Source organism: Gracilimonas tropica DSM 19535, assembly GCF_000375425.1.
In the GTDB taxonomy this organism is placed as follows: domain Bacteria; phylum Bacteroidota; class Rhodothermia; order Balneolales; family Balneolaceae; genus Gracilimonas; species Gracilimonas tropica.
In genome coordinates, this window is sequence record NZ_AQXG01000005.1 from 1 (window position 1) to 57,671 (window position 57,671).

General features: G+C 43.3%; 53 protein-coding genes (1 of these 53 running past the window's edge). 20 read left to right on the forward strand and 33 right to left on the reverse strand.

What is annotated here, in order from left to right; genetic code table 11:
* Positions 1-111: 111 nt before the first annotated feature.
* Complete coding sequence (locus B151_RS0109510; RefSeq protein ID WP_020403393.1) at positions 112-831, forward strand: SIMPL domain-containing protein; 720 nt, start codon at positions 112-114, stop codon at positions 829-831.
* Positions 832-1,438: 607 nt separating this feature from the next.
* Positions 1,439-1,783 carry an AtuA-related protein gene (locus B151_RS0109515; RefSeq protein ID WP_020403395.1) on the forward strand — a complete coding sequence of 115 codons (345 nt, stop codon included), beginning with the start codon at positions 1,439-1,441 and terminating at the stop codon, positions 1,781-1,783.
* A 1-nt stretch (position 1,784) separates the two neighbouring features.
* On the opposite strand, the gene B151_RS0109520 is transcribed toward B151_RS0109515, so the two are convergent.
* The 5 genes from B151_RS0109520 to B151_RS19525 all read right to left on the reverse strand — a co-directional run bounded on the left by B151_RS0109520 (position 1,785) and on the right by B151_RS19525 (position 8,743).
* A complete protein-coding gene (locus tag B151_RS0109520; protein WP_071594697.1) occupies positions 1,785-2,330 on the reverse strand; it encodes a DUF2911 domain-containing protein in 546 nt (181 codons plus the stop codon).
* A gap of 29 nt (positions 2,331-2,359) precedes the next feature.
* Entirely contained in the window at positions 2,360-5,302 is a 2,943-nt protein-coding gene (locus B151_RS0109525) for a TolB-like translocation protein (RefSeq protein ID WP_020403397.1), read from the reverse strand.
* On the reverse strand, positions 5,299-5,964 hold the full coding sequence (gene trhA / locus B151_RS0109530) for a PAQR family membrane homeostasis protein TrhA (protein WP_020403398.1): 666 nt from the start codon (positions 5,962-5,964) through the stop codon (positions 5,299-5,301). Before trhA ends, B151_RS0109525 begins: the two co-directional genes overlap by 4 nt.
* Before the next feature lie 291 nt (positions 5,965-6,255).
* Positions 6,256-7,509 carry an Nramp family divalent metal transporter gene (locus B151_RS0109540; protein WP_020403400.1) on the reverse strand — a complete coding sequence of 418 codons (1,254 nt, stop codon included), beginning with the start codon at positions 7,507-7,509 and terminating at the stop codon, positions 6,256-6,258.
* Positions 7,510-7,609: 100 nt separating this feature from the next.
* Positions 7,610-8,743 carry a M57 family metalloprotease gene (locus B151_RS19525; RefSeq protein WP_051069738.1) on the reverse strand — a complete coding sequence of 378 codons (1,134 nt, stop codon included), beginning with the start codon at positions 8,741-8,743 and terminating at the stop codon, positions 7,610-7,612.
* 443 nt (positions 8,744-9,186) lie between these two features.
* Here B151_RS19525 and B151_RS0109550 point away from each other — a divergent pair, with 443 nt between their 5' ends.
* Complete coding sequence (locus tag B151_RS0109550; RefSeq protein ID WP_020403402.1) at positions 9,187-11,778, forward strand: M14 family metallopeptidase; 2,592 nt, start codon at positions 9,187-9,189, stop codon at positions 11,776-11,778.
* Between the two features lie 55 nt (positions 11,779-11,833).
* Here the strand turns inward: B151_RS0109550 and B151_RS0109555 are convergent, their stop codons facing one another.
* The 4 genes from B151_RS0109555 to B151_RS0109570 all read right to left on the reverse strand — a co-directional run bounded on the left by B151_RS0109555 (position 11,834) and on the right by B151_RS0109570 (position 15,479).
* Positions 11,834-12,340 (reverse strand): YdeI/OmpD-associated family protein, encoded by a 507-nt coding sequence (locus B151_RS0109555; protein ID WP_040516880.1) that lies wholly within the window; start codon positions 12,338-12,340, stop codon positions 11,834-11,836.
* A gap of 92 nt (positions 12,341-12,432) precedes the next feature.
* Positions 12,433-13,062 carry a transposase gene (locus B151_RS0109560; RefSeq protein WP_020403404.1) on the reverse strand — a complete coding sequence of 210 codons (630 nt, stop codon included), beginning with the start codon at positions 13,060-13,062 and terminating at the stop codon, positions 12,433-12,435.
* 166 nt (positions 13,063-13,228) lie between these two features.
* A complete protein-coding gene (locus tag B151_RS0109565; RefSeq protein ID WP_020403405.1) occupies positions 13,229-13,693 on the reverse strand; it encodes a YybH family protein in 465 nt (154 codons plus the stop codon).
* 85 nt (positions 13,694-13,778) lie between these two features.
* Positions 13,779-15,479, reverse strand: coding sequence for a sodium:solute symporter family protein (locus tag B151_RS0109570; protein WP_020403406.1), 1,701 nt, complete (start codon positions 15,477-15,479; stop codon positions 13,779-13,781).
* Between the two features lie 152 nt (positions 15,480-15,631).
* Here B151_RS0109570 and B151_RS18390 point away from each other — a divergent pair, with 152 nt between their 5' ends.
* Positions 15,632-16,477, forward strand: coding sequence for a DUF72 domain-containing protein (locus tag B151_RS18390; protein ID WP_020403407.1), 846 nt, complete (start codon positions 15,632-15,634; stop codon positions 16,475-16,477).
* On the opposite strand, the gene B151_RS0109580 is transcribed toward B151_RS18390, so the two are convergent.
* The 3 genes from B151_RS0109580 to B151_RS18395 all read right to left on the reverse strand — a co-directional run bounded on the left by B151_RS0109580 (position 16,474) and on the right by B151_RS18395 (position 18,747).
* Entirely contained in the window at positions 16,474-16,878 is a 405-nt protein-coding gene (locus tag B151_RS0109580; protein WP_020403408.1) for a TraR/DksA family transcriptional regulator, read from the reverse strand. The two genes, B151_RS18390 and B151_RS0109580, sit on opposite strands and share 4 nt — an antisense overlap.
* 79 nt (positions 16,879-16,957) lie before the next feature.
* On the reverse strand, positions 16,958-17,581 hold the full coding sequence (locus tag B151_RS0109585; RefSeq protein WP_020403409.1) for a hypothetical protein: 624 nt from the start codon (positions 17,579-17,581) through the stop codon (positions 16,958-16,960).
* A 29-nt stretch (positions 17,582-17,610) separates the two neighbouring features.
* On the reverse strand, positions 17,611-18,747 hold the full coding sequence (locus B151_RS18395; RefSeq protein ID WP_169332205.1) for an MFS transporter: 1,137 nt from the start codon (positions 18,745-18,747) through the stop codon (positions 17,611-17,613).
* A 131-nt stretch (positions 18,748-18,878) separates the two neighbouring features.
* Here B151_RS18395 and B151_RS0109595 point away from each other — a divergent pair, with 131 nt between their 5' ends.
* Complete coding sequence (locus tag B151_RS0109595; RefSeq protein WP_020403411.1) at positions 18,879-19,778, forward strand: ATP-grasp domain-containing protein; 900 nt, start codon at positions 18,879-18,881, stop codon at positions 19,776-19,778.
* A 3-nt stretch (positions 19,779-19,781) separates the two neighbouring features.
* Here B151_RS0109595 and B151_RS0109600 read toward each other — a convergent pair whose 3' ends face one another.
* The 7 genes from B151_RS0109600 to ffh form a co-directional block, all read right to left on the reverse strand.
* Positions 19,782-20,516, reverse strand: coding sequence for a DUF1499 domain-containing protein (locus tag B151_RS0109600; protein WP_020403412.1), 735 nt, complete (start codon positions 20,514-20,516; stop codon positions 19,782-19,784).
* 122 nt (positions 20,517-20,638) lie between these two features.
* Complete coding sequence (locus tag B151_RS0109605; protein WP_020403413.1) at positions 20,639-21,193, reverse strand: adenylate kinase; 555 nt, start codon at positions 21,191-21,193, stop codon at positions 20,639-20,641.
* 103 nt (positions 21,194-21,296) lie between these two features.
* Entirely contained in the window at positions 21,297-21,647 is a 351-nt protein-coding gene (gene rplS / locus B151_RS0109610; protein WP_020403414.1) for a 50S ribosomal protein L19, read from the reverse strand.
* A gap of 39 nt (positions 21,648-21,686) precedes the next feature.
* Positions 21,687-22,379, reverse strand: coding sequence for a tRNA (guanosine(37)-N1)-methyltransferase TrmD (trmD, locus tag B151_RS0109615; RefSeq protein WP_026166599.1), 693 nt, complete (start codon positions 22,377-22,379; stop codon positions 21,687-21,689).
* 3 nt (positions 22,380-22,382) lie between these two features.
* Positions 22,383-22,922, reverse strand: coding sequence for a ribosome maturation factor RimM (gene rimM, locus B151_RS0109620; protein ID WP_020403416.1), 540 nt, complete (start codon positions 22,920-22,922; stop codon positions 22,383-22,385).
* Between the two features lie 15 nt (positions 22,923-22,937).
* Complete coding sequence (rpsP, locus tag B151_RS0109625) at positions 22,938-23,846, reverse strand: 30S ribosomal protein S16 (RefSeq protein ID WP_020403417.1); 909 nt, start codon at positions 23,844-23,846, stop codon at positions 22,938-22,940.
* A 35-nt stretch (positions 23,847-23,881) separates the two neighbouring features.
* Complete coding sequence (ffh, locus tag B151_RS0109630; RefSeq protein WP_020403418.1) at positions 23,882-25,222, reverse strand: signal recognition particle protein; 1,341 nt, start codon at positions 25,220-25,222, stop codon at positions 23,882-23,884.
* A 401-nt stretch (positions 25,223-25,623) separates the two neighbouring features.
* Here ffh and B151_RS19530 point away from each other — a divergent pair, with 401 nt between their 5' ends.
* On the forward strand, positions 25,624-26,181 hold the full coding sequence (locus B151_RS19530) for a DUF4398 domain-containing protein (RefSeq protein WP_051069739.1): 558 nt from the start codon (positions 25,624-25,626) through the stop codon (positions 26,179-26,181).
* On the forward strand, positions 26,178-27,059 hold the full coding sequence (locus B151_RS0109645) for an OmpA family protein (protein WP_020403421.1): 882 nt from the start codon (positions 26,178-26,180) through the stop codon (positions 27,057-27,059). Before B151_RS19530 ends, B151_RS0109645 begins: the two co-directional genes overlap by 4 nt.
* 132 nt (positions 27,060-27,191) lie before the next feature.
* Here the strand turns inward: B151_RS0109645 and B151_RS0109650 are convergent, their stop codons facing one another.
* On the reverse strand, positions 27,192-28,310 hold the full coding sequence (locus B151_RS0109650) for a BF3164 family lipoprotein (protein ID WP_020403422.1): 1,119 nt from the start codon (positions 28,308-28,310) through the stop codon (positions 27,192-27,194).
* An 824-nt stretch (positions 28,311-29,134) separates the two neighbouring features.
* Here B151_RS0109650 and B151_RS18410 point away from each other — a divergent pair.
* The 4 genes from B151_RS18410 (at position 29,135) to B151_RS0109680 (ending at position 32,813) form a co-directional block, all read left to right on the forward strand.
* Positions 29,135-29,749, forward strand: coding sequence for an ATP-binding cassette domain-containing protein (locus B151_RS18410; protein ID WP_020403424.1), 615 nt, complete (start codon positions 29,135-29,137; stop codon positions 29,747-29,749).
* 585 nt (positions 29,750-30,334) lie between these two features.
* On the forward strand, positions 30,335-30,904 hold the full coding sequence (locus B151_RS0109670) for an RNA polymerase sigma factor (RefSeq protein WP_026166601.1): 570 nt from the start codon (positions 30,335-30,337) through the stop codon (positions 30,902-30,904).
* Complete coding sequence (locus B151_RS0109675; protein ID WP_020403427.1) at positions 30,897-31,574, forward strand: anti-sigma factor family protein; 678 nt, start codon at positions 30,897-30,899, stop codon at positions 31,572-31,574. The genes B151_RS0109670 and B151_RS0109675 overlap by 8 nt, the downstream gene beginning before the upstream one ends.
* 15 nt (positions 31,575-31,589) lie before the next feature.
* Positions 31,590-32,813 (forward strand): hypothetical protein, encoded by a 1,224-nt coding sequence (locus B151_RS0109680; RefSeq protein WP_020403428.1) that lies wholly within the window; start codon positions 31,590-31,592, stop codon positions 32,811-32,813.
* 169 nt (positions 32,814-32,982) lie between these two features.
* On the opposite strand, the gene aat is transcribed toward B151_RS0109680, so the two are convergent.
* From aat to B151_RS0109705, 5 genes are all read right to left on the reverse strand, one after another.
* Positions 32,983-33,567: a leucyl/phenylalanyl-tRNA--protein transferase gene (gene aat / locus B151_RS0109685; RefSeq protein WP_020403429.1), complete on the reverse strand. Its 585-nt coding sequence runs from the start codon at positions 33,565-33,567 to the stop codon at positions 32,983-32,985.
* Positions 33,568-33,663: 96 nt separating this feature from the next.
* Positions 33,664-36,075 carry a zinc-dependent metalloprotease gene (locus B151_RS0109690; RefSeq protein ID WP_026166602.1) on the reverse strand — a complete coding sequence of 804 codons (2,412 nt, stop codon included), beginning with the start codon at positions 36,073-36,075 and terminating at the stop codon, positions 33,664-33,666.
* A 171-nt stretch (positions 36,076-36,246) separates the two neighbouring features.
* Entirely contained in the window at positions 36,247-37,593 is a 1,347-nt protein-coding gene (locus B151_RS0109695) for an alanine/glycine:cation symporter family protein (RefSeq protein ID WP_020403431.1), read from the reverse strand.
* Positions 37,594-37,684: 91 nt separating this feature from the next.
* Positions 37,685-38,131 carry a DinB family protein gene (locus B151_RS0109700; protein ID WP_020403432.1) on the reverse strand — a complete coding sequence of 149 codons (447 nt, stop codon included), beginning with the start codon at positions 38,129-38,131 and terminating at the stop codon, positions 37,685-37,687.
* Entirely contained in the window at positions 38,131-38,805 is a 675-nt protein-coding gene (locus B151_RS0109705) for a MarC family NAAT transporter (RefSeq protein ID WP_020403433.1), read from the reverse strand. Before B151_RS0109705 ends, B151_RS0109700 begins: the two co-directional genes overlap by 1 nt.
* Before the next feature lie 114 nt (positions 38,806-38,919).
* On the opposite strand from B151_RS0109705, the gene B151_RS0109710 reads away from it, so the two are divergent.
* Positions 38,920-39,390 (forward strand): GAF domain-containing protein, encoded by a 471-nt coding sequence (locus tag B151_RS0109710; RefSeq protein ID WP_020403434.1) that lies wholly within the window; start codon positions 38,920-38,922, stop codon positions 39,388-39,390.
* A gap of 20 nt (positions 39,391-39,410) precedes the next feature.
* Here B151_RS0109710 and B151_RS0109715 read toward each other — a convergent pair whose 3' ends face one another.
* The 3 genes from B151_RS0109715 to B151_RS0109725 all read right to left on the reverse strand — a co-directional run bounded on the left by B151_RS0109715 (position 39,411) and on the right by B151_RS0109725 (position 41,696).
* The gene (locus B151_RS0109715) at positions 39,411-39,851 is read right to left on the reverse strand and encodes a hypothetical protein (RefSeq protein WP_020403435.1); all 441 of its coding nucleotides are present in this window, start codon (positions 39,849-39,851) and stop codon (positions 39,411-39,413) included.
* A 125-nt stretch (positions 39,852-39,976) separates the two neighbouring features.
* Entirely contained in the window at positions 39,977-40,972 is a 996-nt protein-coding gene (locus tag B151_RS0109720) for a hypothetical protein (protein ID WP_020403436.1), read from the reverse strand.
* Between the two features lie 28 nt (positions 40,973-41,000).
* Entirely contained in the window at positions 41,001-41,696 is a 696-nt protein-coding gene (locus tag B151_RS0109725) for a hypothetical protein (RefSeq protein WP_157470873.1), read from the reverse strand.
* A 227-nt stretch (positions 41,697-41,923) separates the two neighbouring features.
* Here B151_RS0109725 and B151_RS0109730 point away from each other — a divergent pair, with 227 nt between their 5' ends.
* On the forward strand, positions 41,924-42,988 hold the full coding sequence (locus tag B151_RS0109730) for a DNA methyltransferase (protein WP_020403438.1): 1,065 nt from the start codon (positions 41,924-41,926) through the stop codon (positions 42,986-42,988).
* Here B151_RS0109730 and B151_RS0109735 read toward each other — a convergent pair.
* The 5 genes from B151_RS0109735 to B151_RS0109760 all read right to left on the reverse strand — a co-directional run bounded on the left by B151_RS0109735 (position 42,977) and on the right by B151_RS0109760 (position 50,698).
* Complete coding sequence (locus B151_RS0109735; protein ID WP_020403439.1) at positions 42,977-43,870, reverse strand: hypothetical protein; 894 nt, start codon at positions 43,868-43,870, stop codon at positions 42,977-42,979. The genes B151_RS0109730 and B151_RS0109735 overlap by 12 nt on opposite strands.
* Before the next feature lie 64 nt (positions 43,871-43,934).
* A complete protein-coding gene (locus B151_RS0109740) occupies positions 43,935-44,693 on the reverse strand; it encodes an ABC transporter ATP-binding protein (protein WP_020403440.1) in 759 nt (252 codons plus the stop codon).
* A complete protein-coding gene (locus B151_RS0109745; RefSeq protein WP_245550390.1) occupies positions 44,678-46,207 on the reverse strand; it encodes a hypothetical protein in 1,530 nt (509 codons plus the stop codon). Before B151_RS0109745 ends, B151_RS0109740 begins: the two co-directional genes overlap by 16 nt.
* Before the next feature lie 324 nt (positions 46,208-46,531).
* Positions 46,532-49,345, reverse strand: coding sequence for an excinuclease ABC subunit UvrA (uvrA, locus tag B151_RS0109750; RefSeq protein WP_020403442.1), 2,814 nt, complete (start codon positions 49,343-49,345; stop codon positions 46,532-46,534).
* Between the two features lie 417 nt (positions 49,346-49,762).
* On the reverse strand, positions 49,763-50,698 hold the full coding sequence (locus B151_RS0109760; protein WP_020403444.1) for a DUF4097 family beta strand repeat-containing protein: 936 nt from the start codon (positions 50,696-50,698) through the stop codon (positions 49,763-49,765).
* Between the two features lie 121 nt (positions 50,699-50,819).
* Between B151_RS0109760 and B151_RS0109765 the strand changes: the two genes are divergently transcribed.
* From B151_RS0109765 to B151_RS0109795, 7 genes are all read left to right on the forward strand, one after another.
* Positions 50,820-51,671, forward strand: coding sequence for a proline dehydrogenase family protein (locus tag B151_RS0109765; RefSeq protein WP_020403445.1), 852 nt, complete (start codon positions 50,820-50,822; stop codon positions 51,669-51,671).
* 89 nt (positions 51,672-51,760) lie between these two features.
* Positions 51,761-52,123: a DoxX family protein gene (locus B151_RS0109770; protein ID WP_020403446.1), complete on the forward strand. Its 363-nt coding sequence runs from the start codon at positions 51,761-51,763 to the stop codon at positions 52,121-52,123.
* 69 nt (positions 52,124-52,192) lie between these two features.
* On the forward strand, positions 52,193-53,419 hold the full coding sequence (locus B151_RS0109775; protein ID WP_020403447.1) for a 6-bladed beta-propeller: 1,227 nt from the start codon (positions 52,193-52,195) through the stop codon (positions 53,417-53,419).
* 120 nt (positions 53,420-53,539) lie between these two features.
* Positions 53,540-55,669 carry a hypothetical protein gene (locus B151_RS0109780; RefSeq protein ID WP_040516852.1) on the forward strand — a complete coding sequence of 710 codons (2,130 nt, stop codon included), beginning with the start codon at positions 53,540-53,542 and terminating at the stop codon, positions 55,667-55,669.
* 60 nt (positions 55,670-55,729) lie between these two features.
* Positions 55,730-56,815 carry a M23 family metallopeptidase gene (locus tag B151_RS19535; RefSeq protein ID WP_020403449.1) on the forward strand — a complete coding sequence of 362 codons (1,086 nt, stop codon included), beginning with the start codon at positions 55,730-55,732 and terminating at the stop codon, positions 56,813-56,815.
* A 45-nt stretch (positions 56,816-56,860) separates the two neighbouring features.
* A complete protein-coding gene (locus B151_RS0109790) occupies positions 56,861-57,283 on the forward strand; it encodes a YciI family protein (protein WP_020403450.1) in 423 nt (140 codons plus the stop codon).
* A 266-nt stretch (positions 57,284-57,549) separates the two neighbouring features.
* Positions 57,550-57,671, forward strand: the start of a protein-coding gene (locus B151_RS0109795; RefSeq protein ID WP_020403451.1) for a nitroreductase family protein. It continues 547 nt past the right edge of the window; 122 of the gene's 669 nt are visible here — the first part of the coding sequence; it begins with the start codon at positions 57,550-57,552; the stop codon falls past the right edge of the window.

Below are 57,671 nucleotides of genomic sequence, written 5' to 3' on the forward strand. Positions count from 1 at the left end.
CTGCTGACTGCTGACTGCTGACTGCTGACTGCTGAAACATATTTTCCAAAAGGCACTAATTCCTAATACAACTTCGTATCTTATTCACAACAATTCATTTCAAAAACCATCATGGACATTCAAAGCAATCGGGGACTCACTATCATTGGTGCTGCCATTTTTCTTGGGCTGGTCGCCTTTGGATTTATCATTGGCAATTCAGCCATCACTTTTAAAGAATATGAACGGACAGTTACAGTGAAAGGTCTGGCTGAAGAAGAGCACATGGCCGACATTGTAATATGGCCGATACAGTACACCGAGGCAAGCAATCAGCTGGCGGAGATCTACGAAAACCTGGAAAACAGCGGGGACAAAGTCCGAACCTTTTTAACCGAACGAGGCATCAGCGTGGACGAAATTTCCATTTCCACTCCTTTGGTGACGGATAAATCAGCCCAGCGCTGGGGCGGACAGAATGATGCTCAATTCCGTTACGTAGCCGATCAAACGGTGACCGTATATTCTGAAAACGTGGAGCTGGTGCGAGAAGTGATGAGTCAGCTTGCAGATCTCGGGAAACAAGGCATCACCCTTTCAGGTGATGAATATCAGGTTCGGCCCGAATACATTTTTGACAGCCTGAACGACATCAAGCCAAGAATGATCGAGGCCGCCACCAAAGAAGCACGTGCCGTAGCTGAAAAGTTTGCAGAAGACTCTAACAGTGAACTCGGCAAGATCAAAACGGCGAATCAGGGATTATTTAGCATTTCTCCGCGGGATAATAATAATCCACATATCAAAAAAGTGCGGGTGGTTTCTACGATCGTGTATTATTTGTCGGATTGATTTGGGAAGCTGGCTATCAGCTTGCAGGCAAGAACTCGTCTGACGAATGAACTCACCCGAACACCTATTCTGATTAAATAACCTTCCAGGCACGGTTTGTCCTATAACATCAAAATTCGTCCGACGATTGAATGCATTGCCTTTTACCATTCGTCGACCACTTCTTCGTTTTTCAGATAGCCTATAGATAAAGAGGCTCCAGTTTGAGTTCACTGTTTAGCCCCTTCAGTGGTCGGACGATTTCTTGTGCTTTGTCTGCATCGATCAGCATCACCCTGAGATATTTTAAGTTTTTAGCGAGGCGGAATCTCTGACTCAAAGCTATTGGCCTTTCGAGCGGTGACTTAAAATGCGTGCCACCCCATTCTTCGGACCACTTCTAAATGCTTTATGCATCTTTTCTTTTGAGGTTTTAGCGCTTGATTTGATAACATTACCCTTTCAGTGGCGGACGACTTCTTGTTTTTTGCTGCATCGAATAGCCTATCTCTATCTGTGATCATCCGCAAAATCGGTGTTATCCGTGTTCCATTCACGCTGTTTTCTATTGTGATGTAAATCCAAATCCCGTTATCTTTGACGAAAATTCAGCCTAAAAAAATTCATCATGCCAACCGTAAAATTGTTGAAAATTGCCCATGGCCGCAGCGGCGATAAAGGAAATGGAAGTAACGTGGGAATCATAGCCCGCCATCCGGACATCTACCCATTCCTTAAGAAAGAACTGACGGCTGACCGCGTAAAAGAGCACATGAAATATGTATGCAAAGGAGCAGTTGAACGATATGAATTGCCAAATATCGGCGCCTTGAATTTTATCCTGAATGAAAGCCTGGGTGGTGGCGGAACGGTTTCTCTAAAACTGGATGCCCAGGGAAAAACGCATGCATCTCAGGTGTTAAGAATGGATATTGATGTTCCTGATGAGTTGCTTAAACTTGTTGAGAACTAAACTACTCTCCAAAAAACCGAATAGGCACATCTACTTTTACTACCCCCCATTTTAGGCGCATATTGGTTGTTCCCTGATTGGGTTCCGTAAATTCAATCGTAAAGGCTTCTGCAGGGACGTCCAGTTTTTCTACCGGGAATGTAATGCGTTTGTAGTCACGTTGCGGATTATAGTCTTCCGCTCCCCACAAACCCAGTTCATGATTCAGGATAATGGTCATGGAATCCGGCTGAGGAATAGTAAACAAAGAATAGGTCCCGGAGGGTATGGCCTCGGTGCCCATCAAAACCGACTTTGTAATCGTTATTTCTGTGGCCTCATTCGCACCGGTTCTCCAAACTTCACCCCAGGGCAGCAAATCTCCAAATATGGTTCTTCCCTTTCTGTAAGGCTGACCATAAACGACCTTAATATAAGTGCCATTGGTTTTGACAGAGGAAACGGCGATAGGGCTTTTTCTATTTCCGATCTCATCAGAGTGATCAGAGTCGGATGGATCTTGGTTATTACACCCAATAAATGCTAATGTACCTGTTATAGCTATCAAAAAAGCAGTAAACCGAAAATACCTGAGTATCAAAATTCTCCAAATATAAATTGTGTGTTATTCCTTGTGGGCTCGTAGGCAAAGCCGATCCCTAAATCGAACAATAAGTTAGACACTTTGAACTGAACATGGAAACCGGCTCCGAAAATACTTCGGCTTGATTGCAACAAGTCACTTGCATCCATGTTTGTGAGGGTATGGGAAAAAGCGGTCAAATAGACACTGCTGAGATAGGCCGGAACCGTCAAAAACCCGGTATCAGGGTAGAGTATAGGGATCGTATATCGCGTACTGAACCGCGCTAAGTTTTGAAATCCGGTGCCACCGCTGGCGTTATAATTTGGAAAATCTGCGCGGTCAAAGCCCATAGGAATGATCGTACTATTCGAGTAAATGGCCGACTCACTTTGCTGCAGGAACCTCACTCCCAACCTAAGCGACTGATTCCACCGGCGCAATGGCGACACAAAACCAAAAATCCCATAATAGGCCGTCCATTGGTTATTCAGGTTTTGTTGGAAATCACCAAGCGGGGTAGGCACAGTTAGTTGCAGGTCATTAAGCGTTTGCTCATACAATCCAAAGACGGAGATTCCTGCCGATGGCTGAACATCGCGTGGTAAGTTCAAAACACCAATATTCAATTGTGAAAAAAGTCCTGCTCGGTATCTCGTATTAAAATCCGTAAGTGCATTGGGAGAAAGATCATAATATTTGATCTGTTCTGCTTTAAGCTCCGGCGAAATGGAAATTGAACTCAGCCGTGTATCTCCACGAAATGTATAATTAAATGGAATGGAAAGCCCAAAACCACGGTCTTGTCTCATCATCGAAAACCGGTCATTGGCACTGTTAGAGATGACCAAGAATTGAGGCTCACTGTAGGTACTAAGCTCAAAACCGGGATAGAACATTTTATTGGTATACGTAAAATCATACCACAAGCGGTTTTGAATGCCGGTCAGCTCAAATGAATACGCCTGACTTGAAAGCGCATCAATGCTTGAAAGTCCCAGCCCGTATTGATAGCTGCCGGATACCTCTTCAAACACCGGGTATACTACTCTTGGTTTTAGCCAGCTTACATCTCCACGATAAGAGGATACCGGCAAGGTTTGTAAATCCTCCAGGTTCTCTTCTCCTACATATGGCCGGTTCAAAGCTTTGGATAGCGATTCCTCGGTAAGCAGCCTTTCACGTTCAACAATCTCTTTCGCAAAATCTTCTCTTTCCAGTATGGCTATTTTTCGCTCATTTTTTAACTGAAGCACATACGCAATTTTGTCGCCATCAGGACTATAGGATGCTTCCATTGCATTATAAGCGGCATTGGTGACCCTTCTGATTTCACCACTTTCAAGTTCATATTCATAGATGTTCATCGCCGGATAAGCATCCATAGTAAAAAGCAAGCGGTTGCCATCGGGATGCCATTCAGGATCAAAAATTGAACCTCTTTCAAAAGCCACATCCGGCGGGCCGTCCAGATCTTTTTTCAAGCTGTCGAGAGAAGTGATCCAAAGACCTTGAACTCCCCTTTTTCGCATCACAATGGCCAAACGCCCGGGCTCTTGAGGGTTGAACCGCAATGCTTTTGGCGTAGCCTCCCCGAATGTTGCCAGTGTCGTTGTATGACCGGTTTGCTCGTCAACCTCCACAATGGAAGAAACCCCGGATACCGTACGGATGCCAATCAGTTTCTCTCCATTAAAAGTGGGCGCATATACCCGCGCCTTATGGGTAACCCGATGGCTTTTCCCTCTTTGAAGATCATATCTGAAAACATCCGATTTATATACCGAAGTATACAAAGGGTCCTGTTTGTAGCTGCTGAAATAGAGTGCATCTCCCTCAATCTCGTAGTTATTATCTCCTACTGAATAGGTCTCGGTTATTAACCTCGGTTTGCTCTCGTTAAGCCGATAGGTGTAGAACCCCAGCCGTCCATTGTAAAAAGAAGCGTAAAACAGCAGCTCATCATTATTCAACCATTTCGGTGCCCGGGTTTGTTCTCCCTTGAAATAAAAATCCAGAACCTTTGAGCTTGCGGTCGTTTCATTATAAATGCCGGCCAGGCGCTTTTCCTCCTTTTTCCGAATCGCTTTTTCGTATTCATCATAAAGCTGTCCGGGCCATTTTCCTGTTTTTTGCCGAAGTGCAAAACCATACCCAAGAAAAAAGTTATGATAATGGTAACGAATGACCTTTTTTGAAATATCATCACCATATTCATCGTGCAGCCAATCCATAAACTGATACCCGGAAATATAGTGCCGGTTCAAAGGCTGATTGTAGTCTGAGGTAATAAGGCTCTGCCCCATATTCCAGCGATCGGAGCTCCTGAAATTGTCGTTAAAACGATTATTGAAGTAAGTATAATTACCTCGCCCTCCAAGTGGTGCAATGGCTTCGGTTTCGTGATAAACGGCAAGACCTTCATGCATGCCTACCGGTGGAAAGCCATGAATGGATCGCGCCATATCCGGAGAAAACAAACTGATGAAATTAGAAATACTGACCTTTTTATCCTCCCAGGGCTGCTGAATATTAAAGTGTGTTGCATGAACCAATTCATGGGATAAAACCGTCTCCAGCCAATCTCCGGTCTTAGGGTTCATGCTTTTCCCCTTTAAAGTAGACAGATCCACTTCAGACCGGAAGTTATACGAATTCACAAACCCGTTGGAAACATCATTGTAATCTCTCAATATCACCGGAAAATTTGTGAGAGTTCCACCGGTCAGCTTCGATACCTTACCATATTGGTCCTCCAGGATAGCTGCAGACCTGAACGCCAGCGAGTCGGCTCCTCTTGGAAAGATAACCCGAAAGTGTTCGGTATTTATTTCCTGCCAGCCGATACCCATAGGACGAACCGTGGTCAGGCTATTATAAGACAAAGACTGCCCTATACTTAAAACCGGTATCAAAGAAAAAATAAAGACCGCACAAGCTTTTTTGAATCTCATCATACAGGGAAACTGAAATTTGGCAGATATTTATAGATCGCCCAATAATGAGAAAAAGCTCCGCCCATTACAAACAGGTGCCAGATCTCATGAAAACCAAACGCCCCGGGTATGGGATTTGGTTTTCGTATGGCGTAAATAACGGCACCTGCCGTATAGAAAAGTCCTCCAATTGCGATCCAATACACAAATCCATGTGGCAATACCCGCCATACAATTGGTAATATGATCACAGATACCCATCCCATTAACAAATAAATAACGGTTGAAAACCAGCGAGGCGCACTCATCCAAAATGTTTTCTTGAGAATACCTGCTAAGGCAAAAAGCCAAATACCCAATAACATCCCCCACTGCCAGGCTCCTTCCAAAACGATCATACATATCGGAGTATAGGTTCCGGCTATCACCACATAGATCAGAAAGTGATCAAACATGCGGAACAGTTCTTCGGTTTTGGTTTGTACGTTCAGAGTATGATATACAGCACTGGATAGAAACATCAGGATAACCGAAATCCCATAGACCAAAAAGGCAATCTTATAAGAAAGTGGATCACCTGAAGTGCGGCTCATCAAAAAGAACAGCCAAACCAAAGCTATTAAAGCTCCCAGGTAATGGGACCAGGCATTAAAGGGCTCCCTTGGAGGAAATAGCGTTTGCAAAGTATTCAGTGGATTAGTTAAAGCTTAAATATAGCGCTAATTGAGAAATAATGAATGAGGAAGTCAATCTTGAAGAAACCACTTTACCCAATCCAATCATCGGACCACTTCTTTCCGAATTCAAGTTTTCCTTTCCTTATTATTTCTTAGCTTACTCAACACGGTATCCATTTCAGTGGTCGGACGAGTTCTTGCGGCATTAAGCCTCCTCATAAAACATCCTAAGCATAAAAATTCTAACCACCCTCAAAATTCATTATTCAAAGTTGAATGTTCGACAGTTCGATGTTCCTACCCTAAAAACCGCCAGTAGAAAAACAGCAGGGCAAAAGCCGTTAAGAAGATCATCCCAAGCCAGCTTAATACTTTTAACCAGGTTTTGGGTTGATGGTCTTCCGGTGTGAACCTCGACATGATCAACCGGTAGTTGATAAAAGCCAGCGCCGGTGCAGTCAGAAATGAAAGCGAAGTAGCCAGGTCGATGATATAGGTAAACCGGCTGCCGGTAAGCCACAGAACCAACATGGAAAGGGTTGAAATAAGGAACAGTAATCCTTTGTAAGAAAAGAGCTTTGATTCATTAGCACTGCTCTTCATTACCCGGATAATTTCGCGGGTTACCCGGGGATAAGAATCTGTAACCGTCAATGTAGTACTGAACATGGTCGAAAAAGCGCAGATGATAATAATCCAGTGCGCCCATCCTCCCAGTGTTTGCGTGTAGAGATCAATTAGCTGTTGGGCGAAGGCTGCTCCTGAAGAAGAGAAACTTACACCCGAGCCAAACATGACCAACGCCCCCAGCGACAGAAATATCAATGCCAGAATAGAGGCTCCAATATATCCGATATTGAAATCAAGTAGGCTGTCCTTCAAGCTGGATTTGTGTTGCGTTTGTTTATCCCGCTCCAGGCTCCAGAGCGAATGCCAGGCGGCTGCATCAATGGGAATCGGCATCCAGCCCATCAGCGCAATCAGGAAGGTAACGCCGGCTACATCCCAAACCGAAGGTGCTTCGGGCAAGCTGGCCGGAGAAGTATCAAACCAGGCCACTAAAAATGCTGCGATGGTTGAAACTGTCAGAACCACCATTACTACTTTAATCAGGGAATCGAGTGCGGAATACTGTCCGCGATAGAGCACGCCAATGCAAATCAGTAAAATGATGATACTCCAAACCAACAGCGGAAGCTCAATGCTTGTAAGCTCCACGGCCAGGCTTGCCGTCACAATCGTCACTGCCGCCTGAATGGCGAACATCGTCCCGACGGTAAAAATGATATAAATCCATAGCGCCCAGCTGCCCAGTTTTTTGTAGCCGGCGATCAGGCTTTCTCCGGTTGCCGTGGCGTAGCGAGGGCCGTATTCCAGAAAGGGATACTTCATCAAACTGGCAATAATGACCGCCCAAACCAATGTAAATCCATAATCGGCACCGGCCCGGGTAGATTGCACCAAATGCGAAACCCCGATGGCGGCAGCAGCCAGAATCAGCCCCGGCCCGAATGCATACTTAAAGGTAGATTTAATCTTTTTCGACTTCATTTCCCGATTCTTTAAATAATTATTCGGGTAGATTATAATGAATTTCGATAGAAAGATGAGATAAAAAGAAAGCCCTCAAACAAAGGGCTTTTATAACTGACTAGTTTAGGCATGGAAATCCGGGCACGCAGCCTCCGCTTCCTCCATCTCCTTCAATTTCAAAATCCATTTTGTAACTATAGGATGAAGCCAGGCCGTTCTGAAATCCTCTTGCTCTGATCCTTATGCTAATTTTATCACCCGGAACATGACCAAAAGGAATAGGCGCATTCACTACTTTGGACGTTGTTGGGTAATTGATGTAATCAATTTGAGACCAGTTCGTCTCATGTTCACCTTTAGAATACACTTCTATATATGGAGCATATACATAATAGGGTTCCACATCTATAGCCATAGAATTGCTTGTTTCCCCATTGTGTAGAGCATGAAAACCTGGAGCAGTTAAACTATTTGGATAAAGTACACGTGCTGCAACTCCGTCATTAGATGAAAACCCATTCCAAGACCTTAGACCTCCGTTGCCGCTGTTCATTACTGATTGAGAATCGAAGCTTGGGGTAAAGGGAATATTATTGGCTGAGCTTTCACCGACACTTTGCCAGTCTGTATGCCGAAAACCAATTGTATGTCCCATCTCATGAGTTATGATTTCTTCTCTTTCGAGAGAACTCAAGCCTCCGGCCTCCAAAGAGTTTATATAGATAAACCTGCCGGGATCATTACCGTAAGCCGGATCTGCTGCTGCATAGAAACCACCGCTGTACGCATTATAGTAAACCGTTATATCCGGATTAGATGGGGAACTTTGATAGGTAAAAGTAATCCTGCTATTGGAAAGGTTGTTCCAGTTTGATACCGCGCTTTGGATTGCACTCTTCCAGGCCGATGGAACATTGCTTGCTGCAGCAATAGTGATATCATCCACGGAATTTATATGGACAAGCCCCCAACCGGAACCCCCATATGCCTGCTTCGATTTTGGCTGATCGTTGCTTACCCCCCTCATCTCATTAACTTGATCTTTGGAAATCATTATATCTCCATCAACCAAATAGTAATCTTCATTACTCTCAATCAGGTCTTCAGGGAAACCGTTTTCTGCCAGTATTTCAATATCTGTTAATGATTGGTCACTGGGCTCTTTTATTTGAGAAGCATCATTCACCGATGATTGACATCCCGTAAGTATCGCTATTAATAATACCGGTATTAACTTGGTATATTTATTCATAGTATTTTCCTCTTAAATAATTAATATTAATCCCCTTTTGCGGGGCACTTAAAAGAGTCCCTCTCTTTCTATTTGTTACAAAAAAATCTGTTTTTGTTGAGTTTACAACATCTATATTTCTTCTAAGGTCTTATCGCCTAATGAATTATAATTCACAAATCGGTCATTCGGCCCATCGGTTAATCGCTATTCTTTTAATAACAATTTGCCCCAATCAAATCGTCGGACCACTTCTTTGTGAATTCATTTTTTGAGGCTTACTTCAGTGGTCAGACGATTCCGGGACTGTACAAAACTTTCGTGCTTTAGAGCTTTTGTGGCAAAATCCTATCGGCTCAGCGAGCCGGTGTACGGCAAGAAACTTTTAAAAACATTTTTCATTTTGAACTGGTACCATTCTATCCGATTTTATATCCGCAATTTCACAAACCAATTGATACGTTATGAAAGCATTCTTTACGGCTCTCTTTTCTTTGTTTTTCGGGGTGATGTTACAAGCCCAGGTTCTAAACCCCGAACCGGTTACTCTTGATTATTTCCTCCCCGATGGAGTGACCTATAATTCCGAAATTCCTACCCCTAAAGAAATTCTGGGTGCGGAACTGGGTGAATGGCATGTGCGTCATGATCAATTAGTGAATTATATGTATGCCGTGGCGGAAGCTTCTGACAGGGTGACTATCACCGAATATGCACGAACCTACGAAAACCGCCCGCTCTTGATGCTCACCATCACTTCACCCCAAAATCAGCGGAATATAAAGCAAATTAAAGAAGAGCATTTGAAGCTGACTGACGCTTCACAATCCGAAAGCCTTAACCTCGCTGAGATGCCGGCTGTGGTTACCATGAGCTATAGCGTACACGGAAATGAGCCAAGTGGTTCCAATGCCTCACTGGCGGTTGTGTATCACCTTGCCGCAGCTCAGGGACCCGAGATTAATGAAATGCTCAATAACACCATTATTTTGATTGACCCCAGCATCAACCCTGATGGACTGAACCGATTTGCACACTGGGCAAATATCCACAAAAGTAAAAACGTCCTGGTTACCGATCCGCAAAGCCGCGAGTTTGATGAGAACTGGCCGGGCGGACGAACCAATCACTATTGGTTTGATCTGAACCGCGACTGGATGCTGATGCAACATCCTGAAAGCAAAGGCCGGGTAGCCAAATTCCACGAATGGGTTCCACAAGTTTTAACGGATCATCACGAGATGGGCACCAACTCCACCTTCTTCTTCCAGCCGGGCATTCCGTCTCGAACGCATCCACTCACCCCGCAGCGTAATCAGGATTTAACCGGAGCAATTGCCGAATACCACGCCGATGCCTTAGATCAGATCCAATCACTTTACTACTCCGAAGAAAGCTTTGATGACTTTTATTATGGAAAAGGTTCTACCTACCCGGATGTAAATGGCTCCCTTGGAATTCTGTTCGAGCAAGCCAGTTCCCGTGGACATGCACAGGAAAGCATTCACGGAATCCTGGAATTTCCGTTCACCATTCGTAATCAATTTGTGACGTCTCTTTCCACGCTTGAAGCGGTTCAGGGCCTTCGTGAGGAGTTATTAGGAAATACCCGCGCCTTTTATCAGGAAGCGGCTAAAGAGGCGGACAATGCTTCAATCAAAGCGTATGTATTTGGGGAAGAAGCCGACCAGGCCCGAACCAAGCATCTGGCTGAGATGCTGGATCGCAATCAGATAGATGTGTACGAGCTCGCCCGGGATCATAATAATTTCAAAGCCGGAAAAGCTTATGTTGTACCAACCAATCAGCGGCAGTACAAGCTGATCACTGCGTTATTTGAACGCCGGACGGAATTCACGGATAGCTTGTTTTATGATGTCTCTGCTTGGACGATGCCGTATGCTTTCAATCTTCCTTTCGAGGAGTTGAATGGCCGTGCTTTTAACAATAATCTTTTGGGCGACGAATTTAATTTTGACGCCATGAACCTGGAAGGCTCTCTGATCGGTGATCAGGCTCAGTATGCCTATGCTTTTGAATGGGACGAATACTACACACCCCGGGCACTCTATCGTTTATTGGCTGCCGACGTTCGTGCCAAAGTTGCTTCCCGCCCTTTTAAATCTGTGATCACGGATGGGGCCAAAGATTTTGACTATGGCACCATTGTAGTTCCTATGGGAATTCAAGATCACCCCGAAAAAGTGCACGAATTGATACAAACCATTACCGAAGAAGACGGCATCACCGTTTATGAGTTACCGACCGGGCTCACACCTTCCGGCATGGATCTCGGTAGTAATAATTTCGAGAACCTGGAAGCACCTAAAGTAGCCATTATTGGAGGCTCAGGAACCAGCTCTTATGAAGTTGGCGAAACCTGGCACCTGATGGATCAGCGCTACCATATGCCGCTCACCATTTTGGAATATGATGACCTGGCAAGAGCAGATCTTGATCGTTACAACGTCATCGTTTCAAGTGGCTACAGCATGTCGGATGCTGCCGCAGAAAACCTCAAGAACTGGGTAAGCGAAGGCGGAACCCTTATCGTTTACAGAAACGCATTACGCTGGGCAAAGTCTCACGGATTTGCCAATATTGAGTATGTTGATTCTGACGAGGAAGAAGGTGAAGAGCAAGAAACACAAGTTCGTCCGTATGTAAAACAAGGCCCCGATTCCGGAGCGGAGTATATTGGCGGCACGATCTTCAACGCCAAGTTAGACCTTACTCACCCGCTTGGTTACGGGTTCAATGACGATGACATTACTGTTTTCAGAAATGGAAACCTGTTCATCAAAAAAGGAGAAAACCCTTATTCTACGCCGCTCTATTATTCTGAAGAAAACCCGCTTGCCAGTGGTTACATTTCCGAAGATAACCTGGATGTGATCGGCGGAACGGCCGCTATTGTGGTAAGCCGAATGGGAGGCGGAAAAGTGATCGCCATGACAGATAATCCCAATTTCCGCGCCTTCTGGTACGGCACCAACAAGCTTTTTGCCAATGCCGTATTCTTTGGGCATACTATAAGCGGAAGCACGGCAAATTAACTCCGAGCATGCATATTACTCGTGTCAATGCTCTGCGTCGACACGATTTTTTTTGCTATGATTCGCGAGGAGGCTTGCCCAACAACTTCCTGAAATTAAACTCTCCTTCGGGCAGATCTTTTAAGTTGTTAATAAGCATAATAGCACGATCAATTTTCTTTTGGCTGCTTTTCACCTGACTTACATAATGTATGATATACCGTTGCTGCCCGGGTGTTATATTTTCAAATCTTCTAGCACCTTCCGCATCCTGTTCAAGTAAAGCTTCCAGCTCTTCCGGCATTTCCATTCCGTATTTACTGTTATCTTCAGTGAGGGTCACTTGAACCTCATCTCCCTTTTCTACTCCGAATTTCTTCATGCGTTTTTTGTTAAGCGTGATATATGCAGCCCCTTCTCCCAAAGCTACCATCCCCGCGTGAAATGCTTTTTCCCCATTTACGGAGCACATTACCCGCGTCCCAATCCCTCCTACCTGGTCTACAATATCAGAAGGTACCGTAACGTAGTGTAATTTTAGTTTGGAGAGATAGTCGATGTAGGATTTAAAGGTAATATTCATAGGATCACATTTATTTGCATCATACAACAGCTCAGCGAGCCGTGCTACGTACATCGGCTCGCTGAGCCGATCTGTTGCTAAGGATTTATCCGTTAAAACAAATCACGGAATTCTTTTCTGCAAAAACTATGAGGCCAATCTCGCCATTTATCAATTAAGTTTGCCTTAACCGGGTTTTCTAAAGTATAGTAAATTACCCTTATTAGTTCGTCCGAATCTCTTATTACATGATCATAACTCTCCGCTTGCCAAAAAGGAGATCCTGTGCGATTTAATTTCTTATTGCACAATCTACCCGTGTATTTCTTGAAAGATGCCAAAATATTAGTGACCAAATAATCATCTTTTCTTTGAATAATTCTATCTGATATATGTTGAAATACAATATGCACATGATTTGACATGATGCTGTAAGCGTACAGCTTGTAACCTCTTCCGTCTCGAAAATGCAGTGATTCTTTAACTATTCTGTTAATCTGAGGTTTTATAAGCCAGGTTAGACCGCTTTCGGCTTTATCTAAAATAGCTTCATATTTTTTAAAAATCTGACGATTAATTTTTAGTCTTACCTTTTCATTATTTTCTGAGGAAAGCAGTTTTTCTTTCTCCTTATTTAACTTTTGAACTACTTTTTTAGGAATAGATCCTGCAAGCCGTAAAGTTATAAAGTAATCAGCCCCTGCTGGCTGCCAGTGTGGAAGATTTCGTCTATAAAAAGTCATTGTATCACCCCATTCATATCATATTATAACTTTCCTCCCTTTTCATACAACACGGCTCAGCGAGCCGTGCTACGTACATCGGCTCGCTGAGCCGATTTGTGCTTTATAGCTATAAGCTTAGAATAATTTCCCAATTAATTTTATGCAAAAATGATAACCGTACTGTTCACTTTCGATAGTTTTCAGGCTTCAAATTTCCTTTCTCATCAATGATGTTTGTTTCTGCACCCGGTATAATGTCCGTGTTATGGGCCGACACACATTTCCATTCCTCCCCGAATTTTTGCACCACAAATGAAAATATATTTTGGCGGATGGAGGGTACTTCTACGTTCCCTTTTTTAGTTTGACCTTTGAGCCTCATTCGGGCATGAACCACCGCAATATCATCAGAAAGCTCCTTCACTTTGATCTCTCTAATGGCCAGGTCTGAATCTCCAAAGATCTTTTCAAATCCATACGCATGCGCCTGGCGGATATCTTCCCGGTTGTGCCACCAAAGTCCTACTACATTCACGAATTCTGCACCCTCTGTAAATAGTGAAGCCAGCATGTCGGCATCGCGCTTCATCCATGCTTCTTTGAAAAGGTTGGGGATGTCTTCGGGTTGAGCCGCTTTCTTCTCATTCATACATCATACTCAATTTTTTGCCACCGAATCACAAGGACACAAAGGTTCACTAAGTTTTCAAGGAGGCTTTTCTTTGTGATAGTTCCTAAATCCTTCGAACCACGGCCCACACAAAAATACAACCTCCGATCAGGAAGGCGATGCCGGTTCCTACATTAAAAAAGAAGATCTGTCCCAGTCCGTAGAGGAAAAAGAAAATGGCCGACAACGACATCGCAATATTGATGAGTGAAGGAATGAGTCCATCCGGTGAAGGAATGCCGTCCGAAAATCGTTTCCAGTTACCCATAGGATGAACCTTCGCGTAGAATTTCTTCAGCGTTTCATCCGATTCCGGTTTAGTGATGAAAGTCGCAATTAACCACGCAATTGTAGAGAAGGCCGTTGTATAGATCATGCTCCAGGCAAATTCGTAGCCCATTTGGTTCGAAAATATCGCCCCGATCATGGCTGCGATCATCGCCACAATTTCACTCCACGCATTGATGCGCCACCAGAACCAGCGAAGCATCAGTACACCGCCAATTCCTGCACTCAACGAAAGAATAAATTCCCATCCGCCGGAAACGGTATCAAAGAAATAGGACACGCCCACGCCCAAAGCGGCCATCATTAGTGTGGCAATCCGGGAAACCAACACATAATGTTTTTGGGCTTTTTCCTTGTTTTCAAAATCCTCCGGGGTTTTTATGAACCGTTTATAGAAATCGTTCACTACATAGGAAGTCCCCCAATTCAACTGCGTGGATATGGTGGATACAAAGGCCGAGAGAAAAGCCACCATCAACAAACCCATCCAGCCCACAGGGAGCACTTCCAGCATCATCAGTGGATAACCGGTTTCGGGATCCGCCAGATTAGGGAACACCACCAGCGCCACCAATCCCACTAAGATCCAGGGCCAGGGACGAACGGCGTACATCAAAATATTGAATAACAAGGTACCACTTACGGCATTTCTCTCATCTTTGGCAGAAAACATCCGTTGCGCTATATAGCCTCCTCCGCCCGGTTCCGCCCCGGGATACCAAGCCGCCCACCAGTTCATCCCCACCCAAATAAGTGCGGTGGATATGGCGATCTCAGGATTGGTAAAGGGATTGAAGCTGAATACATCAAAATTCATGGAATTGGTCAGTTGTGCCTTTAGTTCCGCCAGCCCCCCAACATGATCTACGGCAAACCAAGCCAATGCTATGGTTCCGATCATCGCCAGAATAAATTGTACAAAGTCGGTAACGATAACTCCCCACAGTCCGGAGATGGCTATATATAAGGCGATCAATGCATACAAGATCAGGATCACAAGCCATTGGTCGGCCCCGGTTACGACCGTCAGAATTTTGGCCATCCCGACGGTTACCCAGCCCATGATGATACAGTTGAACGGAAAGGCAAAATAGAGTGCCCGGAATCCTCGCAGAAAGCTCGCGGGTTTTCCCCCATATCGAAGTTCAATAAATTCTACATCCGTGAGTACATCAGCACGTTTCCAAAGTTTGGCGTAGATGAAAACCGTCACAATTCCGGAGATCATCCAGTTCCACCAAAACCAGTTTCCGGCAATTCCCTGCTTGGCAACCAAGCCCGTGATGGCCAGGGGGGTGTCTGCGGCAAAAGTGGTTGCCACCATGGAAACCCCAACTAACCACCAGGGAAGGTTTTTTCCGCCGGCAAAAAAATCATCGAGAGTTTCTTGTCCGCGACGTTTGGCTATCCAGGCTACGGCTATCATCAAAACAACGTATCCGGCAACAACGAGGTAATCGAGCGTTTCAAAGGGCATAAGTGAAATAAATTCCAAGGTTCAAAAATCAATTTCCAAAACAATTGAAACTGAACGTTCGGGTTTGGAATTTGATTGGGGGATTTAGTTAATTGCCGAAGTTAATTGATACTAAACGGATTAAAAAGATAAAAACCACATTACCATATCATTTGGGTTGTACCGTATGGAGCCTTCCGGAGTGGAAAGGTTCTTTTTTTAGAGATGATGCCAAGCCGGCTCAGTTCTTAAGTCAGTACGCTTCTGTTTTTAATTCTGTTGAAGGAAACACCACTTTCTATAATATTCCATCTTCGGAAACCGTCAGGAAATGGGGAGAGCAAACACCGAAGGGATTCAAGTTTTGCTTCAAATTTCCGAGGCATATTACTCATGAAAAAAGAATGCACAATGCAAAGGGAGAAGCCTTGGATTTTGTACGTCTTTTTGAGCCCATCAGGGAGAAGGTCGGGCCATTTATGATTCAATTTCCGGATTCTTTTTCCCCAAACGAGTTGTACCGCCTGGAGGAGGTTTTTTCGATTCTGCCTAAAACATTTAATTATGCGGTGGAAGTTCGCCATCGCGATTTTTTTGATCACGGTAAGCACGAACGTAATCTTGTATCTCTGCTAAAAAGCTACGATGTAAACCGTGTGATTTTTGATACCCGAAAACTGCACTCCATGAAAGCAGTTGAAGCTTCCGTTGCGGAGGCTCAAAAGAAAAAACCGAAAGTTCCTGTTCGGTTCGATACAACGTCTGCCCGGCCCGTTCTCCGCTATGTTGGAGCCAACGATATTCTGAACAACGAACCATATCTAAAAGAGTGGGCGATTATTGTAGCAGAATGGATCGCTGACGGACTGCATCCCTATGTGTTCATTCACGCTCCCGACAAGGCTCAACAACCTAAGCTATGCCGTCATTTTCATACCCTTTTATCAGATTTAATTGAACTTCCTGCTTTGGCGGATAACCCTTTTGATCTACAAAACCAACAACTCGGTTTATTTTAGGTGGTATTTGCGGCACGCACCGCTTCTATGGAATACTTGGCGTGAGGCTTAACTTTAAGCCGCTCTTTTTTAATAGGTTTTCCGGTTGATGTGCAAATTCCATAATCCCCGTTTTCCATACGAAGCAACGCTTCTTCTATCTCTTCCAGCTTTTCTTCTTCTTTACTGATCAACGAGTAATATTTTTCACGCTCCTCTTCTGACGATCCAATATTTCCCTGATGATGAGCGGCCGATGAATTAGTGTTATCGAGTTTATCCTCGAGTTCTTTCAGCCTTTCTTTAAACTCATTGATTTTATGTTTGCTCTCTTTTCGTTCTTCTTTCAGTAGTTCTTCAAAATGATTGATCTCTTCACTTGAAAAAGGAGAATTGTTCATTGGTACTTCTTGCGTACTCATAATACTTTAATCGCTCTTTTTTCATGTTCAATTCCTTTAACAAGTTGAAAACCGTGAGCATTTCGTTTTTTATGAGCCTTTATTCCAAAGAGCCGATCATGGCTGTATTTTTCACATAATCTAACTCATTGAGCAGATCCATTACATCCAATTCCCTATTTTCTTCAGTTTCTACCACCGCTGATTTCTCACTTTGTTGAAGGATCTCTGCATTCATTCCCGGATATTGCTCCAATAACTTTTCAAATGATTCCTTCATCGCCTCAGAAGTCATTACGACCAATGTAATTTCGTAAAAGCCTTCCCGTTTTATTTGCTCATATAAGCTTATCACCTCTTTTAATCTTGAGGAATACTTTTCTTTGATCTCTTCCTGTGCGGTTTCATCCATATTTGCGGAAGTGTGAAATACGAGTTCTACCCATTCATTTTCCTCTAATTCTTCCAGTGAAAGATTCTCCGGCATCTCATAAACTTGCAGTATGATGGGTTTGAAATCAGTAGTCAATATCTTCAGTCCCAGTTTCCCGAATTCCTCTTTAACATATCCAAGGCTGACCGTATCCACGAATGAAACCTGAACTTTGCCTTTTTCGAGTTTATACTTGCCCTGTTCCAGTTTATTGATATCGCTTTCGTCCATTACCTGACCCATCAACAGTCCCGGAAAGAGCAGCATTAATATTCTGATCAAATTTTTCATTCCCTTGCCATTTCAGTTATTGTGTTTTATTAGTCATTCAGCAATTTAGATTTCCGGCTTGTAAATCCAACCGCTAACATACATGCCAGTATAAAAGTGAATCCCCCCGTCAATTCAAAATGTTCAACCAAAACTCCCATTACGGGCTGAGAGATCAATCCTCCAATCGAGCCCATGGTCATAACGGAGGCCAGTGCTACTGCTCCTTGTTTACCGGCCACACTCAGGATCATAGGAAAGACCAGCGCCACGCCTGCCCCTGCTGTAATAAATCCAAGTATACCCACCACCACATTCGGGGCAAAAATAGCACTTATGATACCCAGGGATGAAACCACCGAACCCGAAACCAATAAGTTTTTAGCTCCAAATCTTGGCTTCAAGCGATCACCAACCAATCTCATTGCCAACAGAGAACCCGCATATACCGTATAACCGACAGGCACTAAACGTTCCGGTGCTCCTAAATGATCGCTGAAGAAAAGTCCTACCCAATTGCTTATTGAGTCTTCGATGGAAGCCGCTAAAAAGCAGATCACTCCTAACCATAACACGGCCCCATGTGGCAATTTAAATCCCGTTCGAACCGGGGGTTTCTCTGTCTCATCAGGTAAGAAACGGCTGACCAAGAGTAATACTACGGTCAGTACGGCAGCAATTCCCCAAAAATGCCCGGCAAGGGAAGATACAAAGCCAGCCATACCGGTACCGATTAATGCACCGGCAAAATTTCCTACGCCAAAAAATGCATGCACTAACGACATGTGAGATCTTCCCGTACTCACTTCAAGTTGTGAGGCCAATGCATTAATGCTCACATTGAAACCACCGATTCCGGCTCCACAGATAAATAGAACCGCCGTCAAAAATATCCAGTCGGGAGCCATGGTCATAGGGATCAGCGTAGAAATGAGGATAAAGCCAAATAAGATTGTTGAGTTTTTGGCTCCCCATTTTCCCAACGTAATTGCTACAACCGGCATAATAGAAAGTGACCCTATTCCCTTTCCTAAAAGCACGTATCCCAACGTAACGGCGGTGAGGTTGGAAAGGTCCCAGATGGCCGGAATCCGTGAAGCCCAGGTGGCAACAACCGCACCAAGAATAAAAAATACCGTAGCCGTTGCTGCTAATTGTTTTCTTACTGTCGATCTTGGTTCACGCAAAGACATATTCCATTTAATTCCGCCCGAAAATACCTGCTTTAGACCTCACTTCATAAGCCGGTTTTCTAAATTGCTGTTGGAATTTGGAGTGAAAATATTTTCTTTCTGTAATTGTTTTAAAAATTCTCCCTATGAGCCTATATGATATCGTCATACTTACCGATTCGAGGTATGTGAGTCCGTCCTCACCCGGTCAATACGTTCAGAATATCCTTACTGAAGATCAGATGGTTTTTGATGCTTTGGAACGTAAAGGACTTTCTGTTTCGCGCAAGGATTGGGCAGATCCTGAAATGGATTGGTCTGGAACCTCTTCGGTCCTTTTCAGAACGACCTGGGATTATTTTGACCGCTTTGGTGAATTTAAGAACTGGCTTCTGGACACTTCGTCTAAAACAAAACTCATTAACAGCGCCTCTCTTATTCAATGGAATATGGATAAGCACTATTTAAACGAACTTACCAAAGCCGGGGTAAGAGTTGTTCCCACCCGGTATATTGAAGTAGGTTCTAAGCTTTCATTACAACGCCTTCATGAAATAACCGGCTGGACAGATACGGTGATTAAGCCTACCGTTGGTGGGGCCGGCCGACATACCCATCGAATTAGTGAAGATAATCTGCATATCATAGAAAGGAAATTGCACCCGATTTTGGAATTGGAAAGTTTTATGCTTCAGCCATTTCAATATTCTGTTCCTGTTGAAGGAGAAAAGTCTCTGGTTTTCTTTGGAACGGAATTCAGCCATGCCGTTCTCAAAAAAGCCCGTCCGGGAGATTTCAGGGTTCAGGATGATTTTGGGGGGACGGTTCATAAGTACGAAGCCACGGAGGAAGAGATCGACTTTGGGCTTCAGGCGATTTATGCCTGCCCGGAACTACCTGCATATGCCCGGGTCGATTTTATTACCGACAATAGCGGCTCGCTGGCGATCTCGGAACTGGAGCTGATCGAACCTGAGCTTTGGTTCAGGCTTAATCCCTCCGCTGCTGAAATACTGGCTGAAGAAATTTTAACAAGACTTGGTTAACTCTTAGTTCTCAAATTCTTGTTTATACGCCTTGATCCTTTTGGCATTCACACCAAGATCTCCCCTTCCAATTCTCGATTTTGAACGAATATCGATTTGACTGCCTGTTTCTGTGGTGTCAACGCGAATGACCACATCATCTATAAAACCATACCAGGCTAATTTCTCATACGCTTCGATCCGCCCTTCTTCCTTGTTTTCGGCTACCAGGCTCCATCCCATATTCCGAGCTGTTTTCAACGCACGGTCATAGGCTTCATCATAATCGTAAGCAGTTATGATTGGCTGAAGGTCGCCATAATAATTCTTTTGGGCCTCTGCGGTTTCAGCGCCGGCGTATTCAACCGGATTTGGAGCCTCGGCTCTTAGAGGAGCTATTGCTACAAACTCGGGCGGATTTTCGGTATCAGTGGTGATATCGTGAATTGGCGGATATCCTTTTTGAACCTCCATATACCAATAGCTGATATTTCCTAAAGCTGCGACAACGATAATTATGGATGTGATTCCGGCTGTTTTCATCTTCCCGGTTCGGTCTTTCAGTTTCAAAAAGCCAATAAGAGCCAGGATTCCACCGACAACTGCTCCCGCTGTCCCATATGGGATCATGCTAAAACCAAAACTGAAATGCCACCATCCCCATTGATAACCATAACCTGAAAGGATGACTGCAAGAGCGCCAATAACTGCAATTGTTGTTCCCCAGGATGTTAAATTCTGCGCCGTCTTAATTTTCATGATCTTCCGGATTTGATGCTGTAATTCTCACCCATAATACATCAAATACATGATTTTTCGTTCCTCAAAAAAAAAGCCCTGACATGCAGTGCATATCAGGGCTTAAACAAAGTATCGGACTTTTAGTTTAAAGCCGATTTAATTCTTTCCAGGATTTCATCAATAGAGCCCAGACCGTCAATTTCCTGAACTTTATCCTGTTTCTTATAATAGTCCATTACCGGCTTGGTTTCTTTGCGATATACTTCCAGCCGGGTTTTTATTTTCTCTTCGGTATCGTCGCTGCGCCCTTCACCCCGGGATAGAATTCTTTTGATGAGTTCTTCTTCCGGTACCGAAAGTGAGATAAATGCATCCAGCGAATCGTCGTTCTCATCGAGAAATTTATCAAAAGCTTCGGCTTGAGCAACCGTTCTTGGGAAACCGTCCAGAATATACCCATCCTGGTATTTTTCCCTGGAAAGTTCAGCGGCCACTAAATCCACCACGGTCTCGTCGGGCACCAGTTCACCCGCATCCAGGATAGATTTCACTTTCACGCCCAATGGCGTTTTATTTTTGATGGCAGAACGAAAGATATCCCCCGTTGAGAGGTGTGGAATATTGTATTCATTCTGAAGCAACTTAGCCTGTGTACCTTTACCCGCGCCCGGAGGGCCAAACAAAATAATATTCATTTATACCACAGTTTGGTTGATTAATAAGAAATGCTGAATTACAGCCTCGTTTACAAGAACGAGGCTGTTCTCTTCAACTTTATCTTTATAAAAGAACCGAAATTTAGTTCTTGTTCTCTTTTTCTTTAATACGAGCGGCTTTACCCTGTAATTCGCGCAGATAAAAGAGTTTAGAACGTCGAACTTTACCTTTTTTCTGAACCTCAATTTTTGCGATAAAAGGAGAGTTCAGAGGAAATACACGCTCAATTCCAACCCCACCTGAGATTTTTCGCACGGTAAATGTTTTGTTCGGTCCGCTTCCTCGCTCTGAGATCACAACGCCTTCATACTGCTGAATACGTTCTTTCTCTCCTTCACGCACACGATAGTGCACATTCACCGTATCTCCGGCAGTAAAGTGAGGAACTTCCTCATTGATCAGGCTTTGTTCTACAAGTTTTAGCTTATCCATGATTTCTGATTTTAACCCCTAACAAATCGGGGACTGTTATTAATGTTCTTTCTTAAATTTTTTGTACAAATCTTGTCGTCGTTCTTTGGTTCTTTTTTCGGATTGCGCTTGCTTCCACTCGGCCACTTTTTTGTGATCGCCGGAAAGCAATACATCGGGCACTTTCAACCCTTTGAACTCGGAAGGCCTCGTATAAACAGGAGCCTCCAGCAGTCCATCCTGAAATGAATCATTCAGTGCGCTTCCGGCATCTCCCAGTACTCCCGGGATGAGCCGAACTACCGCATCCGTTATGGCCAGCGCCGGAATTTCTCCTCCGGATAGCACATAATCACCAATGGAATATTCTTTGGTGATGAGTTCATCTCGTACTCGCTGATCGACTCCTTTATAATGGCCACACAAAATGATGATGTTTTTTTTGAGGGATAATGCATTAGCATCGGCCTGCTGGAAAACATCGCCATCGGGAGCGGTGAAAATGAGTTCGTCATAATCACGTTCGGACTGAAGTTGCTCGATACAGCTAAATATGGGCTGTGGAGTCAACACCATTCCGGGCTCACCGCCATATGGATAATCATCTATTTTATTGTGCTTGTCTTTGGTGTAATCCCGAAGATCGTGCACATGAATTTCTACCAATTCCTTGTCAATGGCCCGTTTCACAATACTGTGGTTCAGCGGACTTTCGAGAAGAGCGGGAACAGCGGATATGATGTCAATACGCATCATTTAAACGCCCTCCAGTTCATCAAGGTTTTGGCAGTAGATGTTACCATCGCGGGTGTCACGTACAAAATGTTCGATATAAGGAATGAGCCGGCTTCCCGAGGTAGTTGCAACCACCAATATGGGGTGCGCCGGATTGTCCATCACATCGATCACCAAACCGATCGATTCATCCCGATCATCAAAAACTTCATGATCGATTAACGTGTCGTCGGTTTCAGCTTCGGCTTCTATAAAAGACTCTGCATCATCTGCTTCCAGAAAAATGCCTTTGCCTCGTAAAGCTTCGGCCGCTGTGCGATCAGCGATATGGTCAAATTGTACAAAGAACGAAAATTGATTTCTCTTTTCCTCAACCCGAAGATCCATAATACGGGTTGGAACAAAGTCGCCTCTTTCGTTACGCAAATACACAAGCTTCAAGTCATCAACCTTAGCCGGATCGTCCACATCAAAGAACACTTTGAGGAATCCATCAAGGCCATGGGCTTCTTCAACATAGCCCACTTGTGCAAAGCCGGGTGTAATGGCGTCCCGATTCATAGGCGCCGGATTAAATTATCCTTCTTCTTGTTTGCTTTCCCAGGCACGCTGAACCGTCACGCGGTCCTCGTCTTCGGGAACAAATCCTTTGAGGTCGTCCAGATCGGTATCATTGATATGATCGATCGCCTCTTTAGCGGTCATGTCGGTTGAAACCTGACCGGAAGTCGCTTCTTTCTTCTCTTCCTTCTCCTCTTTTTCTTCAGCAGGAGCTTCGTCTTTAGTTTCTTCCTCGGCAGCTTCTTCAGCTTTTTCTTCCTCAGGCTCTTCTTCTTTGGCTTCTTCTTCCTGAGTTTCTTCAGCCGTTTCGGCTTCATCAGAAGTTTCCTCTTCAGCTTCCGCTTCCGTTGTTTCTTCCGTCTCAGCAGCAGCTTCTTCTGTTGATTCTTCTTCAGAAGATTCTGCTTTTTCTAAGGCCTCTTCAATTTTGTCTGCATCTGATTTCGGAGCTTCTTCTTCCTCAGCTTCAGCCAGTGCTTTTTCAGCTTCTACTTCAGCAGCAGCCTGTTTGGCTTTTTTCTGAAGCTGCTCTTTGTATTCTCTTTCTTCGGCAGCAAGAACGTCTTTGTAGTCTTCTTTGCGGCTCTTGGCGTCTTCTTTTTTAGAGTCGCGGTATTCTTTCCACTCTGCCAAAGCGGCTTCAATTTCTTCTTCGCTCTTGCCCCAGTTCATGAGGTGGCGCTTGTACAGCAATCCTTCGCGACGAAGGATCTTGCGTACGGTATCGGTAGGTTGTGCCCCGGTATCTAACCAGTAAAGAATGCGGTCTTCGTTGAGTTCTACCACTTTCTTTTCGGTTACGTTGTCGTAATATCCCACGCGCTCTACGATTCTTCCATCACGAGCTTCGTGTTTTTCGGCCACTACGATATGCCAGATAGGGCGTTTCTTACGTCCTTTTCGTTGTAATCTGATTCTTAACAATGCTGTTCTCCAATATTGGTTTTAGTTATAAGTTCTTATCTGCCGATCGGTAGATTTTTCAGACCTTGCATAGCGCGTCCCATTTTTCCCATTTTGGACATGGTCTTCATCATCTTTTTCATTTGATCGAACTGTGTCATGAGCTGGTTGATCTCACGAACGGTTGTGCCAGAACCTTTTGCTATCCGCCTTCTTCGGCTTCCATTTAATAGCTCGGGATTCTGACGCTCCTCCGGCGTCATTGATAAGATTATAGCTTCAATCGGTTTGAACGCATCGTCGTCGATTTCTGCATCATCCAATGCTTTGCTGGCGCCGGGAATCATATTAACAAGATCACCGAAGTCTCCCATCTTCTTGATCTTCTGAATTTGCTCGAGAAAGTCGTTCAGGTCGAATTTATCCGACTTAATTTTCTTTTGAAGTTTTTCAGCTTCTTTCTCGTCAAATTCTTTTTGAGCTTTTTCAACAAACGATACCACATCTCCCATGCCCAAAATACGCTGGGCCATTCGGTCGGGATAAAACGGAGAGAGAGCTTCCAGCTTTTCGCCGGTACTTACAAATTTGATGGGTTTGTTTACAACGGTTTTGATAGAAAGTGCAGCACCACCGCGGGTATCACCATCCAGTTTGGTTAAAACCACACCGTCGTAATCAATACGATCGTTGAATTCTTTGGCTGTGTTGACAGCATCCTGCCCGGTCATAGAATCGACCACAAACAGGATCTCATGAGGGTTTACGGCTTCCTTAATTTCCGCAACCTCATTCATCATATCCTCATCTACATGTAAACGACCCGCGGTATCAATGATCACCGTATCAAGTGCGAGGCTTTTAGCCATGGAAACGGCTTCTTTAGCTACGCGAACGGCATCTTTCTGCTCGATGGAATACACCGGAACATCAATTGAAGAGGCGAGTGTCTTAAGCTGGTCAACAGCGGCAGGGCGATAAACATCGGCGGCAGCAAGAAGAGGATTCCTTTTATGCTCCTGCTTTAAGTGTCGGGCTAACTTACCGGTGAAGGTAGTTTTACCCGAACCCTGAAGTCCGGCTATAAGAATTACTGTAGGAGGAGTGTCAGCTTTGGCGATATCGGCTTTTTCGCCACCAAAAGTTTCAACCAGCTTATCGTACACAATTTTAGTGAACTGTTGGCCGGGATTCACCGAGGTGAGCACATCAGAACCGAGTACCTCATCCTTGACATCTGCTGTAAATTGGCGGGCGACCTCATAATTAACGTCAGCATCCAGCAAGGCACGGCGAATTTCACGGACAGTCTCCGCGATATTCACTTCCGTGATCCGTGCTTCTCCCTTCAGGGATTGAAACGCTTTATCTAATTTTGAGGATAGATCTTCAAACATTTTTGTTCAATCAGTTTTTCTCCGCCAATTACAGAGCCTGTAAAAATACGGGTTCTTTTTCGTGTTATCAACATCAATGTGGATAAATGTTTTTGAGTGAAATTAAGAGCCGGTCCAGACATGCGAATTGAACGCTATGACGCTGATTTTGCGGATAGACTCGGAAGGTTTGACGGAATAACCAAGAATCGTCCGACCACTGAAGGAATAAAACAGTCTGCATCAATTAAATCTCACCACCGGAAAGATAGCAGAAACCACAAAGAAGTGGTTCGACGAACGGGAAGGCCTCCCACATTTAATAAGAAGCCTACGAACACATTTTCGCCCTCAATCAATCGTCGGACGACAAATGCGCTCTTTTTGGTCATTTCGCGGCGTTTGGGCCAAAGTTTATTGAGGTGAAATTCGGGCCAACAGCAACAAATCCATCTTTCCGTTTCCCAAAGTATGAGCTTGATGCCGTATCGATGAGAAACGGGGTGATGGATGGAGATGAATTCGACCTTGGTGTCCTTACAGGGAACAATATGTTGGCTTTTGAATTTAAGACTACACTGAAATCATCCACAAAGTATCCGATTATGAGAAATCTGTTACTATTTACATTAGCACTATTTATTACCGCTGGTTGCGCAAGCACCAAACCTCCTAATGACAAACTAACCCAGGTAGAAGCCTCCATTCAGCAAGCTGAACAAGTTGGAGCTGAAGACTATGCTCCCCTGGAGATCAGAGAGGCTCGCAAAAAACTCGCAGAAGCTCGGGAGCAAGTTCAAAAAGAAGAGTATGAAAAAGCTAAACGCACGGCTGATCGCGCGATGGTGGATGCGGAGCTTGCCCAAATGAAATCATTGTCCAGTAAAGCACAAAAAGCCGTTAAAGAATTACGGGAAAGTATTCGGGTGCTGCAGGAAGAAATTCAGAATAATTTAGATAAGTCGGAGATCTCGTCATGAATATTTTTACGAAGAATAGCCTTCTGATTGGAATTATCACGAGCATTCTTGTTGTAGGGTGTGGAGGCCCTCCTCAAAACAATCCTTTATTGACCAATGCCGAACAAGCTTATCAAAAAGCGGAAAAAGACTCGATGGTAGTACTGAAAGCGCCTGTGGCCCTTAAGGAAGCCGAAGAAGCGCTGGAGCAAAGTCAGCAGATCTGGAAAGAAAAAGGAGATGAAGATTTGGTTGAACATTATGCATATATCGCCCAGCAAAAAACAAAGATCGCGCAAGAAACTGCAAAATTGAATGCAGCACAGGATGCGGTTGAACGTGCTGAAGCTGAACGAAAACAAGTATTACTTGAAGCTCGAAGAGCCGATGCCATTGCAGCTGAACGTCGGGCAGAGAACGCTATGAGTCAACTTGAGCAAGAGCGCAAAGAAGCTGAACGCGCTCGAAAAGAAGCCTCCGAGTTGGCTGATCGCCTTTCTGAAATGGAAGCCCGGCAAAGTGAACGGGGCATGGTATTAACTCTCAGTGATGTACTGTTTGATTTTGACAGCTCGAACTTAAAATCCGGAGCTAATCGCGTGGTTAGTGAATTGGCAAACTTCCTGCGGGAGTACCCCGATCGTACCGTTCAGATTGAAGGCTTTACAGATAGCGTAGGCTCGGCCGAATACAATAAAGATCTTTCTCAGCGCCGGGCAGATGCTTTGCAGCAAGCATTGATTCAGGCCGGAATTGCAGGCAACAGAATCAAAACCATTGGGTATGGAGAAGAATACCCTGTAGCTACCAATATGAATGAAGCCGGCAGACAGCAGAATCGCCGGGTAGAAATCATTATTTCAGACAAAAATGGAGTTGTTTCGCAGCGTACGGAATAGCTCTTGCACGCGAAGATAGAGAAGGCGGAAGATTGATCACTTCCGCCTTTTTTTGTTTTGGATATTTTTGACTCTTGCTGATTTTTGAAGTTTTTTAGCTTTTATAGATTATTTTAACAGATTACGCCAAAGTCAGTTACAATTTAGATCATATTTGTTCAACTTGAGTGCAACTGGGTCGTGTGAATAAGATCTAGTACCTATCATTATACTATCATTTAACATTTCGTATAAAATAGGTAGCCCTTTTACCTCTTCCGAAAAGGGTTTGTAATTCAATAAATAATGTAATTTACCGGAATTATCCATAGCGTAATTGGTGATTCCTTGATCTCTTCCTCCCCAATATAGCGTTGTTCCAAAACAGGAATCATTTATCATATAGAAATCTGTGAAGACTTTATATATGGGCCTAGAATTCGTGCTCTTATTTTCTCTACTCTTATCTTTGGATACTATTGCATTCAGTCTATTACTTATGTTGGAGCTAGCAAGAATCTTGTCGATCATAATATTTCCCGCAAAGTCGTATTTTTGAAACCTTGGAGTATTTAAATACAATACATTAATTGAATTATTATGAAACAATACTTTTGTTTGGTTCATTATTTTCGTGTTCATAAAGTCAGTCTCATTTCTACCTGAAAAAAGAGGGTTCGGATAATTTGTAACTTTACCTATATCTTTTAGATGCTCCCCATAAATGTTGTAGATTTTAAATAAAGGAGATTTGGGTGAAGGGTTGTTTAGAGCTATAAAATTTCTGTCATAAGCAAATATCCTTGCAAAATTGAGGTTTCCTTCTTGAATTATAAATTCATTTATCAGAAAACCATTTTTTCTAAAAATGCTTACTTTAGACAAGGATTTATCAAGTATGACTATATTATTGTCTTTATCAATGCTAAAACTACTTGGTGAAATAAATTCACCAGGACCTTGTCCAGCTCGACCAATTGACTTTAAATATGTTCCAGAGTCGTCAAATATTTGTAAAGACCTGCTCCCTTGGTTTAATATGTAAAAATTATTGTCAGAATCGGATTCGGTTTCCGAACCTCTAAATATTGCTGGGCTGTTGGGCATCAAATCATATACATGATGATATTTTATTTCTTTAATTTTTAAACTGTCATTAGACCTTATTGCGCCATTTGATCTAGTAAAATAATAGGAATCGAATTCTTTTTTACAGCCAAAGAATAAAACAAAAGCAATAATAAAAAGAATCCAATTCCTGTGATAATTCATGATATTACGCAGGGTTACAGTCTAATACTTGAGAGTCTTCTAACATTTCGGCATCGTCATGACATGAACATACAGCCCACAGCCCTCCAACTTCTCCATCTGAACAATTACAGTGACCTCCTGCCATTTCACATGTCACCCCTTCTCCATCTGGACAATATCCAGTGCACTCAGCAAAGGCATATGCATTATTAATATTTACAGATAAGGCTATAACTACTGATAAAGCCATTATACCAGTAAAATAGAATATTATATCAAATAAACTGATATAGTAAAAACAAAGATGAATAATATAAGTTTGCTATATTTCAATAGTCTGCTTTTTAGTTTTTATAACAAAAGATACTTGAAGTAAAAATGTTACATTTTTTTTCTCGTTCCCAACTATCAGGTCCCAATACCAAAAAAACATGGGGTAAATAACCGCCAAATAACACGGAGTGAAACGCAGATGATACTGATTAAGTGGATGATCGCGGAGAAGAAGTATTAATCAATCTGCCACGATTTCTGGAATATTTTCCTATAATACCGCATGAAAATTGTAGCTTATAAGATCTTATTAAAAAAATACCTTTTTGTGGATTTTGGAGTTCTACTATTATTGATCACAATTCCTTTTTTTTCAAACCCGGATTCGAATTCCTCAAACATACAGCGAGCAATTTTTTATAGCGGGTTCATTACCCCGGTGATTACCTATCTCGAAATTAAGAAAAGTCACCAGCTCCCCTTTTTTAATAATTTGAATGTTTCACTGTTCCCCACTTACTCAGTATTACTCTTGCTAAAAATCTTGATTTCTTTAAGTCTTGCAATCTATGTCTGAATTGATCTTAGATAGCATATTCTTTCATTACCCTGAACTCGAGGTACTTCGAGGAGTGTATCTTGAAGTAAAGAAAGCTGAAGTTACTTGTCTGGTGGGAAGGAATGGGACCGGAAAGAGCACATTGTTTAAAATTGCTGCCGGGCAACTTCAGGCCAACAGCGGACTTACTATTATTAATGAGAAAAGACTTTACAAAACATCAAAAAAAGAGCGGTTTGAATATCTTGCTTACCTTCCCCAGAAACCACTCTTACCTCGTTCTCTGCCAATAAAAGACCTCATTGAAAACAAGGCTATACAAGAAGATGATTTTTTGCAGCAGGTATCCAGAAACAAGATCAGAAATCTATCGACTGGCGAGTGTCGGTATGTTGAATTTAAATTTGTGCTTGGCTTAAATAGGGATTTTTTAATGCTCGACGAACCCTTCACAGGATTAGCTCCGGTAATGATAGAAAAGATGATCCATGATCTTCAAAAAGCAAAGAAAAGTGGTAAAGGCATTCTAATCTCCGACCATTATATGAGATACATCGTAGAAGTTGGAGACTCTTTTCATCTGCTGGAGAATGGGCAGATCAAGCCAATACCATCAAAGTCATAATACAGAACCTACTTTCTCAATCTTTTTTCTTAGATCGATTTTTTCTCTTTTGATCTGAGCCTGGCTTATTGATAAATATTGGTTCCCGCCAGTCATTGACTTTGTGTTTTAACATCATATAGTATACCACCAAGAATAGAAGTGGGATAAACAAAAGGATATTAGCTAAATAAAACACTGGCTTTATCAGATAAATGATCACGATTGGTACTACAAATATCACACAAAAACCCATTAGCCAACCATAACGCTTTAGCTTAAATAGTGACCACAAAATAATTGGGGTAGCAAATATAGCCAGAATAATACCTCCCCTCGCCAAGGAATCCGGGAATAGGTACGCTGGCGTTGGAGCTACATCCCCCATTTTAAAGTTGAGATATTTTTCCAACCTATCTAAGTGCCGATTGTATTTAAACTTAAGCGCCATACCACAAACTACTAATAGCACTGACCTTAACAAAATGAAACAAAAGTTATCGCTTTCAGCCACTTCTAAATTGTTATTCCAGTCAAAAAAATTTAAAACTATATCCTATTCTCCCTCGTCTTACCTTCAGAATGAACACGGGACAGAACGACGACATGGAAGACGCACAACTGGTACAGGATTTTCGTGGTGGAAATCACCAGGCTTTTAATACGCTGGTTTCACGATGGCAAGATCGCATCCATCATTTTGCGTACCGATTTTTTGCGAGTTCCGATGACGCCGCCGAGATCACCCAAAAGACCTTCATCAAAGCCTACCATAAACTGGATACGCTGGATGATGTGGAAAAATTTGGCTCGTGGCTGTACACCATCGCCAATAACCTTTGTCTCGATGAATTGAAACGCGTGGGCCGAAAAAGAGCTACTTCCTACGAAGCGCTCAAAACAGCCCCGCAAACTGAAACCGCCACTTCCGCTGATGGACAAATCCTGCGCAACGAAGGACTCGTGCTTTTGCATAAAGCGCTCCTTCAGTTGCCGGTTGACCAACGCGTGGTGGTGATCATGAAAGAATATGAAGGACTGAAATTTCGGGAAATCGCCGAGATTTTAGACGAATCTGAAAACACAATAAAGTCAAGATTGTATTACGGGTTGAGCTCCCTCAAAAAGACGTTCGACTCCTGGAATATCAACAAAGAGGTGTTTGATTATGAATAAAGAAACCGCCCGATCGCTCTTCATGGATTACCTGTATGATGAACTGGAGCCCGGTCAACGAAAAGAATTAGAACAATTTTTAGCCAACCATCCTGATCTGCAAAAAGAACTGGAAGAGCTTGGAGATGTACGAAGCATGCTGCAGCATCTTCCGGTACAAGATCCCGCCGAACAATTGGTAATAGTGGAACCCGATAAATCCGGATTTCAGGATTGGTGGAATGAATTTATTAATAGCTGGATTCCGCAAAGCAAGATCGTCCGCGCCGGTTTTACGATGGCATCGCTGCTCATTTTATTTGTGATGCTGGGCGCATTCACCCAACTGAATATTTCCATCAATGACAATGGCTTTCAGTTAGCTTTTGGTGAACCAAAGGAACCGGTTCAACAAGGATATACCACCGAGCAAGTAGAATATTTGCTAGAGCAAGTCCGGCAGGAAAATGCAGCAATGGTGGCCGAAGCGGTTCAAGCCGTACAAGAAAACCAGGATCAGAAACTGGAGCAAACGCTCGTGAATTTCGCGGATTACATAGAGCAGCAAAGACGAAACGACCTGCAAATGATCAGCTCCGGGCTCAACGACATGGAAGAAACATACTACACCCGATTCAGGCAGACCGATCAGGTTTTAGGCGACCTCATACAAACCGTAAGCCGAAATTAATTTTAGGAACCTATTATGAAAACACTGAAGAACACCTTATTAATTGGGTTGGTTATGCTTTTGCTATCTCCCCTTTCCCAAGCCCAGGATTTTGATACGGACCGCATGAACCGAGATATCAAGATCATGGAACGGGTTTTAGATGATATCTTTAAGACAAATGCACCCTCCAAGATCCGGGAACGATCTTTTCAGGTATTTGCACCAGGTACCTCATCCTCCAGAACAACAGGCACGTACATTCCCGGGTATGGCGTGATCTTTAAGATTCCCGCTATCACAAGTTCAGCCTTCACTACTATCCGGATAAATAATATTGAGGATGATACTGAACTCACCTTTTACTACGATGATGAAGAAGGCGAGGCCAAAGAAGTCACGGAAGAAACGATCACAAACCGCATAATTGAGTTTTTGCAGGACTATGCTGTTAATATTGGTCAGCTTAAACCAAGTGAAAATATTAAGGTTGTCTATGGCATGAAAGGTAACTCCAACCAGGCGCAAGCTTTTATTATCTCCCAGCTAAGAGATGATGAGAAAGAACGCGTTGAAAAGAAGCCAATCCCAAGAGTATCTGTAATTACCAAAAAGAAAGACCTGGATGATTATCGACTTCAAAAAATTTCTTCCGGGCAGTTCAGTAACCGTCTTACTATCCAAGAACCGGAATCACCGGAAATTTTAGACTTGAAAGTGATGTCTAACATCTTTCAAACGGCATTTGAAAGTGAACATAAACTTGCACTCATAAACAAAGATCCTTCAGAAGCGTTTCGGTTGATGGGCGATGTTGCTTACGAAAAACTGGAAGGTTTTGGCGTCATATTCTCCTTTAATGCCCGCTACGCTGATAATTCAAGAGCCACCTATTTTGAACTGCGAGAAATAGGATTTCCAGAACCTGGTGATTCCGTTCAAGAGCTGCGTGTAATGAGTGATTCTGCCAGAAAACAAGCCATCATTGATAGAACCAAAAAGGTTGAAGATCGAGCTACAGGTGCTTACAACGAATTTAAAGACCAACTTCGTCAATACCTGGTTGACTATGGTCGTACACTGAGATCTGTTGAATCCGATAAAGCCATTCTGGTTTCTGTGGATATTACATCTTTAAGTGTACAGTCTTTGCCTGATCGTTTAGACCTGAAAATTAGTAAGTCTACCCTTGAAGATTTTGATGCCGGAAAAATTTCACGGGAGGAAGCCATAAATGCTGTAACCCTCACCGAATACTAAAGTGTAACTAATATCCTATCCAATTAGCCGCTTCGGACATGGGTTGAAACTTCATCGATCCAACCTCCGGGGCGGCTTTTTTTGTTTTGGGGTGATGGTTTTTGGGTGTTACGATGTTATGAGATGCTCAGGCAAAACCATAACACCGTAACACCATCGCACTGTAACACTATAGAATAAACTCACAGTCCTTCTTTAAAGCCTCATCCAGTATTTGGTCGTATTCTTCAGCTTCAATTTCAATGCAACCAAACTGAGCCAGGTGTTCGGTGTAGAATTGGGTATCCCAGAGCAGAAAGCTATTCTTTTGCAGGATCTCGTGGCAATAATACAGCGCTACTTTATCCGCCCACTTTTCTTTTTTAAACATGCTTTCTCCGAAAAAGGCGGCTTTTAATTTCACCCCGTACAAACCACCAACCAGTTTTCCTTCCCTATAGCATTCCACACTGCACGCATTTCCATGCTGATGGAGAACATCGTAAGAGTTGATGATAAGATCATTGATCCAGGTCGAATCCCGGTTCGCACATTGCTTGACGACTTCCCGAAAGTTGGAGTTCACTTTTACCTCAAACCGCTTTTGACGAATAATTCTAGCCAGATTTTCCGACGTATGAAATTTTCCGATGGGAATGATGCCTCGTTTCCGGGCGGTGTACCAGTTTACATCCTCAGCATTTTTGTGCTCGGCCATCGGAAAAATTCCCTGGGCGTAAGCTTCGAGTAAATTTTCTGGCGGAAGAATACGCATAGCTAAAGTTAGTGCGATGGTGCTTTAGTGTTGCGGTGTTATGGTATGCTTTGGCAACAACCATAACACCGTAACACATTCGCTCTGTAACACTTTTTAAAATTCACAATAAAACATCCCGCCGCTTCCAATTGGAGATCCCGGAGGGGGCGCCGGAGCGTCTTCAGTTTCAAAATCTTCAGGATCAGTCAAAAACTTCCCGATCGTGTAAACTGCATAGCGACTATCCGCATCATCTTTACCAGATAGTTTCGATTGCAGGTCCGTCAGTTTTTTATGGGTGATGGCTTTGGTCAACGGGTTTGCATCTCGGTCAGCGGCCAGCTCGATCATGTTTTTCAGAACTACATGATTGACCACACGCTGAACCGATCCTAAATAACCATTCGGTACTTTCTTATCCCAACTGGCTTTGATGAGTTCATTCAACACATTTTCCAAACTCAGGTTATTATCACGAGCGCCATATTCTACCAGACGATTGGCGCGTTCTGCATTAAGAATTAAACTTACGGGAATATCGGCCGCCGTTTCTGCGATACCTAATGCATCCAAAGCCGGACCGGTATTCCCATTAAACAACTCTCGCGAATAGCCTAATGCTGAGGGGCGCGGCGGAATCAAGTCCAACAGGTTTTCTGGAACTGCAAGTACTTCCGGATCGATCGCCTTCAACATTTCACTCAACGCTTTCTGTTGGGTTGATTTCGCTACGACCTTCGGCGCAGGTAAGTTATCGCCCTTCAAATTATAACTGTAATCCAGTCCACCAATGAGCTTCACAGTTCCTTCTAATTGATAGCGGTGGAAAAAATACATGGGCACCAGCACATCTTCCAACTCCGCCATAGCTTTACCGGATTTGAGATTCGCTTTTCCAAAATTCTCCAACGCTTTTTTTCTGATGTCCAAAATCGTCGATAATTGAGAGGCGGGGTCTGCTCCAAAATCCCAAAGGTGAGCATCAGGGTGGGCGCCGCTCTGGGGTCGAGCATCTGCATCGGAAATGTATTTTAGTCCGGATGCATATGCAGATTCTAAAATTTCATCGAGTGCTTCTTCTTCATTCGTTTCTTCAGGAAAGTCCTGATACCCATATGTCACGGCCACTTTATCCCATTCTCCAATGCCTACATCGTATGGATTTGAAAGATCGATCTCGCCATCCACCAACTTTGGTTGCGGGTGTGGGTAATCCATTACCGAAGCATCACCAATCGTACTTGCCGCAAAGTTGTGGGCAATTCCTAACGTGTGCCCTACTTCGTGTGCCGAAAGCTGACGAATACGAGCCAGGGCCATCTCCTGCATAGTTATATTTTCTGCAGATTCATCTCCGTAAGGAGCCAACAATCCAACTGCGATCAGATAATCTTGTCGAACGCGGAGTGAACCGAGAGACACATGTCCTTTAATAATCTCCCCGGTGCGTGGATCAGTAACCGAAGAACCATACGACCATCCCCGTGTTGAGCGATGCACCCATTGAATCACATTATATCTGACATCCAGCGGATGCGCATTTTCGGGGAGTACCTTCACGATAAACGCATTTTTAAAGCCGGCTGCTTCAAACGCTTGATTCCACCAGCGAGCGCCATCCAGCAAGGCACTTCTCACCGGCTCCGGGGTTCCATTATCCAAGTAATACACGATCGGTTCTACCGGCTCGCTCATTTCCGCTTCGGGATTCTTCTTTTCCAGACGATGACGTGCAATAAACCGCTTGGTCAGGTCTTCACTAATCGGCGTTCCATAATCCTGATATGAGATACCAAAATACCCGGCTCTTGGATCCATTTTTCGGGGCTCGAAGTTATCATCGGGAAGCTCAACAAACGAATGGTGCTGCCGAACGGTAAGTGCCTCGGGAGTCGGGACTACGGAACGCACATATCCGCCCGGATTGCTTCCTGCAAAGGTTAATGTGGCTTCAAATTCTGTGTTTTTGGGGAAGTTGATCGTTCCCTCTTTATACAAAGCAGAGCGACTTTTATCTAAACTATAGGAGCCCTGATTAGATCGCTGTAAGGTATTAGAAACACCATGTGCGTCCCGAAGCAGAAAGTCTGTTAGGTCGATCAATACTTTACCATCTTCTTCGGCGGCCACTTCAAAACCGGCAATCACGGAAGAAGCAAAAGCTTCCCGGACTGATTTCTTTTCCAATTCATTATCGGTTTCTGCGCGATAGCTGTAATTGGGTTGAACCATTAGAATTTTAGGTCCGCGCCGTTCAAAATACACCACACGGGTGTCGCCCAATTGACCTCGATCCAGCCCGATATCATTGGAACCCACCCCGGCCGTCAGTGAATTCACATACAAAAATTCGGTATCAAGCTTGTCGACTTCCAGCCATAGCTGATCTTTGGAGGCATCATAGTAATAATCGAAATAACCTTCGGTTTTGGTGAGCCCGTCTGTTTTTTCGGAGATGGATGGGAGTTGGGCTGCGGCTTGCATCGAAACAAAAGCCATCAGCAGAAATAGTATCGCTCTTTTCATAATGTAGAAGTTGCCCCGAATACTCGGGATGAATGTTGGATTAAGAATGCGGTTCCTAATATGCGAAAGTAGAAGCGATAAGAAAAGCAAGAACCACAGAGAACACGGAGATTGGAAAGCGTAGTTTGTAAAAATTATTATCTCTCCGCGCCACTCTGAGAGCCCGGTATTTTAATGCTTGTATTCTTTGAATTCTCCGGCTTTTAATCTCTTGAAGTAATCCTTGGAGGCAGCCCGCACTTTTGGTGAAAGCAAGAGTGCTGAAATCATGGTTGGTACGGCCATTAGTGCAAACATGCCATCAATGAGGTTGATCACAGCATCCAGTGAAGCTACGGCTCCAAATATAATGGAGAATACATAAAAGTAATTGTAGAGGTGTTGCTTATCTGCTCCGATTAAAAAACCCAGACACTTTGATCCATAATAAGAATAGGAAAGCATGGAGCTTACACTAAAAGTAAATACTGAGATCATCAACAAATAGGTTCCGAAAGTAGGCAGAGCTTCATTGAAGGCATTCAAGGTGAGCGTAACTCCGTTGGCTTCAGTGGTTTGCCATACGCCGGTTACCAAAATTGCGAGGGCGGTCATCGTACATACAATGAGTGTATCAATGGCAGGTTCCATCATAGCCACCAATCCTTCTCGTACGGGTTCTTTGGTTTTAGAGGCTCCGTGCGCCAGCGACTCGGTTCCAATACCTGCCTCATTCGAAAAGGCTGCACGTTGCACCCCTATAATGATCAGCTGTCCAACAGCCCCACCCATTACGGCTTTTCCTGTAAAGGCGTCACTAACGATCAATCCTAAATAATACGGCACATCAGTGATATGCACAGCCAAAATAAATAGCACTGAGACGAAATAGATCACAACCATGGCGGGCACCAGCTTCGAGGCTACTTTCCCGATCTTAGTGATACCTCCAAAGATTACCAGCGATACCAATCCTACCAACACAATTCCGGTGATCAGGTTTCCGGTAAAAGCAGCATCCGCCTCCACCCATCCGTTTGGGATGTATATAAAATCTCTTAAAATCTGAACGAGCTGATTGGTTTGAAATATGGGTAACGGTCCAAATAAACCGGCCATAGCAAACAAATAGGCCAAAGGTATCCATTTGCTGCTGAGTCCTTCGCGAATCACATACATCGGTCCGCCCTGAATCTTGCCTTCGGTGTCTTCACCGCGATACATAATAGACAAGGTACAGGTAAAGAATTTGGTTGCCATTCCTACAATGGCACTCATCCACATCCAGAACAAAGCGCCGGGACCTCCCATAAAAATTGCCACAGCAACCCCACTGATATTTCCCATTCCTACCGTTGAAGCGAGCGCAGTAGAAAGTGCCTCAAAGTGATTGATGTCGCCGGGGTCATCCGGATTGTCATACTTTCCCCGTACCAGGTCAATGGCGTGAAAGAAAAATTTAAAAGGAGTGAAACCGGAGTAGATCAGAAACCAAAGTCCGCCCCCCACCAACAAAATGACGAGTGGGTATCCCCACATAAATGAGGAAAAAGCTGCAAGAAATTCTTCGAGTAGTGCCAGGGTATTGTCCGTTAATTGCGATTAAGCGTTGAAACTAACCAACGGAAGCCTAATTTTCTAATGTGCGAAGAAAAAAGATGAAATCAGTTACCGGAGGGGTTACACCAGATTGCCTTAACAAACTGGCAATCTGAGCCCGGTGATGCTGCCCGTGAATGACCACATGCATCAAAATTTCCTGCACAGAATTTTGGAATGAATCCCCTTTTGAGTTTTGATATTGAATGACTTCATCCTTTTTGGAGATTAACTGCCAGAGCAATTCCAGATTTTCATTCAGCAGCTTTTCCATTTCTTTTACGGAAAGATCCGGCCAAATTTCGGGCGGGGTTGGTTGTTCCTGGATTCGGTTCACCCAAACACGCTGAGCTGTCAACAAATGGCTGAATAATCGCTCTGTTTCTTTTTGTTCTTCTGAAGAAGGCAGCTTTTTCAGCGCTTCAAAAATTCGGTCATTTGCCCACTTATCGTATTCAAAAAGCTGTTTAAAATCCATTATCCAATGCCGTAAAACTTAGAAATGCCATTGATCACAAACTGTACTCCAATAGCCAACACAATAAATCCCATCATTCGGGTGATCACAGACATCCCGGAACTCCCAATATATTTCACCAACTTGGGAGATACACGTAAAATCAGGTAAGCTAAAAATGCGGTGGCAAGAACTGCTGCGCCATTAACTATATAATCTGTAACGCCTTGCGCCTCAGATCCAAAACCAATCACCACCGCAATACTTCCCGGTCCTGAAAGCAGGGGCATGGCTAACGGACTGAAGGATACATCCTCTTTTTCTTTTGCGGCTTCCTGATCTTTTTTGGTAAGCTTTTTTCCACCGTTTTGGGGACTTAACATAGAGAAACCCGAGCGCACGATCACCAATCCCCCTGCAATTTGTATTCCCGGAAGGCTGATTCCAAAAAAGCTGAGGATGTACGTTCCAATGAGCAAAAAGATGATCAACACAAAGAACATGTAGGTACTCGCCTTTCTGGCCGTGCGAATTTTCTCGCTGTCAGTGTGATCTTCCATCAACGAAAGATAGATCGGCATGGCTGCAAATGGATTCACCACCGAAAACAAAGATGAAAAGCTGGCGGCGAAAAGCCCAAGAGCACTCATAAATAAAGTTGAAAAGGGAATGATGTCGTTAAAAAATTCTTCCATAGCGCTTCAAAGATACACAGCTTTAGGGGAATTTTAATAAGATGTTTTTACTTAAAACAAAGCGTAACTTTAAGACACATTATTTTCAGATTACACGCACTAAATTCTATTGATATGAGCTCTGTTGGAACAATTGCAGATCAAATTATTTCAGAAACCAAAACCATTCTTAAAAAGGATATTACCCGCGATGAAAAACTGTTTTCTATCTGCGAGCTTTTGGCTGATGAAGTGGATACGTTCGATTGGGTAGGATTTTATTTCACAGATCCTGATGGAAAAAAGGAACTTGTACTCGGACCTTTTGTGGGTGAACCGACAGATCATACACGTATTCCGTTTGGGCGGGGCATTTGCGGACAAGTTGCCGTGAGCCACAAAACTTTCGTTTCGCAGAATGTGCATGAAGAGGATAATTACATCGCTTGCAGCATGGATGTGCAATCTGAGATCGTGGTTCCTATCATGAAAAATGGCGAGTTTGTGGCCCAGATCGATATCGACTCCAACACCAGGGATTCTATCACAGGGGAGCAGCGAAAACTACTTGAAGAAATCGCCCTATTGCTTGAGTCAGAGTTCTAAGATTTTGCCTGTTGCTGTTATTAGCTTGGCAGTAGAGCAAAAGGTTCCTGACGCTCGCCAGGAATCTCATCTAAGGTAAAGATCGCAATACCTTTCATTCTAAATTTTTGAACCGATCCTTCTTTCAGTCCGGAGTCTTCCATCACTAAAATTCCATTTCCGCCCAAGACCAGCGCTTCAGCCTTGAGTTTTGAAATTAAAGCTTCTTTATCAGCTTGATCTCCCGTTGCTTCAACTTCAACAGATACGGTTGCAAGTTCAAGATACTCTCCTTTAATATCATCGGTTTTATCATACACCGAGATATTTGATCCATTTTCCGGCAATACGGTAAACACATCCGATTGAGCCAGGTCACGAACATAGGTAGTTGAGGAATGGTTTACGGTTTTCACACATGCCGATAATAACATTCCGGTTCCAATAACAGTACTTATAAAAAGGGTTTTAAAGTGTTTCATCTCTCTGCTCCCATTGGTTAATTAATTTGAGAACAGCTCTACGCTAAATTATCAGATCAGTTGCGAGTAAAGACTCTTTTTTATGAAGCCGGTTCGTAAAATTTTGTTTACGATCACGAACTTTCTCATTTCTCCGAAAGCACATCCGGGCATTTAAAATCCTTCACCGTCCGGATATCATACATTTCATTGGCATACAAATTTCTGTCATAGTCGAGCTTTACCCATTCATGATACCAGTTTTGTCTCACCCATCCTTTTAACATTAAATAGTACAGATTTGATGCTCCCTCAACATCAACAAATGCTTGTAACCCGGATGATGTCAGCAGCTCCGCAAGTTTGTTCTGAAGCTGCCAGGTTTCTAAACTATCGCAGCGCACAAACTTCACGCCATTAGTAACGCCTTGAAAAGTACTTGTTGGCCTTGGTTCCTTAAACCATTCACTTATTCTTTCAGCCTCTCTCGAAAGCTGAAGTATTCTATTTGACAGCGTATCGTTTGCGTACGTATGCGGATTCTTGTGATCATATTCCCGGTAGTAATTTCCTAATCGCATTTGGGTAAATACTTGCCAGTTTTTCGACTTCTCATTTTCCTCCATAGAATTCCCTGGCTCATTTTTTGATCCCGGTATTTGCCAGAAATCCACACTCTCAAAGCGTTGATATACGTTTTCCCAGTCCAGCTTCTCTTTAAATTCCGGAATACAATATCCGTATCCCCCCGTCTCATGAAAAGAAGTACAAACCCCCTCCAAAATTTGCATCATCCTGGGTTGAAGATATACGGTTTCGTGATCTGTCCGCACCGTATCGCGCGGCCAATACAGAATGGCGGCCCCCTCAACATTTTTTCGATTTTTTGTGATCTTGAAGATATGACTGGGGTAAAGATCCGAGATCAGCCAAAGCCTGAGCTCCTCGTATTTATCCTTTTGTTTAAGATCTGACCTAGTATCATCCCAGCCGGCATCTCTCACAATTTCTTCCGGAAACTCATCAGATTCTGCCGGTGCTGATTCTATTTCCAGATCCACATAATCCGTTCCTGTTAGCTTGTGCGTTGTATTACACCCAACCAGCAGCAACCCCAAAACTATAATTATACCCCTTACCATTATTCCGTGAAAACGAATATTTGTTTAGTTACTTAGAAAGTATCGCTAAATCTGAAATATGTAGATTGATACTATGATTTACCCTCAATCCAAAAATACCATCATTTTGCATTCCTTCTGCTGAAATGGAAGAAACTTCTTCCCCATTGATCCTAAATGAGACTCGGCCTTCTTGCACCGAAACTTCAAGAGCATTCATAACAGAAGAAGTTTCCGGATCATCATAAACCACGACGGCTTCAGAAGGAGTCCATTCTTTTATCATTTCCGTGGTATCTCCCACTCTCTTTTTGATCAAAAAGTCACCGGTATTTCGAATCAAAAAGTAGTAGTAGAATTGGTCTGCAGAGTCCAGGTCTCTGCCTCCCCAAAATAAACCAAAGGCTTCCCGGTTTCTCTCGCCGGGATCGAATAGATGAAGGTCTGCCTTGATAGTAAAATCCCCTGCTGCGGTGTTAGCAGGATGATAAAAGATCCCGGCCGGACCAGTGGTTATGTGCCAGCCCGGCGTCATATTCACAAAATAGATATCCGCAGAATCAGGGTCCGAGCCAATTACTACCTCATCAGAAGGCCGGTCCAGGCGAACGTTCCAGCCTTCAGGTACTTCTAAATTTTCTCCCTGTGGCTGATTGGCATTCGGCCGGTCTTGCCCCATCACTGAATGAAACAGCCCAAACGCGATAATAAGAGTTCCTACGAAACGAATTGATACCTTCATCATTTGCCCCATTTTAAGCGTTGTATTTCGGCTATTATACAATAATTGAAGCAAAGGGAGAAATTAAGCCCTTCCATTTTTCATGTTCCCCTCACATTTAATTACTTAATTGAAACCTTTCCTTAAAAACACTCTTTTATAATTTTTTGCTTATCTCTTTTTTCCTTGATCTTTAACCCTCAAAGTAGTAGAATGTGTAAGGTTGTTTAAGGTTAACAAATGTATAAATTATGAGTGAATATTTAAGTATCAGTGAAGCTGCAGAAAAATTAGGGGTTAGTAAAGAAACTCTTCGGAGATGGGATAAAAGTGGAAAATTTAAAAGTCACCGTCACCCAATTAACAATTACAGGGTTTATACAGTAACGCAAATTAAAAATCTAGTCAATGAAGTTGAAACTGAATATATAACAACTCTTCCAAAAAGAGAGCTTCCAGATCCTTTTTTTGAAACTAATTTTGGAAAATTATACAATATTGATTGTAACATCTTATTTGAAAGTCTGAAGCCTAATTCTGTAGACCTGATTTTTGCAGATCCTCCTTATAATATAAAAAAAGCTGAATGGGACACTTTCTCATCTCAAAAAGAATACGTTGAATGGTCAATGGAGTGGATTGAAAAAGCAGAGAGTGTTCTGAAAGAAAATGGTTCTATCTACATTTGTGGATTTTCTGAAATTCTAGCTGACATAAAATGGAGTGCATCAAAACTTTTTAAAGGTTGCAAATGGCTGGTCTGGTTTTATAGAAATAAGGCGAACCTGGGAAAAGACTGGGGGCGTTCGCATGAAAGTATCTTACACTTCAGAAAATCTAAAAATTTCAAATTCGATCAAGATCCCATTAGAATCCCCTATAATAAACACACTCTAAAATATCCTAAAAGAAAACAAGCTGATTCTTCTCAGTATTCAAACGGTAATGGAAAAAAATATGTGTGGGAGCCCCATCCTTTAGGAGCTAAGCCCAAGGACGTAATTGAAATACCAACTCTTTCAAATGGTTCTTGGGAACGGTATGATCATGAAACACAAAAACCTGTGGAACTCCTAAAAAGAATTATACTTTCGTCTTCAGAAGAAGATGATTTAGTTTTAGATCCATTTGGCGGCTCGGGAACAACCTTTGCTGTTGCAGAGGCTTTAAACAGGAAATGGATCGGCTCTGAGTTAAAAAAAGAATATTGTAATATTATTAAATCTCGTGTTTCCGATAATGAGCATATTTCACGAATCAGAAACGGGGATGATGACAAAGATGCCCGACAAAGACGACTTGAGTTAAGAGGCTAATAGTTGCCAAACATGCTTTGTGAGTAATTCAGAAAATTGATGTAAATGTCTGCTATGTGGTTCTTTCTCTGCTTGAGGGGGTGAATCCAAATAATAGACACCTTCCAACTCAGTTAAAAAATTAGTGTAAACCATAAATGTACCAGAGACAAGTGTAAAAGAAACATTGTTGGATTTCTTTCTTTGAACATCATTTAAGAAAATGCCTATCACTTTTACGCTATGCCCAACAAATTTAGTTAGTAACATTTTATCAATAAAAATTTTTCCCATCCTATCCTTTGATGAAGTTTTCACAGAAACTACAATCTCATTTTCATCAATATTTGTAGATGAAGATCTTATTTTTTTATAGGGTGATAAAATCAAATCGTTCTCACATTTATACGTTTTTGTCTTTCCCTCTTGCTCATAAGGAATCTTCAAAACAACTTTTTTATTAGTAATTCCAATTTCTGTGAAAATACACTTCATCAATTCTTCTAGCCTATTCCCTATGTGCTTTCTTGCACTATTAGCATTAATAAGCAAATCCATACCACAGCCCAGTGATTGCTGAATTGTATATAAAACAGAGTCTATTTCCTCTAAAGAAGATTTACTAAAATCATTCTCAGTGCGATTTTTCTTCAGTAAAGCTACTGATTGCATGAAGCTCTTGTATTTTTCTTCAAATTCAGATGGATCACTTATAAAAAGCTTTTCATTGATAGGCCTTAAAAATTTTGTACTTCCCGCACTTGTTGATTTATGGATTACATAATGGTCTTTCCTTTTAGATTCTGAAATCACATTTGGCATATAGGATAGAACGCGTTTAGCCGTATCAAAAAATTCATCAATATTCTTCTTCCCTTTTTTTAAATCACTAGCTAAGTCCAATTTCTCTATAAATTTTTCAACTGGTTGATAGTTAGCTCCAATTATAACTCATAAAATTATTTAATCACAACCAATCCACAATATCATCTTTGCGCTCCACATCCACATATTTTTCGAAGATCTCATGCAAATTGGAATCTCGCTGCAGCTCTTTTCGGCTTATGGAATCGAGGTAAGCCTTGATGTATCCGTTGTGCAAAATGGCAATATCATCACACAGATTTTCAACCACTTCCAGGATGTGGCTGGTGACAATAATGGTAACACCCCGTTGTTTTAAGCGCCGGATAATGGTCTTCATCCGCTCAATGGAAATCACATCTACCGCCTCAAAAGGTTCATCAAGCAGAAGCAGTTTAGGCTGAACCAGGACGGAAGTCACAAAAGCCAGCTTTTTTCGGCTACCGGCTGAGAGCTTGTTGACCTTGATCTTTGCATAGTCTTTGATGTCGAAATAATCCATGAGCGAGTATGCCTTTTCGATCAGGCCCTCCTTTTCTACTTCATAGATCTCGCAAACATACTCTATAAACTCAAGGCTGCTGAACTGCTCAAATAAAAGCGGCGGCTGTAAAACCGATGAAATAAGTTTTTTGATCTCAAGCTCATTTTCAGGAGCCAGCTTCATTCCGTGTATCTTTACTTCCCCTTTTTCAAAACTCAGTAATCCCGTGAGTACCCCGATAAGCGTACTCTTGCCTGCTCCATTGGGGCCTATCAATCCAAAAATGTTACCCGGCGGAATATCCAGCTCAAGGTTCCTTAGTACCGGCTCTTCTTCGTAACTCTTAACCAGGTTTCTGATCTCTACAGCTCGTTCCATAATCTCATTAATACGCGGTTTTTAAAAAGGTTTACCAACACATCCATATGCTGCCACAGGTATACTCCCATGATCACAATTACTGTGCCCATGATGGTGAGCCGATACCATTCCAACCCGTTTAAAGGAACAAATACAAAATATCCCATCGTAAAGATCAGGAATGAGATCGCGAATGTTACTTTCTGAGGGATGATAGGGTGCTTATAACTAAATGAAGAATAGCTCGCTTTTTTATACTGAAAGTAAGAACTCCACACAAACAGCAGCATGAACATGAGGAAGAAAAACGTATTGGCTACAAAAATTTCAAGGGCTGAACCGATCTCCGGTATCACCAATAATTCGAAGATCGTGATCAAATAAAACACCAGCAGTGGCAAGATGATAACCCCCAGAAACCGTTCTTTCAATTGCTTCTCAAGCCCGATGGGAAATTGCAAGTGAAGCAGAAATTCCCGGTTCTCATAGCCATACATATTAGCCATCCCCATAGCCAATAAAGCAACCGGAATTCCGGCCAGAATTGTAGGGATCAAAATAGTTTGGGCGATCTCATACTCCACATTCATTAGCAGCGGCACATACACAATAGGGATAATGGTTAGCGTAAGTACTTGCAGGCGGTTGTACGGATGCTTCATCACGTAGTAATAATATTTACCGGCATTTCTGCCAAGTACCTTTCGCAGAAATCTCCACAAACCACCCTGCTCTTCTTCGGCTTTTTTAAGCCCGGGATTCAACAGCCCTTCTTTGGTTTTGTTAAAGTGATCAATCACCAGTAACCCTACCAAAATGGATGAGAAAAGGAATATGATTCCCGCATTCATCCATCCGTAATGTACCGTTACGGTTTGAATGAGCATTCCGCCCGGTAGCCACGAAAGAAACTCATTCACTGTTTCAACCTGGGGAATGAGCTCGGCAAAAATCCGGCTCGAATTAGATGCAAAGAGCGATACAAACTGAAACAACACAAAAACGAGAATCAGAAAGCCAACTACCACCGCTATAAATCGTTTTTCAACGACACGAATGAATCGGTTTTTGATGGAATATATCAATACGTAATTCAGCGCCACTGCTGAAATAGCTACGGGAATCTGGAAGGCATAATCCACTTGAATCAACAGAAAAATCAGCCACGTGAAGTTGTAGATAATATTGACCGGGTGACAGAAGCCAATAATGGTCAAATATTTAGCAAGACGTTTAAGTGGAAATCCGAAACCAAGCAGTTTTCGGTTTTCCTCTATGTTCATGAGCCGCATGTTGGTAAAAGAAAAATGCATCACCCAAAAAGCATTCCCAAAAACCATCAAAATGAACGTATAAATATCCGGAGTAAGCCAGGGAAGCTCCATTGTCATCCACGGATTGCTGTCCATCATCACAACCACAATGGCGGTTCCGGCAAGATTTACCAGCATGATCCCCAAAAACATGATATACCCAATAGTCAACAATAGCTGAAAACGGTTCAGGTTGGAGATAAAAATTCTCCAGTTCAATGTGAGCAGCCGGTAGAACAAACGATCTGATTTAAGTGATTAATTGATTAATTGAAAGCGTGATTAAGTACTATTTACAAGCCGGTAAACGCCTTAAGCGATATAGTATTGAGGAGGAACCAAAAATCCCAATTAGGTTTAAATATTTTAGACTGTATTATTCTTTCTCCAGAAATGTACATTCGAGATAAAATAGCTCTTGGTTTTCCACCTTACAGAGGTTAGATCATTCAATGACAAATTCAATATTAGAGATTACCTCGAATCCAGATTAAAAACATTAGCAACACACTCTATCACTTCATTCCTTGACTACGCTATCACTTAATCACTCAAATAATCCTTCAAAAAACGGCCGGTGTGACTCTCCTCATTTTTCATAATGTCCTCAGGAGTTCCTTCACCGATCACGGTTCCTCCCCCAAATCCACCTTCGGGACCCAGATCAATTACCCAATCCGCACATTTTATGATATCAAGATTGTGTTCGATAATGATCACTGAATGACCCTGATTCACCAGTTCGTTAAAAGAATCCAGAAGTTTGGCTACGTCTTCGAAATGGAGGCCGGTCGTTGGCTCATCAAAGAAATAGAGCGTGTGGTCGGTAGATGTTTTTGACAGAAATTTCGCCAGTTTCACGCGCTGAGCTTCCCCACCGGAAAGGGTTGTTGCACTTTGGCCGAGTTGCAGATATCCGAGTCCCACATCTTCCAATGGCTGTAATTTATTGACGATGGCCGTCTCATCCACAAAAAACTCGATGGCTTCTGATACCGGCATTTCCAACACATTGTGTATGTTCTTTCCACGGTATTTCACATTCAGTACATCCTTGCGAAAACGGGTTCCGTTACACACTTCACACGTCAGTTCTATATCCGCCATAAACTGCATTTCGATGCGCTGCACGCCTTCTCCCTGACATTCCTCACATCGCCCCCCCGGCACGTTGAACGAAAAATGTCCCGGAGTGTAACCCATAATTTTTGCTTGCTTGGTATTGGCAAAGAGATCACGGATACCATCAAAGGCTTTGGTGTAGGTGGCAGGGTTGGAGCGCGAAGATCTCCCAATCGGACTTTGATCCACCATTTCTACGGAGTGAACCGATCCCATTCCCGACAGATCTGAATGCCGGCCGACTTTATCACTGTACGAACCAATGTGTTTTTGAATGCCGGCATACAACGTATCATGTACCAAGGTCGATTTTCCCGAGCCGGATACGCCGGTCACCACCGTCATCATTCCAAGCGGAAAATCCACATCGATATTCTTAAGGTTATGCTCCGATGCACCGGTCAGTGAGATCGACTTCCCGTTTCCTTTCCTTCTTTTTTGAGGAACCGGGATTTCTTTGCGGCCGCTCAGGAATTTCCCGGTTAATGTATCAGCTTTCTCCAGTTTATCAACCGGTCCCTGAAAAACCACTTCGCCGCCATGCGTTCCGGCAAATGGACCAATATCGATCACGTTATCCGCCGCTTTGATCATTTCGGGGTCGTGTTCTACCACCAATACGGTGTTTCCAATATCACGCAGCGATTCCAGAATAGAGATTAATCTGTCATTGTCCCGGGGATGCAGGCCAATAGTTGGCTCATCCAGCACATACAAACTCCCGATGAGCGAACTTCCCAATGCATTCGCCAGGCTAATTCGTTGCGACTCTCCGCCACTCAGTGTATTCGCAAGCCGATCCAGCGTTAGATAATCCAGCCCAACCTCATCCAAATATTTAAGCCGCTTGCGGATCTCATATAAAATTTGTCCGGCCACATCCTGCTCGAAACCGGAAAGCTCCAGGTCATCAAAAAAATCACGGGCATGGCCGATCGTAAGCTCCGAAACCTCCCCGATATGCAATCCTCCGACTTTCACATACAGTGCATCTTTGCGAACCCGATAACCCTCGCAATCCGGGCATCGACTGTAGCCACGATACCGGGAATACAGCACCCGCATGTGCACTTTGTACGACTGGTTTTTGATCTCCTCAAAAAACTTCCAGATCCCGATATATTCATCCTTTCCCTTCCAAATGATATCCTTTACTTCTTTGGGAAGATCGGCATACGGGGTATCTATCGAATATTTTTCGCGCGCGCAAACCTTGATCAGGTCTTTCAGGTGCATGCTGAATTTTTGGGAATCAAAGGGAGCGATGGCTCCGTTCCGGATGGTTTTTTGGTGATCCGGAATCACGAGATCTTCATCAATACCGGCTACTTTCCCGAAACCTTCGCATTTATCACAGGCTCCAAATGGATTGTTAAAGGAAAACATCTGCGGGGTTGGTTCATGAAATTCCATCCCGTCCATTTCAAACCGCTCGCTGAACGCCAGCTCCTCCCCATTCCTCATCTTGATGGAGCACCGGCCGTTGCCTTCCTGAAATGCTGTTTCCAGGGAATCGGCAATACGCGTTCGGGTGGCTTCATCATCCTTCAACACCAGGCGATCGATCAAAACGCGGTGTTTGTCTGCTTTAAATTTTTTGGGATTGATGTCATCCGTAGTCAGATCTACCGTGCTTTCATCATCTACATTCAGCAGGCGCGTGAGCCCTTTTTCCTTCAGGACTTTCAACTCTTCTTCCAGCTTCTTTTTTTCGTGCTGCGGAATGGGATGAAGGACATAAAATCGCTCCCCTTCCTCCTGTGTTTCAAACAACTTCGCTATTGCCGTCCGCGGAGAATCTTTTTTGACCTGCTCACCGGAAATGGGTGAAATGGTTTTTCCAATACGGGCAAATAGCAAGCGGACATAATCGTAAATCTCTGTGGTAGTACCAACGGTAGAACGGGGATTGTTGGACGTCGTTTTTTGCTGAATGGCCATCGCCGGCGAAATTCCCTGCATGAAATCTACATCCGGCTTATCCATGCGTTCCAAAAATTGACGGGCGTAACTCGAAAGACTTTCCACATAACGGCGTTGACCTTCTGCGTAAATGGTATCAAACGCGAGGCTCGATTTTCCCGATCCGGACACGCCGGTCACTACGGTGATCTTACCTCGGGGAATCTCGACGTCCACATTCTTCAAATTGTGGGTTCGAGCCCCCTTCACAATAATAGGGCGTTCCTCTTCTTGTTTTTTTGCTTCTTCTGTGGCCGTTTTTGTTGTGGGCATGATTCGTTCAGTCCTGATTTTTTCGAACCCTGAATATAACAATTTAGCGCCGGTAAACCGACATCAGGCCACAACAAAAATTTTGTCGGAAGCTATCCCCGGATTGTTACTATTCAGGAAATGCATTTTGAACTTTGGCCACAATCCTCTCTCTTCCCGAATTATCGGGATAGCGAAGCTAAATTCGGTCTCTCTTACCTCATCGGCAAGCAGGTTCCAAAGAGAGATAGGTTCTTGGCTAAAAATACAATTTTGCATCATATCCAAAATGTTGCCAGCAAAGAACTTATGTCCCTTTGGAGGGACAAGAAGAATGAGCCCGCTCATTACTTCTGGGGAGGACAGTCAAAACTCCATTGCACAAAAAAAGGCGGACAAATTGCCCACCTTTCCTCTTAGCCTTAATAACAATTGTTTTTACAGATATTCCAGGCGAATAGAACCGCCGCTGGTTTTAGCCTCAATCCTGGTTCCTCCGCCATTCATGGTTCCGCGGATCTCATCTTTTTCTAATTCGCCGCTGAAATTCTTTAGGTCGCCGTACACCCTGTTTCCATCAAGATCCAGATCATAACCGTTTTCCTGTGGAACAATAATGGTGATACTGCCTCCGCTGGTACGTAATTCAATAAAATCAGAAGGGGCTAAAACTTCTGCATCAATTGAGCCGCCACTGGTTCTGGCTTCTATATTTCCTTCCATCCCGGAAAGGCGGATACTGCCTCCGGACGTTTTTGCTTCTAAATTCCCCACAAACATATCTGCCCTGATAGTTCCCCCGCTGGTATGTACGTCTGCATCACCCTGAATATCACTCATCGAGATGCTTCCGCCCGATGTGTTAAGCACCATCTGTCCTTGAATTCCTTCGGTAGTAATACTACCTCCACTTGTTTTCAGTTCCTGGGAGCCAACGAGATTTCGAGCCGTTAAACTTCCACCGGATGTTCTGAGCCGTGTTCTTGTTTCCTGTGGCGCATACACGATGAATGAGATCGAATAGCCATCATTCCAGTTCCAGCCTCTACGCGATTTCCTGTCTGCGATCGCTTTTATCCTGTTTCCATCCTGTGAGAATTCGATGTCATAATCGCTCAGATCGGCTTTTCCTGCCTCAATATAATTTCCCCGTCTACGAACGTACATCTCTACTTTAACTTCATCTTGGTTAGAACCGATCACAGAAATACTTCCTCCCGATGTTTGCACCTCAAGGCTCACCTGACCTGATACCGAAAAGGTTTCGGTTCGGTACACATCTTCTTCTGATTGAGCGTGGGTAAGTTGTGCCGATAGCAATAGCGCACCTGCCCAAAAAGCGGTGATTGTAGCTGATTTAAATCTTTGTAACATAAAGTTCATAATTCCTCCATTTGATTGTCTTGCTCCCTTTACACGAATGAAATTTTAAGTAGTTACATTTAGAATGTGTTCGGGATTGTGTAAATTTGCGCGCCCTTAAAACTGGAGTCTCATGAAATTACCGTTCATTTTTGCAAAACGATTTGTAGCCGGAGAATCTTTTACCGAATCGATTCCCAAAGCCAAAGAGTTAAACAATAAGAATCTGAAACTTACCCTTGATCTGTTGGGAGAGAATGTTGAGGATCGGAAAACGGCTTCCGATACCGTAGACTCATACATTCGCTTGCTGGATGGCATCAAAGAAAATAATCTCGACAGCAGCATTTCCATTAAGATCACGATGATGGGGCTCGATATCGATCATGATTTTTGCCGTGAAAACCTATTTCGGCTTTTGGATGTAGCCCAGGCTCACGATCAGTTTGTACGCATCGATATGGAGGGCTCCGATTATACACAAGTCACCCTGGATATTTTTAAAGAGGCCCACGAAAAATACCGGGGACATATTGGCACGGTCATTCAGTCCATGCTTTATCGCAGCGTAAACGACATTAATGAACTTGCTGAAATGAATGCGGACATCCGCCTTGTGAAAGGTGCTTACAAAGAACCGGCTAACATCGCGCATCAAAATATGCCGGATATCAGAGCTGCCTTTAAAGAACAAGCGAAAGTATTACTTGAGAAAACAAGCTTCCCCCGATTTGGAACGCATGATGACGAACTCATCGACTGGCTGAAAACCTATACTACCGATAACAATATTCCCAGGGAGAGCTTTGAGTTTCAAATGCTTTATGGCCTTCGGGAAGATACTATGGTTCAACTCACCGAAGAAGGATATCGCACTCGTATCTATGTTCCTTTCGGAACCGATTGGCTTCCTTATTTTACTCGCCGGCTGGCTGAGCGAAAAGAAAACATCTGGTTCGTACTCAGCACCATGTTTAAGAAATAATTGGTGTTATGGTGCGATAGTGTTAAAGTGTTACGGTGTTAATTCACCTTTTTTTACCGTAACAACGTCGCACTATAACGCTTTTAAGTATGGATGCTGAATTTCATCGCTACATTATTGGATTCCTATTTATTCTTGCGGGAATCTTACATTTCCTGAAGCCCGACATTTTTATGAAGATCATGCCGGATTATTTACCCTGGCACAAGCCTTTGGTGTTAATCAGCGGTTTCTTTGAGATCGCCGGTGGGGCAGGCTTGATGATACCTACTCTTCAAAAATTCGCTGCCTGGGGACTGATCCTGCTTTTACTTGCCGTCTTCCCCGCTAACATTGAGATGTTCCGAAAGTATTATCACCGGCAGGGGTTCACTCCCTTTGTTTGGGCTTTACTGTGTAGGCTTCCGCTTCAATTTGTGCTGATTGGCTGGGTGTACTGGGCCGGTCTTTAGCATGGACATGCTACCTGTTTTAATATATTAAGAGATATTTTGATTGGGATACAACTAAAATCACATGACATGAAATCAATATCGGTCATCATTTTCGCCGGGGCATTTTTGATAAGCTGTACATCAAAGAATCAACCTTCATCCATAGATAGTGAACACATTCCAGCACACATCCAGGCTTTGGATAATGTATCTGTCCTTAGCTCTGAGGAATTTCCCACCAATACAATTTCAATTCAAAGGGATAAAGTATTCTCCTCAACCGATGACATCTATTTTTGGGGGGTTGGGAGTATGGCTGTTGATGAGCAAGGCCGGTTATTTATTGAGACTGCTGGTGAAATGGGGCAATCAGGCATTTTAGTATTCAATAAAGATGGAAGTTATGAAGCTACTTTAGGGCGATATGGACGAGGTCCCGGAGAGTTCGAAATGATTCAAGACCTGCAGATATGGAACAACCGACTCTATGTGTTGGAAAAATTTGATGTCCATATCTTCAATCTGGATGATCTTTCACATTTGGAAACTTTTGTTATCGATATGAATTCTATTGCTAATGAATCTTCCTTTCGGAAAAAAAGGCCCGGCCAACAGCTATATGTGCTCAATAAAGACTCCATCTTACTTGAGTTTGAAACCCCGCTACCGCTCAAAATTCAAACCGGCCAGGACTCTCTATTTTACGCCCTTATAAATTCACAGGGGCAAATTACTTCTGATCCTTTTTGGAAAGTCAGAGCCTTCATTTTTTTCAATCGCTCAGATGGACCTAACGTTTCTGTTCCCTTACCCTTCGTACTTCCATTCACTCGTTCTTCCCATGTAGCCATCACTGAAGACAACCATCTGTACTCAAACTGGAATGAGGAAATTCTGATTAAACAGTTTGACCCAAAGGGACAGTATCAACGGTCTTTATATATACCGTTCAACAATGTGCCTCTTACCCAAGAAGAAGCGTACGATATCGCTCATTTTGAGAAACGAATTGAAGCATTAAAGGAAGAAGCGATTCTCCAAAGCTGGCCGGCCGTACACCGAATTCATACCGACACGAAAAACCGTCTTTGGATCTCTACTATCACCAAAAGCGATTCTTTGTTTACCTGGTATGTAGTAGATGATGACTTTAAGCCTCTCGCAACTTTCAAACTAAAAGGACAAAAAAGAAACCGTACCGCATGGCACCCTAAAGGCTTAATCATCAAGGATGATTACCTGTATCAGGTTCAACCCACCAGCGTGCGAGAATCAGCCAAGATCATTCGCTATAAGATCAACTGGATGAATTAAGCTATCTTTTTCTTCCATTTCCCAGTTCCAAATTAATATTGAAGATGGATAAGAACCGGTAATTTTATATCAACTTCTCATTACCTTAGCGCATCAACTTTTTATTCATTCGCAGGCTTCATGAAAAGGAAACTCCCATACATACTTCCGGTGCTTTGTGGTTTAGTATTGTTGCCGATCCCCCTTTTGCGTGATCTGCATTTTGAGTCGGCCATGCTCGCCGGAACGGTTGGATGCTTTTGGGCCGGAATTCGGTCTGCCTCTTCTTTTAAGGACGATTTTTTTGAAACGCTCCACATTCTAAGCCGCATCTACCTGACCGCCGTTCCTCTTTTTATTTTTGCCTTGATCTCCGGCTGCCTGACCCTCGATGGAGTTGGCTTTTGGATCTTTATCCCCTTCCCAAGCGCATTCTTTGGAGCTGCTGTTGGCCGGTTGATCAGAATGACTCGCATTCCTTTCCCAAAGTTTATCACGACTTTAATTCTGCTTTCCTGTGGAATTGGAATTTGGCTCCTGGAATTTTTTTCCTTTCCCCAGGTCTATTTCTATAATCACGTTTGGGGATTGTGGCCCGGCCCCATCTACGATGAATCAGTTACTCTGACCGGCTCTTTTTTCTACTTTCGCGGGCTCACTTTTTTGTGGATCGTCTTGCTTTGGGTGATCCCTGACTGGAGTCAAAACCTGCAAACCAAACTGATCACAGCGCTTGCGCTGACTTCATTATTATTCAGTTATCTGAATTTGGATGAGGCCGGCATCATCAGTCCAACAAAAACCATTCAGCAGCAACTGGGCGGGCATCATCAAACCGAACACTTTGAGCTTTATTACGATGAAGATTTCTACACAGAGAAAGAGATCAACTATTGGGCTACCCGACACGAATTCTACTTTCAGCAGATCACCAATAGCCTTGAAATTGAATGGCCTGAAGGACGAAAGGTCGAATCTTATTTATATGCTCACGCCTGGCAAAAAAAAGAAATTACCGGGGCCAAGTTCACCAGTTACGTTCCTGTTTGGCTGCAGCAAGATCAACTGCATATTGCCAAACAACAGCTCGATGGCGTATTGAAACACGAAATGGTGCATGTGATCTCCAAGCAGTTTGGAAATAATCTGTTCAACGGAAGCTGGAGTATTGGACTTATCGAGGGGCTTGCCGAAGGCATCGCAAAAGATGCTTCCTCACGATCCACGCTTCATCAAATTGTAGCAGCAGAGCAACCTTATCCCACGGCCGGGGAAATGAAATCAGCGCTTTCATTTTGGGGATTTTATGGCAGTGCCGGAGCCATCAGTTACTCAACAGCAGGATCATTCGTCAAGTTTTTAATGGATACCTATCCTGTAGAACATGTAAAGAATGTGTATTCGGGAATGGATTTTGAAACCGAGTACGGGCAATCCTTTGAAGAACTTGTATCTGACTGGCACAAAATGCTGGAGCAAACACCAATGGATTCGATAGATCAGCAAGTTTCGGAGCTTATTTTTGCTCAGCGCTCATTGTTCCAGAAAGAATGTCCGCACTCGGTAACGCAGGAGCTTCGCCTTTGGGATGAGTATCAATATCAACTTGCCGACCGAGACTCGCTTGAGGCTTATGATATTTTGGATGAGCTTTATATCATCAACCCGCAAAACGAATTTGTGAAAGAGGCCTGGATTCGAGAACAACTTCATCAGGGAAATTATGAACGAGCAGCGCAAGCTATCACCCCAAAAGATTCACTGCTTGAATTACAGATCCTAAAAGCTGATGCGCTGTTTCTGTCGGGTTCTTTTTCTGCTGCCGATTCTCTTCTTAAAGAAGTGCGCCCGAAGATTCTGTCATCGAATGCCCGCAATTTTAAGTACACCCAGGAGCTAAGAGCAGACAGCCTGCAGTGGGATTTTCATACCCGGCGCAGATATCAGAATTTTTATCCCGATCGTGTTTCTTTTCAGCGGCAAAATCTTCCCAATAAAATGCTCTCGCTGAATAACGCATTACACGAGGATAACCCAAAACTTGTTCAGGAATATGCCGGCTTTGTATCGGATCATGATCTTCATTCCGACTGGTTCGATATCTATGAAGATACCATTCATCAGTTGGCCTGGATGGGAGATTTTGAGTCGGCCGAACTATGGCTTCGCTCTGTGAAAAGGCTTGATCTGAGGCTGCGGTTTCAGGAGCGTCTGCACGAGCAACAAACCTGGCTGGGTTTCATCAAAACCTATAAAACAGTTGCAGATTAGCGGTTTTATATTCAAGTTGCACAAAAATAAACAGACCAACCTAATATCATCTCCCGCTTGATGGGTACAAAAGTATCATCCAAGATCATCGGCATTTTCCTTTTTGCAGGATGGATCTTTCTTTTACCAACCAAAACTACGGCTCAGGATTGGCGACTTTCGGCCAGCTATGGAATTCAAAGCGTGGGTTTTGATTATGTGCCCAATCAACTGTATCAGGGAGAGATTGGTGCCGTTTCCAAGGGAATGCTGGAACTGGAGCTGGAGCGCTATCTGTTCTATCGTTTTTATGTGGGCGGGAAGTTTGAATACTTGCTGCACAACCAACAAGATCTGCTTATTGGAGGGCCGGTAAATTTCGGGCAGGTAAATCTCGGTGCCATAGCCGGACTTCAGTGGCCAAAATGGGGGTTTTATGGCGGAGTTAAGCTCGGATCTGTTCATGATTTCAGCATTCGGGCCACCAACAGAAACGGAGATACTTTTTGGGTTGAACCGGTTGAACCGACGGCAAAATTGACCACTTCTTTTACCGGTGGCGTAAAATATTATCTGCTGAATTTTTTGAGGCTTCAACTGGAAGTGACGCAAACTAATTTTCTTCCGCAGAACATCGTCCCGCAAAACAGCTTCGATAAAAACCCTGCGTTCCGCTCTTTCGATATGAACCCAATCTCATTTACGGTTGGGGTTTCCATTTCTATTCCATGGAACCGGCCGGCACGCAAAACGAATCCGGATCGCGAGCTCCCACCGCTAATGCGTGTCTCTTCCGTTGATTTTAATAAACCGCTGGATAATACCTTTGTAACCTCTCCTTTTGGCCCCCGCTGGAACAGTACCCACGAAGGCATAGATCTGGATGCAAGCCTGCGCGATAACATTTATGCTGCCGAGAAAGGCATCGTTGTAAAAGCAGGCAAGGGACGTGGTTACGGAAAAATGGTGCGCATCAAACATGCCGGTGGATACGAAACCGTTTATGCACACATGAGCCGCATCAAAGTAAAGGAAGGAGACCGGATCAAAAAAGGAGATGTTGTCGGTAAAGCGGGCAATACCGGAACCTCATCGGGGGTTCATCTGCACTTTGAGATCCTGAAAGATGGCAAACCGGTAAACCCCGAAGCCTATGTTCGTTTTTAGATTTTATATGTACTATTTGCTGAACCCTAAGACATCCTGAATTCCATGAAAAATTTATTTTGTTTTATAGCTTTAGCTTTTGTCTCTACAGCTGCTTTTGCCCAGCAAGCTGATTCCACCGCTCAACCCGAAACTTTTGAATACGAATGGGCCGGCGAGAAAATGACCATGCAAAAATACTTTATCGTATTCCTGAAAAGCGGGCCCAACCGAAGTCAAACTCAGGAAGAGGCCATGAAACTGCAACAAGAACATCTCGCTTATTTGGGCGGATTATATGAAGAAGGCATCATCAACCTAAACGGCCCAACCGATGGCGAAAGTGATATCCGCGGCTTTTCGGTATATAATGTAGCTACAATAGAACAAGCCCGTAAATATGCTGAAAATGACCCGATGGTGAAAGCCGGTCGCCTGGCGGTAGAGGTTCTTCCCTGGTGGCTGGCTAAAGGTTCCGGTGTAAAGTAGATTCTTCGCTTTTAGTTTTGTGAGGCAGAGTCTCATTCCGTGCGTTCAGCAGCAGAGCGACTAAACGAGAAAGAGGATTGGGGTGTAGCATACTGCGTCACCTCTGGCTCATTCCATCACCCGGCTCTCCCATATTCAACCTTCATAATCTTAGCAAACTGAGCCGAAGGATGGAATTACGATCTCAAAATCCATCTTTTACTTTATGAGATTTGTATAAATCCTCATATTGTATTTTCATTCCAACAATTTCTTAATTACAGCCAATGTCTCAAGCCCATTTTATTCCATATCGCGATTTCGAAGAACATTCCGTCGAGGAAATGAAAAAACGGGCGGAAAAATTTTATCAGCTGGTTAAAAAGCGGCGTACAGTCCGGGACTTTTC

Excerpts from the sequence above, each read along its gene's own strand:
- uvrA (WP_020403442.1), bottom strand. The coding sequence starts at position 49,345 with ATGCCCACAACAAAAACGGCCACAGAAGAAGCAAAAAAACAAGAAGAG.
- B151_RS0109650 (WP_020403422.1), bottom strand. The coding sequence starts at position 28,310 with ATGAATTATCACAGGAATTGGATTCTTTTTATTATTGCTTTTGTTTTA.
- rplS (WP_020403414.1), bottom strand. The coding sequence starts at position 21,647 with ATGGATAAGCTAAAACTTGTAGAACAAAGCCTGATCAATGAGGAAGTT.
- trmD (WP_026166599.1), bottom strand. The coding sequence starts at position 22,379 with ATGCGTATTGACATCATATCCGCTGTTCCCGCTCTTCTCGAAAGTCCG.
- B151_RS0109730 (WP_020403438.1), top strand. The coding sequence starts at position 41,924 with ATGAGTGAATATTTAAGTATCAGTGAAGCTGCAGAAAAATTAGGGGTT.
- B151_RS0109580 (WP_020403408.1), bottom strand. The coding sequence starts at position 16,878 with ATGAGTACGCAAGAAGTACCAATGAACAATTCTCCTTTTTCAAGTGAA.
- B151_RS0109540 (WP_020403400.1), bottom strand. The coding sequence starts at position 7,509 with ATGAAGTCGAAAAAGATTAAATCTACCTTTAAGTATGCATTCGGGCCG.
- B151_RS0109595 (WP_020403411.1), top strand. The coding sequence starts at position 18,879 with ATGAGCCTATATGATATCGTCATACTTACCGATTCGAGGTATGTGAGT.
- B151_RS0109645 (WP_020403421.1), top strand. The coding sequence starts at position 26,178 with ATGAATATTTTTACGAAGAATAGCCTTCTGATTGGAATTATCACGAGC.
- B151_RS0109710 (WP_020403434.1), top strand. The coding sequence starts at position 38,920 with ATGAGCTCTGTTGGAACAATTGCAGATCAAATTATTTCAGAAACCAAA.
- B151_RS0109680 (WP_020403428.1), top strand. The coding sequence starts at position 31,590 with ATGAAAACACTGAAGAACACCTTATTAATTGGGTTGGTTATGCTTTTG.
- B151_RS0109600 (WP_020403412.1), bottom strand. The coding sequence starts at position 20,516 with ATGAAAATTAAGACGGCGCAGAATTTAACATCCTGGGGAACAACAATT.
- B151_RS0109705 (WP_020403433.1), bottom strand. The coding sequence starts at position 38,805 with ATGGAAGAATTTTTTAACGACATCATTCCCTTTTCAACTTTATTTATG.
- B151_RS19535 (WP_020403449.1), top strand. The coding sequence starts at position 55,730 with ATGGGTACAAAAGTATCATCCAAGATCATCGGCATTTTCCTTTTTGCA.
- B151_RS0109585 (WP_020403409.1), bottom strand. The coding sequence starts at position 17,581 with ATGAAAAATTTGATCAGAATATTAATGCTGCTCTTTCCGGGACTGTTG.
- B151_RS0109670 (WP_026166601.1), top strand. The coding sequence starts at position 30,335 with ATGGAAGACGCACAACTGGTACAGGATTTTCGTGGTGGAAATCACCAG.
- B151_RS0109780 (WP_040516852.1), top strand. The coding sequence starts at position 53,540 with ATGAAAAGGAAACTCCCATACATACTTCCGGTGCTTTGTGGTTTAGTA.
- B151_RS0109515 (WP_020403395.1), top strand. The coding sequence starts at position 1,439 with ATGCCAACCGTAAAATTGTTGAAAATTGCCCATGGCCGCAGCGGCGAT.
- B151_RS0109775 (WP_020403447.1), top strand. The coding sequence starts at position 52,193 with ATGAAATCAATATCGGTCATCATTTTCGCCGGGGCATTTTTGATAAGC.
- B151_RS0109770 (WP_020403446.1), top strand. The coding sequence starts at position 51,761 with ATGGATGCTGAATTTCATCGCTACATTATTGGATTCCTATTTATTCTT.
- B151_RS0109555 (WP_040516880.1), bottom strand. The coding sequence starts at position 12,340 with ATGAATATTACCTTTAAATCCTACATCGACTATCTCTCCAAACTAAAA.
- aat (WP_020403429.1), bottom strand. The coding sequence starts at position 33,567 with ATGCGTATTCTTCCGCCAGAAAATTTACTCGAAGCTTACGCCCAGGGA.
- B151_RS0109675 (WP_020403427.1), top strand. The coding sequence starts at position 30,897 with ATGAATAAAGAAACCGCCCGATCGCTCTTCATGGATTACCTGTATGAT.
- B151_RS0109720 (WP_020403436.1), bottom strand. The coding sequence starts at position 40,972 with ATGGTAAGGGGTATAATTATAGTTTTGGGGTTGCTGCTGGTTGGGTGT.
- B151_RS0109765 (WP_020403445.1), top strand. The coding sequence starts at position 50,820 with ATGAAATTACCGTTCATTTTTGCAAAACGATTTGTAGCCGGAGAATCT.
- B151_RS0109690 (WP_026166602.1), bottom strand. The coding sequence starts at position 36,075 with ATGAAAAGAGCGATACTATTTCTGCTGATGGCTTTTGTTTCGATGCAA.
- B151_RS0109715 (WP_020403435.1), bottom strand. The coding sequence starts at position 39,851 with ATGAAACACTTTAAAACCCTTTTTATAAGTACTGTTATTGGAACCGGA.
- B151_RS0109605 (WP_020403413.1), bottom strand. The coding sequence starts at position 21,193 with ATGAATATTATTTTGTTTGGCCCTCCGGGCGCGGGTAAAGGTACACAG.
- B151_RS18410 (WP_020403424.1), top strand. The coding sequence starts at position 29,135 with ATGTCTGAATTGATCTTAGATAGCATATTCTTTCATTACCCTGAACTC.
- B151_RS0109725 (WP_157470873.1), bottom strand. The coding sequence starts at position 41,696 with ATGATGAAGGTATCAATTCGTTTCGTAGGAACTCTTATTATCGCGTTT.
- B151_RS0109560 (WP_020403404.1), bottom strand. The coding sequence starts at position 13,062 with ATGACTTTTTATAGACGAAATCTTCCACACTGGCAGCCAGCAGGGGCT.
- B151_RS0109565 (WP_020403405.1), bottom strand. The coding sequence starts at position 13,693 with ATGAATGAGAAGAAAGCGGCTCAACCCGAAGACATCCCCAACCTTTTC.
- B151_RS0109525 (WP_020403397.1), bottom strand. The coding sequence starts at position 5,302 with ATGATGAGATTCAAAAAAGCTTGTGCGGTCTTTATTTTTTCTTTGATA.
- B151_RS0109510 (WP_020403393.1), top strand. The coding sequence starts at position 112 with ATGGACATTCAAAGCAATCGGGGACTCACTATCATTGGTGCTGCCATT.
- B151_RS0109790 (WP_020403450.1), top strand. The coding sequence starts at position 56,861 with ATGAAAAATTTATTTTGTTTTATAGCTTTAGCTTTTGTCTCTACAGCT.
- B151_RS0109695 (WP_020403431.1), bottom strand. The coding sequence starts at position 37,593 with ATGTGGGGATACCCACTCGTCATTTTGTTGGTGGGGGGCGGACTTTGG.
- B151_RS0109700 (WP_020403432.1), bottom strand. The coding sequence starts at position 38,131 with ATGGATTTTAAACAGCTTTTTGAATACGATAAGTGGGCAAATGACCGA.
- B151_RS0109760 (WP_020403444.1), bottom strand. The coding sequence starts at position 50,698 with ATGTTACAAAGATTTAAATCAGCTACAATCACCGCTTTTTGGGCAGGT.
- B151_RS0109740 (WP_020403440.1), bottom strand. The coding sequence starts at position 44,693 with ATGGAACGAGCTGTAGAGATCAGAAACCTGGTTAAGAGTTACGAAGAA.
- ffh (WP_020403418.1), bottom strand. The coding sequence starts at position 25,222 with ATGTTTGAAGATCTATCCTCAAAATTAGATAAAGCGTTTCAATCCCTG.
- B151_RS0109570 (WP_020403406.1), bottom strand. The coding sequence starts at position 15,479 with ATGCCCTTTGAAACGCTCGATTACCTCGTTGTTGCCGGATACGTTGTT.
- B151_RS0109550 (WP_020403402.1), top strand. The coding sequence starts at position 9,187 with ATGAAAGCATTCTTTACGGCTCTCTTTTCTTTGTTTTTCGGGGTGATG.
- B151_RS19525 (WP_051069738.1), bottom strand. The coding sequence starts at position 8,743 with ATGAATAAATATACCAAGTTAATACCGGTATTATTAATAGCGATACTT.
- rimM (WP_020403416.1), bottom strand. The coding sequence starts at position 22,922 with ATGAATCGGGACGCCATTACACCCGGCTTTGCACAAGTGGGCTATGTT.